Source organism: Nocardioides oceani (genome assembly GCF_030412965.1).
In the GTDB taxonomy this organism is placed as follows: domain Bacteria; phylum Actinomycetota; class Actinomycetes; order Propionibacteriales; family Nocardioidaceae; genus Nocardioides; species Nocardioides oceani.
In genome coordinates this window covers 327,112-384,417 of record NZ_JAUHJQ010000001.1, presented here as the reverse complement: position 1 = coordinate 384,417, position 57,306 = coordinate 327,112, and the positions used below count along the sequence as shown (strand labels likewise).

Genomic DNA, 57,306 nt, shown 5'->3' with positions numbered 1-57,306 from the left:
TCCTGCTCGGCGCGACGGCGTACCTCCTGGACGGGTTCGAGGCCGGCCGCGCGCTCGATGCGGTGCGCGAGCACGCCTGCACGTCCACGGTCGGCGCGCCCACGATGTGGTGGCGACTCCTGGAGCGTGCCCAGGAGCGCGACGACGACGCTCTCACCGGTTTCCGCCTCGCACTCTTCGGCGGAGCGCCGATGCCGACCGCCCTCCTGCAGCGGATGCGCGAGGCGATGCCGCAGGCGACCCTCGGCAACGGCTTCGGGATGACCGAGACGTGCTCGATGATCACCTATGTCGGCGGCGAGGACGCCGTGCGGATGCCGCACAGCGTGGGGCGGCCGCTGCCGCTCACCGAGCTGCGGCTGCGCCGCCCCGGCACCGACGAGGACGCCGGTCCGGGCGAGATCGGCGAGATCGTCGTCCGGGGCGGGCAGGTCGCCCTCGGCTACTGGACGGCCGACGGGATCGCGCCGCTCACCGACGCGGACGGCTGGATCGCCACCGGCGACGCCGCAGTCCTCGAGGACGGCTTCGTGGTCCTGCGTGACCGCCTCAAGGACGTCATCAAGCGGGGCGGCGAGTCCGTCTTCAGCTTCGAGGTCGAGAACGTCCTCCACCAGCACTCGGGAGTCCTGGACGCCGCGGTCGTCGGCGTGCCGGACGAGCAGTACGGCGAACGCGTGGTCGCCCACGTCGTCGCCAAGCCGGGGCACGGCCTCACACCCGACGAGGTCCGTTCCTTCTGTCGCCAGCACCTCGCCCACTTCAAGGTCCCTGCGGTGGTCGAGATCCGGGACGAGCTACCGCGGAATCCCGGCGGCAAGGTCGTCAAGTCCGCGCTCCGCGAGGCCTGACCACCGTCACCACCTCACTCCACCAGCCACACCTCTGCACCACCGACACCCAGTTCCACCCTGCCCTGAAGGAGCACGGAATGAAGCGCACCCTGCGTCTGACGGCGGCCGCCCTGGCGGTCTCCCTCTCACTCGTCGGCTGTTCGATGGACAGCGACGAGGAGCCCAGCAGCAACGGCACCTCGAACAGCGGCGACAGCGCCGGCAGCGGGAGCGGCGAGGCCACCGGCCCCGTCGAGGACCTGTCCGTGGGCTTCGTCGCGGTCAACCTGAACTCCCCGAGCATCAACGGCATCAAGGACCAGTTCGTCGAGGCGGCCGAGGAGAAGGGCTGGTCGGTCGAGGTCTTCGACGGCCAGGGCGACCAGGCGGCGACGAACAACGCCGCCAGCGACTTCATCAGCCGCGGCGTCGACGTGATCGTCAACAACTCCTCGCCGAACGCCCAGATGACCGGCGTGATGAAGGAGGCCGACGCGGCCGGCATCCCGTTCGTGTCGATCTACGGCGGCTTCGTGGAGGGCGTCGACGCCGAGATCGGCACCAACGAGTTCATCAACAGCACGCTGATGACCGCCGAGATGGCCAACCGGCTCGAGGGCAAGGGCCGCGTCGTGAAGCTGAACTGGACCGTGCTCCAGGCGCTGCGCGACCGAGACGCCGGCTTCAAGGCCGTCATGAGCGAGAACCCGGGCATCGAGGTGGTCCGCGAGATCGAGGTCAAGGTCCCCGGCCAGGTCGACGACACCTATGCCCAGCTGACCAACCTGCTGCAGTCCGACAAGGAGATCGACGCGATCTGGCTGGGCTGGGACGAGCTGGCCCCGCCGGCGGTCCGCGCGATCACCGAGGCCGGGCTCGAGGACAAGGTGTTCGCCGTCGGCTTCGACGGCAACTCCTTCGCGTGGGACCTCATCCGCGAGGGCTCGCCGTACAAGATGGAGCCTGCGAACCCGTTCCCGCTCATGGGGTCCAAGGCCGTCGAGACCATCGAGACGATCGTCGGCGGCGGGACGCTGCCCAGCAAGGTCGTCTACATGAAGCCCTGCCTCGTCAACGAGCAGACGGTGCCGGCGGAGGGCGAGGAGCCCGACTGGGAGAACTGCGCGTTCTTCCCGGGCGACATCTGAGCCGCCCACGCCACCCACACGACGTATCCACCACGACGCGACAGGCAGCTGACGTGACGACACCGAACGAGCCGGGGCGGGAGGCCGCCTCCCGCCCCGGCCCGCTCCTGAGGGTCCGCGACGCGGTCAAGGACTACCCAGGCACGCGGGCGCTCGACCACATGGACTTCTCCCTCGACGCGGGGGAGGTGCACGCTCTCCTCGGGGAGAACGGCGCCGGCAAGTCGACCCTCATCAAGGCTCTCGCGGGGGCCATCCAGCTCACCTCGGGCACCGTCGAGATCGACGGCGCGCAGGTCGACGTCCGCAACCCGCAGCGGGCGCAGGCCCTGGGCGTCTCGGTCGTCCACCAGCACGGCAACCTCGTGCCGGAGCTCTCGGTCACCGAGAACGTCCTCATGGTGGAGGGGCTCGGCCGTCGCGCCGGCGTGCTCGTCGACTGGCGGCGCGCCCACGGGCGCACCCGCGAGCTGCTCGACCGGGTCGGACTGCCCGACCTCGACCCGCACCGGGACGTCAAGAGCCTCGGTCCGCACGAGCAGGCGATGGTCGCGGTCGCGAAGGCGCTGGCCAGCAACGCCCGCGTCATCATCCTCGACGAGCCGACGACCTCGCTGCAGCCCGGTGAGGTCGACACCCTCTTCGCGCAGATGCGCCGACTGGCCCAGGAGGGCATCGGCTTCGTCTTCGTCACCCACCGGCTCAACGAAGTCTTCAAGGTCTGCGACCGCATCACCGTCATGCGTGACGGCGGCCTGGTCGGCACCTGGCAGGCCGCCGACCTCGACCACGACCGGCTCGTCGACCAGCTCGTCGGCGCGGAGAAGGCGATCGCCCACGAGGCGTTCACCGCGACCGCCCCGCCGCGCGAGGTCGTCCTCGAGGTGCGCGGGCTCCGCGGCGACGTGCTGCGCGGCGTCGACCTGCAGGCCCGGGCCGGCGAGGTCGTGGGTGTGGCCAGCCTGCCCGGCGAGGGCGCCGGCGAGGTGGTGGAGTCGCTCTACGGCATCCGCCGCTCGCAGGGCGAGGTGCTCGTCGAGGGCACGCCCCGCCGGGTCCGCAACCCGCAGCAGGCCGTGGCGGCCGGGATGGCGCTGGTGCCGCGCGACCGCCTCGCGCAAGGGCTCGTCAGCGAGCTGTCGGTGCGGGAGAACGCCACGCTGGCCTCGACCCGCTCCTACCGCACCGACCCGGTCCTGCGGCTCATGCGCCGTGGGCGCGAGCGCAGCGAGGTCGCCGAGGTCATGGCCCAGCTGAGCCTCAAGAGCGGCGGCCTCGAGAGCGAGGTCCGCACGCTGTCCGGCGGCAACCAGCAGAAGGTCGTCATCGGCCGTTGGCTGCTGCGCCGGGCCAAGGTCTACCTGCTCGACTCGCCCACCGCCGCGGTGGACGTCCACACCAAGGCCGAGATCTACGGCCTGGCCCGCAGCCTCGCCGACAACGGCGCCGCGGTCGTCTTCACCTCCACCGAGCTCGAGGAGTTCGTCCGGGTGTGCGACCGGGTCCTCGTGCTGCACGACGGGGAGGTCGTCGGCGAGCTCGCCGGCGACGAGATCACCGTCAACTCGATCATGCGACTGTCCTTCGGGAGGAAGAGTGTCTAGCTCCACTGCAGTGGCCGAGTCGCCCCGCGCGACCGGGCCCCGGCGGGAGACGTCGACGAGCGACAAGCTCATCGACGTCGTCAGCCGCTACGGAACCATCGCCAGCCTGGTGGCGTGCATCGCGATCTTCAGCCTGATGAAGCCCGACGTGTTCGCGACCAGCCAGAACTTCTTCAACATCCTCAACCAGGTCTCGATCCTGGGCATCATCGCGCTCGGCCTCACCGTCGCGCTGGTGCAGGGACTCTTCGACCTCAGCCTGGCCGGCATGGCCACGCTCGGCGGGTTCCTCGCTTGCAAGTGGCTCTCCGAGGGCACCATCGGCAGCCCGGTCCTCGCCGTGGTCGTGGTGATGGCGCTGGCGCTGGTCATCGGTGCGTTCAACGGCGTCGTGGTGGCGTACGGCGGGGTCTCGGCGTTCATCGTCACCCTGGCGGTGGGCTCGATCCTCACCGGCGTCGTGCTCGGGGTCTCGGACTCCCAGACGATCCTGTCCGGGATCCCCGACGGCTTCCTGGTCATGGGCCAGGGCGAGATCGGTCCGGTCCCGGCGCCCGTGGTCTTCCTGGCCGTGGTCGCCGTCGTCCTCTACGTCTTCCTCGAGCAGACCCAGCTCGGCCGGCACATGTACGCGATCGGCGGCAACGCCGAGACCGCACGCCTCTCGGGCATCCCGGTCCGCCGCTACGCCCTGCTCGCCCTCGGCATCTCCGCGGCCTGCGCGGCGCTCGGCGGCATGATCGTGGCCGCGAACCTCGGCGTCGGCCGGCCGCAGGGGGTCGGTGACACCTACCTGCTCGACTCCTTCGCCGCCGCCTTCATCGGGGCGTCGACGCTGCGGCCCGGACGCTTCCACATCCTCGGCACCGTGATCGGGGTGCTGCTGATCGGCGTCATCAACAACGGCCTGTCGATCATGGGCGTCGAGACGTTCTGGCAGTACGCCGTCCGCGGCATCATCCTGCTGCTGGCCGTCTTCGCCGCGAGCTTCCTGGTGATGAGGCGCCGATGAGCGTCCACCCTCCGCGGGTCGTCGTCGTCGCCGGCGGCGCCCGGGTCGGCGGGATGGGGCGGGCGATCGCCGAGTCGTTCCTGCGGCTCGGCGACACCCTGGTCCTCTCCGACGTCGGCGCCCCGCTCGCCAGCCACCCCGACTACGAGGTGGCGCCGCCGGACCACCTGGCGACCGCCGCTGCGGAGCTGTCCGCCCTCGGCACCGTCACGGCCGTCCCGTGCGACGTGACCGACGAGGAGCAGGTGACCGCGTTGTTCGACGCGGCGGTCGTCGAGCACGGCCGCGTCGACGTGCTCGTCAACTGCGCCGGCCTGGCGATCGGCCTGTCGCCGGTCACCGAGCTCTCCCTCGCGGACTGGCGGGTCAACCTCGAGGTCATGGCGACCGGTGCGTTCCTCTGCGCCCGCGAGGCCGCCCGCCGGATGGTGCCGCAAGGGGGTGGCCGGATCATCACGATCGCCTCGCAGGCCGGCAAGACCGGGCAGCCCCTGCTCGCGGCGTACTCCGCCGCGAAGTTCGCGGTCATCGGCCTCACGCAGTCGATGGCCGCCGAGCTCGGCGAGCACGGCGTCACCGTCAACGCGATCTGCCCCGGCACGATCGACACGCCCCTGCTGGCCGTCAAGGGCGGGGTCTACGAGACCTTCTCCGGTGCGGCCGGCCGCACCGAGGAGGACTACCGGCGCCGGCTGGCCAGGCAGATCCCCGCCCGCCGGTTCGGCACTCCCGAGGACGTCGCAGCCGCGGCCGTCTACCTCGCCTCCGACGGGGCTTCGTTCGTCACCGGCGAGGCGCTCAACGTCACCGGCGGACAGGAGATGCACTGACATGTCCGAGCCGTTGGGGGCCGTGCTCCACGCACCGCACGACGTCCGCACCGAGCCGCTCGCGCAGCCGCCGGTCGGCCCGACCGACGTCCTGCTCGACGTCGAGGCGTGCGGCGTGTGCGGGTCCGACCTCGCCTCGTACGCACACGGCCACTACGTCGAGCCCGGCCAGGTGATGGGCCACGAGCTCTCGGCGACCGTACGCGTCGCCGGGGAGGGGCTCGAGGGCCTGGCCCCCGGGACCCGCGTCGCGGTGCGGCCGATGCGATCGTGCGGAGCCTGCGCCTACTGCGCGGACGGCGACACGCACCTCTGCGGCTCCACCGCCGGGCGCTCCCTCGGGTACGGCGCCCAGGGCGCCTTCGCCCAGCAGCTCCACCTCCCCCAGGTCGAGGTCGGGCGCGACGTCGTGCCGGTGCCGTCGTCCACCGACCCCTTCGACCTGCTCTGGGCCGAGCCGCTCGCGGTCGCGCTGCACGCCGTGCGGCTCGCCGGCGGCACGGACAACACCCGCGTCCTCGTCACGGGAGCCGGTGCCGTCGGACTCACGGTCGCCGCGGCCGCGCTGGCCCAGGACGTCGCGGTGCACGTGGTCGAGCCCGTCGAGCACCGCCGCGACGCCGCCGCCCGCCTCGGAGCGACGGTCTCCGCGCCCGGCGAGCCCGCCGGCGACGCGGCGTACGACGCCCTGCTCGACGCCTCCGGGGTGCCGGGAGCGGTGACCTCGGCGCTGCCGCTGCTCGCGCCCACCGCCCCCGTGGTGCTGGTCGGGCTCGACGACGCGCCGGTCCCGTGGCCGGTCGGCGCCCACCGGCTCACCGGCTCCTTCGGGTACGTCGACGCCGACTTCGCCACCGCCGTGGAGCTGATCGTCTCGGGACGCGTCGCGCTCGGTGACCTGGTCACCCACCGCTACGCCCTGGCGGAGGCCGACCGCGCGCTGAGCGCGCCCCGCCCCGAGGACCACGTCGTCAAGGCGGCCATCGTGCCGCACTCCTGATCCGCCCGACCCCCGGTCCGCTCCCGGGGTGCCGGCCCCACCCGTCCGCCGCTCCACCCGCGCCCGATCCAGCACGGTGCCACGCCCCCGTCCGGCGCCTGCCGCTAGGAGATCCCATGACCACCCCCTCCGCCCCGACGTCCGTCCCCGGACCCCGACGGACCTCGGTCGCCTTCGACCTCACCGACCACCGCGTGTGGGTCACCGGCGCCAGCCGGGGCCTCGGCCGTGCGATGGCCCTCGGGTTCGCCGCAGCCGGCGCGCGGGTCGCCCTGACCGCCCGGTCCGCCGGGGCCGTGCAGGAGGTCGCCGACGAGATCGAGGAGCTCGGCGGCAAGCCGCTGGTCCTCGTCGGCTCGGTCTCCGACAGCGCGGCCGTCTCCTCCTCGGTCGCAGCGATCCGCGAGAGCTGGGGCGGGCTCGACGCGCTGGTCAACTCCGCCGGGGTCAGCCCCATCTTCAAGCGGGCCGAGCTCGTCGACGACGAGGAGTGGCGCCACGTCCTCGACGTCAACGTCACCGGGTCGTTCCTGTGCGCCCGCGAGGCCGGCAAGCTGATGCTCGAGGGCGGCGGCGGCGCGGTCGTGAACATCTCGAGCATCCACGGCCAGGTCGGCATGGAGCGGATGGCGGCGTACTCCGCCAGCAAGGGGGCGATCGACGCCCTCTCCCGCACCCTCGCCCTGGAGTGGGCCGAGCGCGGCGTGCGCGTCAACACGCTCTCGCCGGGCTACTTCGAGACCGACATGACCGAGGCCCTGCGCGGTCACCGCAAATGGCGCGGCCACCTGCTCTCCAAGATCCCGCTGGGCCGCTTCGGCGTGCCGGAGGAGATCGTGTCGGCGGCGCTGTTCCTGGCCTCGGACGCCTCCGGCTTCATGACCGGGTCGAACATGGTGGTCGACGGCGGCTGGACGGCCGCATGACCACCGCCCCGGACGTCGGAATCTGGGAGGCCCTCTACACGACCCGGGCGATGCGCCGGATGCGGCCGGACCCGGTGCCGACGGAGGTGCAGGCGCGGATCATGGACGCCGCCGTCCGGGCGCCCAGCGGGGGCGACACCCAGGCGTGGCGCTTCCTGCTCGTCGACGACCGTGACGTCCTGGCGGGCCTCGCGGGCCCCTACCGCGAGGCGGTGGCGCTCCTGTGGCGCGGCCACTACGCCGCCCAGGTGGCAGCGGCGGAGGCCGACCCCGCCGCACCCGCCTCGGTCCGGTTCCGGAAGCTGCGCGCGAGCGTGCAGCACCTCGCCGACCACTTCGAGGAGGTGCCGCTGCTGTTCTTCGCCTTCTCGCGGGGCGACCGCGACGGCAGCTCGACCTACCCCGCGGTGTGGTCGGCGATGCTCGCCGCGCGCGCCCAGGGCGTCGGCAGCGCGATGACCAACGTGCTCGACGTCTTCCGGCCCGACACCACCAAGACCGTGCTGGGCGTCCCGCCGGACCGCGGGTGGACGCTCGCGGCGACCGTCGCGATGGGCTACCCGCTCGGTCGGTGGGGCGTCGCGCCCCGGCGGCCCGCGCACGAGGTCACCTACCGCAACCGCTGGGGCGAGCCCGCCGGCTTCGAGACCTCCGAGCCGCTGTGGCCCTCGGGCGGCCCTGGGTGAGCCCTGAGGCGGGTCGGGGGGTGGCCCCGGGTGTGCGCCAGGGGGAGCGGCCGGTGTCGATGCCGATCGCTGCGCCGCTGTACCCGCCCCCGCCGCACGAGTTCCGCGGCGCGCGGCAGACCTGGGTGGTCTACGAGGCCGACGCGGCCGGCCTCGCGGCGTACCTCCCCGCCGGCGTGGAGCCCGACAGCGACCCGGCGGTCTGCGCCGCGTGGGCCTGCCACTACCCGGCGTCGACCTTCGGCCCGTACCTCGAGGCCTACCTCGTCGTGCGGGTGCGCGTCGGCGACGAGCGCTTCTGGTTCCAGCCTGTGATCGTCACCGACGCCGAGGCGCCGATGGCCGCCGGCCGTGAGCTGTGGGGGTACGGCAAGAAGCTGGCGGCGCTGACCTGGTCGGGCCGAGACGCGGGCGGGCCGGGCACCGAGCAGCTGGTGATGACCGTCGAGCGGCCGCGCGGCGTCCGGCTGATGACCCTCTCGATGCAGCCCGAGCGGCTGCTCGCGGCTGAGGAGCTGGTCGGGCTGCCGACCGCCGAGACGTTGCCGACCCTCAGTCACCGACTGGTCCCGGCGTCGGAGCAGGGCCGGCCGCCGGCGGTCGACGAGCTCGTCGCCGTCGACGTCCGGGCGCGCTCGCACCGCGGCGCGGACGGCCGGCTCGAGCTGTGGCGCGGCCGCGGGGCCGTCGAGCTCGGCGCCGGCAGCGCGGCCGACCCGTGGCACGTCTTCCGGCCCGTCCGCGTCCTCGACGCCTTCACCGCCCTGACCGACTTCACCCTGCCGCTCGGCCGCGTCGTCCCGCGACCCTGAGCGCGCGTCCCGCCCGACCTTCCCGTCCGCCCGTCCCGTCCGTCCCGTCCGACCCGAGGAGAGCACCGTGGGCTACCGCCGCACCCCCGAGGAGGTCGCCGCCGTCCAGGCGACCCTCGCCGACGTCGAGTTCGTCGGCGGGGAGTCGCTCAGCGTCGACTTCCTGACCCGCCCGGAGATCGTCCGCGAGATCCTGCCCGCCGAGCTCGACCCGGGCGTCGAGCCGCGCGTCACGGTGCAGGTGAGCCGGTGGCGGAGCAGCTGCGTCGGGGACTTCGCCGCCTCCGCGGTCTACGTCAGCGCCAGCCACGCGGGCGTCCCAGGGGACTACGTGCTGACGATGTTCATGGACGACGACGTGCCGCTGCTGTTCGGGCGCGACCTGTACGGCGAGCCGAAGAAGATCGGCACCTCGACCCTGTGGCGCAACGACGGCCACATGAGCGGCGTGCTGGATCGCCACGGCGCGCGGCTCGTCCAGATCGAGGCGGACCTCGGGCCGGACCGCGGGCCCACCGAGGTGCTCGGGCGCAACTTCAACGTGAAGTACGAGCTGGAGCCCGACGGTGCCGGCCTCGCCGGCCCGCCGACCCTGATGATGGCGGAGTTCGACCAGCGCACCACGGTCGTGCGGAAGGGCCCCGCGACCCTGCGGATGGCCGGCACGGTGCACGACCCGCTCGACGACCTCGAGGTGCTCGAGCTGCGCGACGCCGTCTACGTCGAGACCGGCATGAAGGCGACCTGCGTGCCTCTCGGCCCCATGGACGCCGAGGCCTTCCTCCCGCTCGCCCTGGGGCGCTGCGACCACTGGCCGGCGCTCGGCACGGCCCGCCTGCCGGGCTGAGTCGCAAACCGTTCCAATCCGTTGCGGCGGTGGGCACGAACGCAGGGCAACCGGCGGGCTGGTGTGGCCTGCCTCACGAGAGGTGCTCTCCATGCGTCGACCCACCCCGTCGTTCTTCATCTCCGTCGCCGCGCTGGTCGTGGCCACCAGCGGCACGTCGTACGCCGCGATGACCATCGGCTCCGCCGACATCGAGGACAACTCGGTCCGCAGCCAGGACGTCAAGGACGGCACGCTCAAGGCCAAGGACTTCCGCCCCGGCCAGCTGCCGGAGGGCGCCCAGGGCCCGGCCGGCCCGGCGGGTCCGGCCGGCACTGCTGGCCCGGCGGGCCCGGCGGGCCCGGCGGGCAAGGACGGCGCCCCGGGTCCGGCCGGCCCGGCGGGCCCCGCAGGCCCCGCGGGCCCCGCGGGCAAGGACGGTGCCGGCCGGTGGCTGCTCGTCGGCGCCGACGGCACGATCGTGGCGCAGTCCGGCGGGTTCGAGATCGTCACGGCGTACCCGACGCTCCCCAACACCGCGCCGGCCGGCAGCCCGGACAACTCGCTGCGCGCCAACGGCAACGTCTACATCGACGCCAACGAGGACCTCTCGGACAACGGCATCGTCTCCACCATCGCCCTGCAGAACACCGTCGACCAGAACGGTGACGCGATCACGAGCGGCCGAGCGCCGGGCGCCGACGCCAACCCGGAGTTCTCCGGCGAGATCAGCGCCAGCCTGTGCAACTTCACCGGCGCCACGGGCATCCCGACCAACTGCGCCCCGGCCGCTGCGCAGAACAACACGTCCTTCGTGGTCAGCCCCCGCAACAGCGACGGGTCGGTCACGACCACCACGACCCGCAAGCGGTTCTACGTCGTCCTGACCGGCGACTCCTCGGACTTCGTCGCCCCGACCCCCTGATCGACGTCGCTCGATCCCCGGTCGAGCGTGAGGCCGTGAGGTTCATCGGGTCCCCGATGAACCTCACGGCGCCCGGCTGGAGCTCACGCCGGCGACACCCGGCGCGGGTGGGCTACCAGGTGCCGAGCTCGTCGGCCAGCTCGCCGCGGTTGAACGGGGAGTCCTTGCGGCTGAGCATCTCCCGCCGCTCCTCGGAGGTCAGCGCCTCGAGCTGGGCGACGACGGTGGCCGCGACGCCGCTGACCTCGGGTGCGTCCGAGAGCGGCACGACGGTCTGGACGACCCGGTCGTCGTACACGTGGACCATCGTGACCGCCTGGTGCCCGTCGACGCCGGAGACGAAGCGGTCCAGCGGCGCGGGGTCGGAGGTGTAGCAGCTCGCGGAGGCGACCGAGACCGGGATGCCGGCGAAGGTCGAGTACGTCGAGAAGTGGAAGTGCCCGCCGAGGATGGACCGGACGTCGCTGCCGGCCACGACCTCCGCGAGCCGGTGCTGGTCGGCGAGCTCGATGACCTCGGCTGCGCGCAGCATCGGCACGGGGATCGGCGGGTGGTGCAGCGCGAGCAGCGTGCCGTGCGGGGCCGGCTCGGCCAGGACCCCGGCCAGCCACGCGAGCTGGTCGTCGTCGATCTCGCCGTGGTGGTAGCCCGGCACGCTGGTGTCCAGCGAGACCACGCGCAGGCCGCGGACGTCGTAGGTCCGGTCCTGCGGGCCGTCGGACTCCTCGCCGAAGAGCAGCCGGGAGTAGGTCGCCCGCTCGTCGTGGTTCCCCATCACCCACACGACCTGCGCGCCCATCGCCTCGGCGGCGGGCTCGACCAGCTCCAGCAGCCGTTCGTACGCCGCCGGCTCACCGAGGTCCGCGAGGTCGCCGGTGAACACCAGTGCGTCCGGGCTGTGCGGCAGTCGGGCGAGCCGGTCCAGCGCCAGCCGCAGCCCCGCGTCGGGGTCGACGACGGCGTACTGCCGCGCACCGCCCGCGAGCAGGTGCGGGTCGCTCAGGTGGGCGACGGTGTGGGTCGGGTCGGGGTGCTGGCCGAGCTGCACGGGATGCGCCACGGCACCCAGGCTAGGGGGCCTGGGAGCATCGCGCCGTGACGACGAGCGCGCGCCCCGGCTGGTCCCCCTGGCGCACCGTGGTCGCCTTCGGCCTGGTGAGCCTCTGCGCGGACATGGTCTACGAGGGCATGCGCGCGGTCGCCGGGCCGTTCCTCGGCGAGCTGGGCGCCTCGGCCCTGACGGTGGGGATCGTGACCGGCGCGGGGGAGGCGGTCGCCCTCGTGCTGCGGCTGGCGACCGGGCCGTGGGCCGACCGCAGCGGCCGGCACTGGCGGCTGACGGTCGTCGGCTACGCGATGACCGCGGTCTGCGTGCCGCTGCTCGCGGTGGCGCCGGCGCTCGGCGCCGCCGGCGTCGGGGTGGCCGCGACCCTCATCCTGCTCGAGCGTGCCGGCAAGGCGGTCCGCAGCCCCGCGAAGTCCGCGCTGCTCGCGCGGATGGCCACCTCGACCGGCCGAGGTCGCGGCTTCGCGGTCCACAAGGCGATGGACCAGGTGGGCGCGTTCGCGGGCCCGCTGCTCCTCGCCGGCACCGCCGCGGTCACCGGCCTGCTCTGGCCCGGCCTCGCCCTGCTGGCGATCCCCGGAGCCGTCTGCCTGCTGCTGCTGGCCCAGCTGCGGCGCCGCGTGCCGGCGGTCGCGGAGCCGGACCCGGAGGAGGCCGACGGACCGCGGGCCGGGGCGGCAGGCCCGCCCGGCCTCGCCCGCCGGACCCTGGGCGCCGACCTGCCCCGCGAGTTCCACCTGTTCTCCCTCGCCGCCGCGCTCGCGACGGCGGGCCTGATGACGTTCGGCGTCATCTCGTTCCGCTTCGTCCAGGACGGGCTCGTCACCCTGGCCGCGGTGCCGCTGGTCTACGCGCTCGCCATGGCGGTCGAGGCCGTCGCGGCGCTGGCCACCGGCGACCTCTTCGACCGGTACGGCGGCCGCGTCCTGCTCCTCGTCCCGCCGGTCGTCGCCGCCGTGCCCCCGCTGGTGTTCGGGCCGACGCTGGCGGCGGTGCTCGGCGGCGTCGTGCTGTGGGGCGTGGCCACCGGCGTCCTCGACTCCACCGTCAAGGCGTACGTCGCCGGGCTGGTGCCCGCGGGGCGCCGCGCGACGGCGTACGGCGTCTTCGCGGCCGTGCAGGGCCTCGGCGCGCTCGCCGGGGGAGTCCTGGCCGGGGCGCTGGCCACGGGGAGACCGGTGCTGCTGGCGCTCGTCGTGGGCGCCCTGCAGGTGGCGTCGTTCGGGTTGCTCGCCCGGCTGACGCTCAGGCGCCCGGCAGCGGCGTGAGGTGGAGGACCGGGATCGTCCGGTCGGTCCGCTCCTCGTACTTCGCGTAGTTCGGCCAGGTCCGCAGCATGACCTGCCACGCCTCGGCCCGGTCGGCACCCTCGAGCTCGCGCCAGGCGACCGGGAAGGTGCGGCCACCCATCGCCGCCGTGACCGCGCCGGAGCCCGGCTCGGTCGCTCGCACGTTGCGCACCCACATCGGCATCTTGGGGTCGCCGAAGTAGGACCCCGCGACCAGCCAGCCGCCGTCGTGCGGCACGCACAGCAGCGGCGTGCTGCGCGGGACGCCCGACTTGCGGCCCGGGACGGTCAGGGTGAGGTTCGGCAGGCCGGCGACGTCGAGGATGCTGACCCGCCCGCGGCTGGCCGCCTGCAGCCGCTTGTCGACCCAGACGACCTGCGGGAGCAGGCGCGGCATCCAGGAGATCGCGCCGATGCGGACGGCGAGCGGCGTGAGCAGACCCATGGCCGCAACCTAGACCAGCGACGCGCGGGCCGGCTCGATCCGTCCGCGGACGTCGCCGAGGGTGATCCGCCCGCCGCCGACGCCGGGCGCGGAGTAGCGGAGCACGACCTCGGCGCCGTCCTCCAGGAACCGCTCGCCCTCCCACAGCTCGAGGAACGACCCGCGCTGGTCCACCTCGGGCCCGCTGATCGTGCCGGAGGCGAACAGGTCGCCGGTCCGCAGGGACGCGCCGTTCGACGTCAGGTGGGCGAGCATCTGGGCGGGCGACCAGTACGTCGTGCGGTACGGCGGCCGGCTCACGACCTCCTCGTCGAGCTCGATCTCGACGTCGATGTCGAGCCCGCGCACCTGGCCGGGACCGAGGTAGGGCAGCGGCTCGGGGTCCTGCGCGGGGAGGTCGCACCAGGCCGCGTCGAGCGCCGCGACCGGCGTGACCCACGCGGAGACCGAGGTGGAGAAGGACTTGCCGAGGAACGGGCCGAGCGGGACGTACTCCCAGGCCTGCAGGTCGCGCGCGGACCAGTCGTTGAGCCCGACGACGCCGAAGACGTGCTCGGCGAAGGCGGAGTACGGCACCGGGTCGCCGATCGACGAGGGGGCGCCGACGACGAAGCCGAGCTCGGCCTCGACGTCGAGCCGCCGGGTCGGACCCCAGGTCGGGCCGTCCGGGCCGCCGCGCTGCCCGCAGGGGCGGACGACGGGGGTCCCGCTGGGCACGACGGTGCCCGCCCGCCCGTGGTAGCCGACCGGCAGGTGCTTCCAGTTCGGCAGCAGCGGCTCGGAGCCGGGGCGCAGGATCCGACCGACGTTGGTGGCGTGGTGCTCGGAGGCGTAGAAGTCGACGTAGTCGGCGACCTCGAACGGCAGGTGCAGCTCGACGTCGGCGAGCGGGACGGTCGCCGCACCTCCCTCGAGCAGCGCCCGGACCTCCTCGCGGGTCTGGCGCCAGACCTCGGGACCGAGCGCCATGAACGCGTTCAGCGAGGAGGTGGCGAGCTCGGGCCGGCCGGTCGCGGCGGCGAGGTCGAGGACGGAGTCCTGGTGCCGGACGCCGACGCGGCGCCGGTCGCCGGCGACGGAGAAGACGCCGTAGGGGAGGTGGTCGAGGTCGAATCCGGTGCTCACGCGGGCCCCGTTACCCAAAGCCCGGTCCGACCGATGCCCGGCTAGGCAACGTCCAGCGCTCGGATGTCGGCGATCGGCTCGTCCACGCTGCAGGAGCCGAACGAGGTGAACCACCGTCGGGCCGCCGCGAGCTCAGCGGGGTCCGGCACGAGCGCGCGGTCCTCGAGCGTCGCGACCACCTCGTCGGCGCCGGCGCCCTCGAAGGCCCGGCGGGTGGCGGCGAGCAGGTTGACGAAGCCGTGCCGCTCCGAGCCGTCCGCGGCGGTGTGCCGCAGCGCGCGGTGCAGCCCGGCCGTGCAGCGGAACGGCGTCTCGCGGTCCAGCGCGGCGTCGACCCACGTCGCGAGCAGCGCCGCCGGCGGGTGCTGGAAGGCCTCGAGCCCGCCGGTGCGCAGCTTGAGGCGCAGCTCGGCGGCGGCGACCTCGTCGGCCGCGCTCAGCCAGGCGTACGTCGCCTCCGACTGCGGCAGCTCGACGTGGACCGGCACCTCCTCGGGGAGGACGCCCTCGGCGCGGGCGGCGTCGACGGCGGCGACCACCCGGCGGGCGTTCCCGGCCAGGTCGTCGAGGTCGCGCAGCGCCACGTCGAGCCCGGCCAGGGGCAGGTCCCGTCGCGCGCACAGCGCGGCCGGCCCGGCGAGCTGGCCTGCGCCGCCGGTGACCACGACGGTGAGCGGTCCGGAGAAGCCGGCCGGCAGCGCGGGCAGGTCGGTGTCGCGCACCACGAACGAGCCGGTCAGCGTCGCGGCGTCGCCGGACCTCTCGGCGTACGCCCGGGCGGCGGTGGCCAGGTCGGCGTCGCCGGGCGGGAAGACCGCCGCGTCGTCGACGAGGCCGGTCCAGAAGGGTTCCGTCGTCACGGGCGCCACGATAGCCTCGCCCTGCATAGCGGACACTGGTGTCCGACTATCGGTGAGAGGAACCGTCATGGCCTACTACCGCTCCGTGGGCGACGTGCCCCGCACCCGCCACACCCAGCACCGGGACGCCGAGGGCCGCCTGCGCTTCGAGGAGCTGATGGGCGAGGAGGGCTTCAGCTCCGACTCCTCGCTGCTCCACCACCGCGGGGTGCCGTCGGCGATCGTCGCGTCGGAGGTGTGGGCGCTGCCCGACCAGGCGCGGACGCCGAACCACCCGCTCGCGCCCCGCCACCTGCGGCTGCACGAGCTGGAGACCGGCCCGGACGCCGTCACCGACCGACGGCTGGTCCTCGGGAACGCCGACGTGCGGATCTCCTACGTCGTCACCGGCACCGACCCCTCGGCGCACTACCGCGACGCGGTCGGCGACGAGTGCGTCTTCGTCGAGGCGGGCAGCGGCGTGGTCGAGACGGTCTTCGGGGTCGTGCCCTACCGCACCGGCGACTACGTCGTGCTGCCCCGCGCGACGACGCACCGGTGGGTGCCCGCGGAGCCCAGTCGGCTCTACTGCATCGAGGCGAGCGGGCACGTCGCCCCGCCGAGGCGCTACCTCTCGCGCTACGGGCAGCTGCTCGAGCACGCGCCGTACTGCGAGCGCGACCTGCACGGCCCGAGCGAGCCGCTGCTGGTCGAGGGCCGCGACGTGGAGGTGCTGGTCAAGCACCGCACGTCGGCCGGCGTCGTCGGCACGCGCCTGGTCCACGACACCCACCCCTTCGACGTCGTCGGGTGGGACGGCTGCCTCTACCCCTACACGTTCAACATCGAGGACTTCATGCCGATCACCGGCAAGGTGCACCAGCCGCCGCCGGTCCACCAGGTCTTCGAGGGGCCGCGCTTCGTGGTGTGCAACTTCCTGCCGCGCAAGGTCGACTACCACCCGCTGGCGGTGCCGGTGCCGTACTACCACTCCAACGTCGACAGCGACGAGGTGATGTTCTACGTCGCCGGCGACTACGAGGCGCGCAAGGGCTCCGGCATCGGGCTCGGCTCGGTCTCGCTGCACCCCGGCGGGCACGCGCACGGACCGCAGCCGGCCGCGATCGAGGCCTCGCTCGGCGCGGAGCGGTTCGAGGAGTCGGCGGTCATGGTCGACACGTTCGCGCCGCTGGAGCTCGGCGAGGGCGGCACGGCGTGCGAGGACCCGGCGTACGCGTGGTCCTGGGCGGGTCGGCGGCGCTGAGGCGGGCGCCTCAGCCGGCCAGGCCCTGGGCGCTCATCCACGCGGGGTCGGGCTCGACCGGCTGCACGAGCTCCACGACCAGGCCGTCCGGCCCGGCCGCCTGGAACCGGCGCTGCCCCCAGGGCTCGGTGACCAGGGGCTTGAGGATCGAGGCACCGGCGGCCAGCATCCGCTCGTGGCGTTCGTCGACGTCGTCCACGACGAGCGCGACCATCGCGCCGCGGACCGGTGCCGACGTGGGCGCCGACGTGGCCGCCGACGCGGGCGCGGGCCACGTCTCGTGGTCGGCGCGGACGAAGTCGACGCGCAGGTCCTCGTGGTCCGGGTGCTGGGTGCTCACGTACCAGCCGAGGTCGACCAGGACCCGGAAGCCCAGGTGGTCGGCGAACCAGCCGCCGGCGGCGGTGGGGTCGGTCGAGGCGAATGCTGCGCCGATCTGCGTCACCTGCACGGGCTCTCCTCCTGGTCGCGGCCGGGGAGCGACGGTGCCAGGCGGCGTCGTCGAGGGCAAGCCGATCGCCGGCGCGCCATGATGGCTCCGTGACCGACCTCGAGGTGCTGACCCCCCGCGACGTGCCGCTCGGCGGCCCCCGCGCGATGACCGTCCGCCGCACGCTGCCGCAGCGGGAGCGGACGCTGATCGGCGCGTGGTGCTTCCTGGACCACTACGGCCCCGACGACGTCGCCGAGACCGGCGGCATGGTCGTCGCCCCGCACCCGCACATCGGGCTGCAGACGGTCAGCTGGCTGTTCACCGGCGAGATCGAGCACCGCGACAGCGCCGGCAACGTGGCCACGGTCCGCCCCGGCGAGCTGAACCTGATGACCGCCGGCCGCGGGATCAGCCACTCCGAGGTCTCCCTCCCGGCGACGACCGTGCTGCACGGCGCGCAGCTGTGGGTGGCGCTGCCGGAGGCCGCCCGCGGGACCGACCCCGGCTTCGCGCACCACGTCCCCGAGCCGGTGACCCGCGACGGCCTCGAGGCGCGGGTCTTCCTCGGCTCGCTGCTCGGGGTGACGTCCCCGGTCCCCACCCACACCCCGCTCCTCGGCGCCGAGCTGCTGCTCGGGCCGGGTGCGGAGGTGGCGCTCGACGTCGACCCGGCCTTCGAGCACGGCGTGCTGGTCGACACCGGCTCGGTGTCCGTCGACGGCCGGCCGGTCGCCGAGGACGAGCTGGGCTACCTCCCGCCGGGCGGCGACCGCCTCGTGCTGCACGCCGGGGAGCAGCCCACCCGGCTGCTGCTCATCGGCGGCCCGCCGCTGGGCGAGCAGGTGGTGATGTGGTGGAACTTCCTCGGCACCAGCCACGAGGAGGTCGTCGCCGCGCGCGAGGCCTGGCAGGCGCAGGTCCTCGCGGACGACCAGGCACCCGACGGCGCCGGGACCCACCCCGACGCCGCGGGCGGCCTGCCCGAGCGCCCGGCGGCCGAGCAGCGGGTGGTCCCCGCCGGCACCGACGTCCGGCCCGGCCGCTTCGGCGTCGTCCCCGGCCAGCCGCTGCCGCCGGTCCCCGCGCCGCCGCTGCCGAACGCGCGCCTGCGGGCGCGGGGGTGAGGCGCCGGTGACCGGGCCGGTGGTGGGGGAGGACGGCGTCGCGCGGTGCCCCTGGGCGGGCGGGCCGGGACTGATGCGCGACTACCACGACGACGAGTGGGGCCGCCCGGTCACCGGCGAGGCGGCGTACCTCGAGCGCCTCACGCTGGAGGCGTTCCAGTCCGGGCTGGCGTGGGCGACGATCCTGCGCAAGCGCGAGGCGTTCCGGGCGGCGTTCGCCGGCTTCGACGCCGAGGTCGTCGCGGCGTACGACGACGCCGACCGGGCCCGGCTGATGGCCGACGCCGGCATCGTCCGCAACCGGCTCAAGGTCGACGCCGCGGTCACCAACGCCCGCGCGACCCTCGCCCTGCGCGAGCAGGAGGGGCTCGAGGCGCTGCTCCGGTCCTTCGCGCCGGAGGTGCCCCCGGCCCCGACGAGCACCGACGAGGTCGCCACGACCTCCCCGGCGTCGGTGGCGATGTCGAAGGAGCTCAAGCGCCGCGGCTTCGTCTTCGTCGGGCCGACGACGATGCACGCGCTGATGGAGGCGATCGGCCTCTTCGACCCGCACCTGGTCGGTTGCCACCGCCGGGGCGCCTGACCGGCAGGATGCCCCGGTGCCCCCTGGACTGGTCGTCGGACTCACCTGGCTCGTCGTCTGCCAGCTCGCCGGGGAGGTCCTGGTCCGGCTGACCGCCGTCCCGGTGCCCGGGCCGGTGGTCGGCATGGTCGTGCTCCTCCTCGCCCTGGAGGTACGTCGCCGGCGTGGCCGCGACACCGAGCAGGACGCCGCCGTGCTGGCCGCCGACGGGTTGCTGCGCCACCTGCAGCTGCTGTTCGTGCCGGCCGGCGTCGGGGTGGTCGCCTACCTCGGCGCCCTGCGGCAGGACGCCGTGCCGGTGGTGGTCGCCGTGGCGGGCTCGTGGCTGCTGGGGCTGGTGGTCATCGGCTGGACGACCCGCGTCCTCGAGCGGCCGGGGAGCCGGGCGTGAGGGAGCTCGTCGAGTCGCCGGTGTTCCTGGTCGCGCTGACGCTCGCGGCGTACCGGCTCGGCTGCTGGGTGCGCGACGTGACCCGCGGGCACGCCCTGGCGCAGCCGGTCCTGGTGGCGATCGTGGTCACCGGCGCCGCGATCCTCGCGCTGGACGTCGACGCCGCGGTCTACGCCGACGGCGTCCAGGTGATCTCGTTCTGGCTCGGCGCCGCCACCGTGGCGCTCGCGGTCCCGCTGCACCGCCAGGCCTCGCGGCTGCGGGGGTTCGTCGTCCCGATGCTCGTGGCCGTGCCGCTCGGGGTCGTCACGTCGGTGGTCTCCGTCGTCCTCCTGGCCCGCTGGACCGGCGCGGACGAGGAGCTCGCGCGGACGCTCAGCCCCAAGGCGGCCACCACGCCGGTGTCGATCGCGCTGTCGGGGACCGTCGGCGGGATCCCGTCGCTGACCGCCGTGCTGACCATCGCCGTGGGCGTCCTCGGCGCGGTCGCCGGCCCGGCCGTGCTCAGCCTCGCGCGGATCACCGACCGCCGCGCACGCGGCCTGGCGCTCGGTGGGGTCTCCCACGGCATCGGCGCCTCCCGGGCGCTGGCCGAGGACCAGACCGAGGGGGCGTTCGCGGGGCTCTCCATGGGCCTGACCGCGCTGACGACCAGCCTGCTCCTGCCGCTGCTGCTGGTCCTCCTGCTCTAGCCCGCCGAGCGTGGCCGGCCGCGACGCCACCGGTGCTGTGGGAGGTTGACGCCCGTGCCCCGGGTCCACGCCTTCCGCGACGACGCCCTCGCCGACCACGACGCCGTCGGGCTGGTCGATGTTCTCCGGTCCGGGGCGGTGGGCACCGAGGAGGTCGTGGCCGCCGCCATCGCCCGCACGGAGGCGGTCGACCCGCGGCTCGGGGCGGTCGCGCACCGCGCCCACGACCGGGCGCGGGCCGAGGCGCGCGACCCGCGGGGAGGCTTCTTCGCGGGCGTCCCGACCTTCGTCAAGGACAACGTCGACGTCGCCGGCATGCCCACCCAGCACGGCGCGGACGCGTTCCGCGCCCGGCCCGCGCGGCGCGACGGCGACCTGGCCCGGATGTACCTCGCGACGGGCCTGCTGCCCCTGGGCAAGTCGCGGCTCTCGGAGTTCGGCTTCTCCCCGGCGGCCGAGCACCCCCGGCAGGGGCCGGTCCGCAACCCGTGGTCGACCGACCACACCGCGGGCGCCTCGTCGGCCGGGTCCGCGGCGCTCGTCGCCGCAGGAGCCGTCCCGCTCGCCCACGCGAACGACGGCGGCGGCTCGATCCGCATCCCCGCCGCCGCGTGCGGCCTCGTCGGGCTCAAGCCCACCCGCGGGCGGCTCGCCCAGGACGCGATGCACCGCAGCATGCCGCTGCGCATCGTCGCCGACGGGGTGGTCACCCGCAGCGTGCGGGACACGGCGGCGTTCCTGCGCGAGGCCGAGCGGGTCTACCGCGCGCTGCACCTGCCGCCGGTCGGCGACGTCACCCGCCCCGGGCGCCGGCGGCTCCGGGTCGGGGTCGTCACGGCGGCCGCCGGCCGCACGGCCGACCCCGAGGTCGCGGCCCTCACGCGACGTACCGCCGACCTGCTCGCGGGCCTCGGCCACCACGTCGAGGAGGTGGCCGCGCCGGCGCCGCCGACCTTCGCCGACGACTTCCTCCTCTACTGGAGCGTCCTGGCGAGCGCGATCGTGCGCACCGGGCGGCTCACGCACGGCCGGTCGTGGGACGTCGAGCGGTGCGACCCGCTGACCCGCGGGCTCGACCGGCTGGCCCGCCGCAACCTGCACCGCGTGCCCGGGGCCCTGCGCCGGCTGCGCCGGGCGGCGGCCCTCGGCGCTGCCTTCCACGAGCGCCACGACGTCGTGCTGAGCCCGACCCTGGCGACCACCACGCCGCTCGTCGGGCACCTGGACCCCACGGCCGGCTACGAGCAGGCGATGGAGCGGATCCTCACCTGGGTGGCGTTCACGCCGTGGCAGAACGTGACCGGCGAGCCGGCCGTCTCCCTGCCGCTCGCGACCACCGCCGAGGGGCTGCCGCAGGGGATGATGCTGGGCGCCGGGGCGGGCCGCGAGCCGCTGCTGCTGGAGCTCGCGCTCGAGCTCGAGGAGGCGGCTCCGTTCGCCCGGATCACCGCTCCGACGGGGTCCTGAACGACCCTCCGGAGGACCCCCTCGACGACCCCTCGGACGACTCCCGCCGCCCGATTTTGTGGTCCCGGTGGAGGTCTGTATGGTTCTCCGTCGTTGCCCCTTTAGCTCAGTCGGCAGAGCGTCTCCATGGTAAGGAGAAGGTCTACGGTTCGATTCCGTAAAGGGGCTCTGGGAAAGCGGATGGTGTCGACCGGTAACCTGGTCGGCACACCCCCTGTCCCGGTGGCGGGGTAGCTCAGGTGGTTAGAGCACACGGCTCATAATCGTGGTGTCGCGGGTTCGAGTCCCGCCCCCGCTACTCAGATCCGCAGCACCGCAGCACCTCGACCCCGAAGGACTTCCCGTGGCCTCCAAGAGCTCCGACGTTCGCCCCAAGATCACGCTCGCCTGTGTCGAGTGCAAGGAGCGCAACTACATCACGAAGAAGAACCGCCGCAACGACCCCGACCGGCTCGAGCTGGCGAAGTTCTGCCCCCGTTGCCGCTGCCACCGGGCTCACCGCGAGACCCGCTGACGCGCGACACCCCAGCACTGCACGACCCGCCCGGTCCTCCGGGCGGGTCGTCGCCATTTCGGGCCGTCCGCGAGGTGCGTCCGCCGGCTCGGCCGGGCGGGTGGGCCCCCGGTAGGGTCGAGCGCATGCCGGTCGACGCCTCGCTGGTGGGCAGGACGTTCCCGCCCACGCGGCCCCACACCGTCTCGGAGGAGAAGGTCCGCGAGCTCGCGGCCACCACCGGCGCCGTCTGGGACGGCGGCCCCGTGCCGCCGACGTTCCCGATCGTGCTGGCCTTCGAGGCGATGAACGCCTTCCTCGCCGACGTGGGCATCGAGCTCTCCCGGATCGTCCACGGCGACCAGCGGTTCCGCTACGAGCGGCCCGTCCGCGTCGGCGACGTGCTGACCGCGAGCCTGACCGTCGCCAGCGTCCGCTCCATCGGCGGCAACGACATCATCGGCACCACCAGCGAGGTCCTCGACGCCGACGGGTCGCTCGTCTGCGCGACCAGCGCGACGCTCGTCCACCGGGGTGCGGCATGAGCCTCGAGCCCGGCACCGAGCTGGCCGTCCAGCGCTACGTCGTGCGCCGCTCCGACCTGGTGCGGTACGCCGGCGCGTCCGGCGACTTCAACCCGATCCACTGGTCCGACCGGGTCGCGGCCGAGGTCGGCCTGCCCGGGGTGATCGCGCACGGGATGTACACCCTCGCCCTGGCCGCCCGCGCCGTGGCCACCTGGACCGGTGACGCCGAGGTGCTCGAGCTCGGCGCGAAGTTCACCGCACCGGTCGTGGTGCCCGACGACGACACCGGCGTCGAGGTCGAGGTCGCCGGCACCGTCTCCTCGGTCGAGGACGGCCGCGCGGCCATCGCGCTGACCGTCACCTCCGGCGGGCAGAAGGTGCTCGGCATGCCGAAGGCCGTCGTCCGTGCCTGACCCTGTCCCGGGGCGGTCCGCCCTGCTGCGCGACCACACGACCCTCCGCCTCGGCGGGCCGGCCGGCGAGCTCGTCGTCGCCACCACCGAGGAGGAGCTGGTCGCCGCCCTCGACACCGACGGGCCGGTGCTCGTCCTGGGCGGCGGCAGCAACCTCGTGGTCGCCGACGAGGGCTTCCCAGGCCGTGTCGTCAAGGTCGCCACCACCGGCATCACCGCCGACATCGAGGACGACGACCCGTCGTGCGGCGGGGTCATGGTCACCGTCGCCGCGGGGGAGTCCTGGGACCACCTCGTCGAGGTCGCCGTCGACCGCGGCTGGGTTGGCGTCGAGGCCCTCTCCGGCATCCCCGGCTCGGTGGGCGCCACCCCGGTCCAGAACGTCGGCGCCTACGGCCAGGAGGTCTCCCAGACCATCGCCTCGGTCCGCGTCTGGGACCGCGTGCTCAAGGGCGTGCGCACCTTCGCCAACGCCGAGTGCCACTTCGGCTACCGGCACTCCCGGTTCAAGGCCGACCCCGGCCGCCACGTCGTCCTCTCGGTCACCTTCCAGCTGCGCCAGGGCACCCTCGGCGCCCCGGTGCAGTACGCCGAGCTGGCTCGCGCCCTGGGCGTCGAGATCGGCCGGCGCGCGCCGCTGCGGGACGTCCGCGACGCGGTGCTGGGCCTGCGGCGCGGCAAGGGCATGGTCCTCGACGACGCCGACCCCGACACGTGGAGCGCCGGCTCGTTCTTCACCAACCCGGTCGTGCCCGCCGACCAGGTCCCCGAGGGTGCCCCGGCCTGGCCCGCCGGCGACGGGCTGGTCAAGACCTCGGCCGCGTGGCTCATCGACCACGCCGGCTTCGGCAAGGGGTACGCCGCCGGGCGGGCGTCGCTGTCGACCAAGCACGCGCTCGCGCTCACCAACCGCGGCGGGGCCACCACGGCCGAGCTGCTCGACTTGGCCCGCGAGGTGCGCGACGGGGTCCAGGCGGCGTACGGCATCCGGCTGGTGAACGAGCCGGTGCTCGTCGGCTGCGAGCTCTAGCCGAGCCAGTCGTCGATCGCGGCCAGCCCGGCGTCGAGGACGTCCGACGGCGCCCGGGAGGCGCGGAAGGACATCCGGGCGAGCTCGGCGAGCGTGGCGTCGGGCAGGTCGTGGGCGGCGCGCATCGTGGCGTACTGCCCGGCCAGGCGCGAGCCGAACAGCAGCGGGTCGTCCGCGCCGAGGGCGACCGTCGCGCCGGCCGCGAGCAGGGTCGGCAGCGGCACCGAGGTGAGGTCGGAGTAGACGCCGAGGGCGACGTTGGAGACCGGGCAGACCTCGAGCGCGACGCCCGCGGAGACGATGCGCTCCAGCAGCGCCGGGTCCTCCGCGGAGCGCACCCCGTGGCCCAGCCGGTCGGCGTGCAGCGCGTCCAGGCACAGCCGGACGTGCTCGGACCCGCGGAGCTCGCCGCCGTGCGGCGCGAGAAGCAGCCCGGCGCGCTCGGCGATCTCGAACGCACGGGCGAAGTCGGCCGTCGAGCCGCGCCGCTCGTCGTTGGAGAGGCCGAAGCCGACCACGCCGCGGCCGGCGTACTGCGCCGCGAGCCGGGCGAGGGTCCGGGCGTCGAGCGGGTGCCGCGTGCGGTTCGCGGCGACGACCAGCGCGATGCCGAGGCCGGTGCTCCGCGAGGCGTCGGCGACCGCGTCGAGCACCAGGTCGGTGAACGCCGTGATCCCGCCGAACCGGGCGGCGTACCCGCTCGGGTCGACCTGGATCTCCAGCCACCGGCCGCCGTCCGCGACGTCGTCCTCGGCGGCCTCGCGCACCAGCCGGCGCACGTCGTCCTCGGTGCGCAGCACCGACCGGGCGACGTCGTAGAGCCGCTGGAACCGGAACCAGCCCTTCTCGTCGGCGGCGCTCAGCTGGGGCGGCCAGTCGGCGACCAGCTGGTCGGGGAGCCGGATGCCGTCCCGCTCGGCCAGCTCCAGCAGCGTCCCGTGACGCATGGAGCCCGTGAAGTGCAGGTGCAGGTGCGCCTTGGGCAGCGTCCGCAGGTCACGGGGACCTGCGGACGCTCCCGCCGGAGGGATCAAGCGAAGAGCTTCTGCAGCCGCGAGACGCCCTCGACCAGGTCGTCGTCGCCGAGAGCGTAGGAGAGCCGCAGGTAGCCGGGGGAGCCGAAGGCCTCACCCGGGACGACGGCGACCTCGGCCTTCTCCAGGATGTACTCGGCGAGGTCGACCGAGCTGTCGATCACCCGGCCGTCGTGCTCCTTGCCGAGCAGGCCCTTGACCGAGGGGTAGGCGTAGAACGCGCCGGTCGGGGTCGGGCAGACCACGCCGTCGATCTCGTTGAGCATCGAGACGATCGTCTTCCGGCGGCGGTCGAAGGCCTGCTTCATCTCGTCGACGGCCGACAGGTCGCCCTCGATGGCCGCGAGGGCGGCGCGCTGGGAGACGTTGGCGACGTTCGAGGTCGCGTGGGACTGCAGGTTGCCGGCGGCCTTGACGAGGTCCTTGGGCGCGATGATCCAGCCGACCCGCCAGCCGGTCATCGCGTAGGTCTTCGCGACGCCGTTCACCACGACGGTGTGGTCGGCCAGCTCGGGGCACAGCACCGGCAGCGAGCCGGTCTCGACGCCGTCGTACACCAGGTGCTCGTAGATCTCGTCGGTGAGCACCCACAGCCCGTGCTCCTCGACCCAGGCGCCGATCGCGCGGATCTCGTCGGCGGTGTAGACCGCCCCGGTCGGGTTGGACGGGGAGACGAACAGCAGCACCTTGGTCCGCTCGGTGCGCGCCGCCTCGAGCTGCTCGACGGTCACCTTGTAGTCCTGGGTCTCGTCGGCGAGCACCTCCACCGGGACGCCGCCGGCGAGGCGGATCGACTCGGGGTACGTCGTCCAGTACGGCGCCGGCACGATCACCTCGTCGCCCGGGTCGAGCATCGCGGCGAACGCCTCGTAGATCGCCTGCTTGCCGCCGTTGGTCACCAGCACCTGGGCGGGGTCGACCTCGAGGCCGCTGTCACGCCGGGTCTTCTCGGCGATCGCCTTCTTCAGCTCCGGCAGGCCGCCGGCGGGGGTGTAGCGGTGGTTCCTCGGGTCGCGGCAGGCCTCGACCGCCGCCTCGACGATGTAGTCGGGCGTCGGGAAGTCCGGCTCGCCGGCACCGAAGCCGATGACCGGCCGGCCCTCGGCCTTGAGCGCCTTGGCCTTGGCGTCGACCTTCAGCGTCGCGGACTCCGCGATGGCGCCGATGCGCTGCGAGACGCGTCGCTCGCGGGGGCTGGTGGACGTGCCGGGGGCGGGCTGGGAGCTCATGCGCCCCATCGTAGGGGCGGGCACGGCCGCGTCTCGTCGGGGTTTCGGGCTGCGTTTGGACTCCGCATCGGTGCACCCGTAGACTCCACGACTGGTGGATTCCCCCCATGCTTCGGCATGCCCGGAAGCCACCGGAGGGCACTAGCTCAACTGGCAGAGCATCGGTCTCCAAAACCGAAGGTTGGGGGTTCAAGTCCCTCGTGCCCTGCAGATCCGCAGCACCACAAGTGATCGAGAAGAGGTGACCGGCGTGTCGGACAGCAACGCGGTCCAGGGGACACGTGACGGCAAGGCGGACAAGCCCCGCACGGGGCCTGCGACGTTCTACCGCCAGGTCGTCGCCGAGCTCCGCAAGGTCGTCTACCCGACCCAGGAGCAGCTGGTCACCTACTTCCTGGTGGTCCTGGTCTTCGTCCTGTTCATGATGGCGATCGTCTCGCTGCTCGACCTCGGCTTCGGGCAGCTGGCCTTCGAGGTCTTCGCGGGGAACAGCGACCAGTGACCCCGGCCCGGCGCTGCCGGGCCCGATCACGACCCACCTGACGAACCAACTGATGGAGCACCACGTGTCGGAGCAGTACGACGAGACCGAGGCGACCTCGATGACGGACGAGCCGTCGCTGGAGGACATCTTCGGCCAGCCCGACGAGGGTTCCGAGATCGAGCTCGACCCGGCCCTCGACACCGAGGTGACCGACGAGGACACCGACGAGGCCATGGGCCTCGACACCGACCTGCCGACCGCCGAGGACCTCGAGGCGGACCGCGCCCTCGACGCCGCGGACCCCGACGACGCCGATGACGAGGACTCCGCCGACGACGCGGTCGCCGAGGCCGTCGAGGAGCCTGTCGACGAGGACCCCCTCGAGGCGTTCCGCCGCGAGCTGTGGGCCAAGCCCGGTGACTGGTTCGTCGTGCACACCTACTCCGGCATGGAGAACCGGGTGAAGTCGAACCTGGAGAATCGCATCATCTCCTTGAACATGGAGGACTACATCCACGAGATCGTGGTCCCCACCGAGGAGGTCGCGGAGATCAAGAACGGCCAGCGCAAGATGGTCAAGCGGACCGTCCTGCCCGGCTACGTCCTCGTCCGGATGGACCTCACCGACGAGTCCTGGGCCGCCGTCCGGCACACGCCGTCGGTCACCGGCTTCGTCGGTCACAGCCACCAGCCCGTGCCGCTGAGCATGAGCGAGGTCGAGAACATGCTGGCCCCGGCCGTGGTCGCCCGCGCCGAGGCCGAGGCGGCCGCCGCCGGCACCGCCGCGCCGGTCTCCTCCGGTGCCACGGCCACGAAGAAGCCGGTCGAGGTCGCCGACTTCGACGTCTCCGACTCCGTCATGGTCGTCGACGGCCCGTTCGCCACGCTGCACGCGACGATCACCGAGATCAACGCCGAGTCCCAGCGGGTCAAGGCGCTCGTCGAGATCTTCGGCCGCGAGACCCCGGTCGAGCTGTCCTTCAGCCAGATCCAGCGGGTCTGAGCGCCGGCCCGCTCACGGGCCCCGGATTTCCCAGACCGAGCAGCGCGCCGCAGAATGGTGCGGTTGCTCGCGCAACAGCAGGTGGCAGAGGGCGACGTACGCCCTCGTCATGACCACGGAAGAGAAAGAGACAGAGCATGCCTCCCAAGAAGAAGATCGCTGCGCTGGTCAAGGTGCAGCTCCAGGCCGGTGCCGCGACGCCGGCCCCGCCGGTCGGTACCGCCCTCGGTCCGCACGGCGTGAACATCATGGAGTTCTGCAAGGCGTACAACGCCCAGACCGAGTCCATGCGCGGCAACGTGATCCCGGTCGAGATCACCATCTACGAGGACCGGTCCTTCACCTTCGTCACGAAGACCCCGCCGGCCGCCGAGCTGATCAAGAAGGCCGCCGGCCTGCAGAAGGGCTCGGGCGTCCCGCACAAGGAGAAGGTCGGCAAGCTGACCAAGGACCAGGTCCGCGAGATCGCGCAGACCAAGCTGCCCGACCTCAACGCCAACGACATCGACGCCGCGATGAAGATCGTCGAGGGCACCGCCCGCTCCATGGGCGTCACCACCGACTGACCTCGCGTCCTCCGGCCCGACGAGGCACGTCCTCGCCGGGCACCCCGCACACATCCGTGGCAGGGCCGCGCTGGCCCACCTGACCACACTGGAAGAGAAGAGACCCAGACATGCAGCGCAGCAAGACCTACCGCGCGGCGGCCGAGCAGTTCGACAAGGACGAGCTCCACGCCCCGCTCAGCGCGATCAAGATCGCCAAGTCGACCTCGAAGAAGAAGTTCGACGAGACCGTCGACGTCGTCATGCGACTCGGCGTCGACCCCCGCAAGGCCGACCAGATGGTCCGCGGCACCGTCAACCTGCCCCACGGCACCGGCAAGACCGCCCGCGTCCTCGTGTTCGCGAACGGCGACAAGGCCGAGGCCGCCCGCGAGGCCGGCGCCGACATCGTCGGTGGCGACGAGCTGATCGACAAGGTCTCCGGCGGCTGGCTCGACTTCGACGCCGTCGTCGCGACCCCGGACATGATGGGCAAGGTCGGCCGTCTCGGCCGCGTGCTCGGCCCCCGCGGCCTCATGCCGAACCCGAAGACCGGCACCGTGACGCCGGACGTGGCCAAGGCCGTGACCGACATCAAGGGCGGCAAGATCGAGTTCCGCGTCGACCGCCACGCCAACCTGCACTTCATCATCGGCAAGGCGTCCTTCTCCGAGGTCCAGCTCGCGGAGAACTACGCCGCTGCGCTGGAGGAGGTCCTCCGTCTGAAGCCGGCCAGCTCCAAGGGCCGCTACGTCAAGAAGGTCACCGTCTCCACGACGATGGGCCCCGGCATCCAGGTGGACCCGAACCGCACCAAGAACGTCGCGCAGGAGGACGAGGCCGCCTCCGCCTGAGGCCCTCGCTCCACCAGTCCAGCACGCCGCCCCGGTCACCTGCAGGTGACCGGGGCGGCGTACGTTGCGGGCCGTGACGGGGACGCGGCGGTGCGTGGTGCTCGACGACTACCAGGGCGTCGCGCTGGAGTACGCCGCGTGGTCGCGGCTGGCGGGTGTCGAGACGTCCGCGGTGCGCGAGCACCTCGGCGGCGACGACCTCGTCGCGGCGCTGGCCGGGGCCGAGGTGGTGGTGGCCATGCGCGAGCGGACCGGCTTCGACGCGGCGCTGCTCGACCGGCTCCCGGACCTGCGGCTGCTCGTCACCACCGGCCGGCGCAACCCGTCGATCGACCTGGACGCCTGCCGGGAGCGCGGCATCACCGTGTGTGCCACCTCCGCGCGGGCGACACCGACCGTCGAGCTCACCTGGGCCCTCGTCCTGGGGCTGGCCCGCCGCCTGGTGCCCGAGTCACGGGCGCTCGCGACGGGGGAGTGGCAGACGACGGTCGGCACCGACCTGGCTGGATCGACGCTCGGCGTGGTGGGCCTGGGTCGGATCGGGTCGCGGGTGGCCGCGCTCGGCCGCGCCTTCGACATGGACGTCGTCGCCTGGAGCCCGCACCTGACCGCGGAGCGCGCGGCCGACGCGGGGGTGCGCGCGGTCGACCGGGACGAGCTGCTGGCGACCGCCGACGTGGTGACGCTGCACCTCGTGCTCGCCGCGAGCACGAGGGGCACCATCGGCGCGGCCGAGCTGGCCGCGATGCGCCCGACGGCGTACCTCGTCAACACCGCGCGGGCCGGCCTGGTCGACACCGGCGCCCTGCTCGCGGCGCTGGACGCCGGCACCATCGCGGGCGCCGGGCTGGACGTGCACGACGAGGAGCCGCTGCCGGCGGGCCACCCGGTCCGGACCCACCCCCGGGTCCTGGCGACGCCGCACCTGGGCTACGTCACCGAGCGGAACTACCGGACGTTCTTCTCCGGGGCCGTGGAGGACGTGGAGGCCTGGCTCGCCGGGCACCCGGTGCGCGTGCTCACCTGACCGGACCGCCGCAGCGCCGACGGCTCAGAGCAGGATGCCTCGGCTGGTCATCGCGACCCCGCGGCCGAGGTTGGTGCGGAAGAGCCCGTCGGTCCGCGGGTTGTCGGACAGGGCCCAGAGCACCTGGGAGACCTCCCAGGCGGCGGCCCGGGCCAGGTGGATGCCGAACGTCGCGAGCCCGTCGTCGAGCCGGCCGCCGAGGTCGTCGAGCCGCGCCACCACCCCGCTGCTGAACCAGGTCTTGATCTCCTCCTGCGCCTGCTCGAGCACCGCGTTGGTGGTGCTGAAGTCGACGTGCTCCGGTGTGTCGTCCTGCGCCTCGACGCCGAGCTCGCGGCACGCGAGCACCACCGCGCAGGGCAGGTCGTGGCTGATGTGGGCGTTCATGCCGGCCAGCGCGAACTGGACCGGGTGGGTCCCCGTGCGGTCCCGCTGCTCGAACAGCGGCGCCCACGCCACCGGGACCGGCGCGCCGGCCAGGTCCGCGGCGTGTGCGGCGAAGAAGAGGTTGGCGAAGTGCACGTCGAGGCGCTCGAGGAACGGCCCGGCGCCGAACTCGCCCTCCTCGATGGCGCTGCGCACCAGCCGGGTCACCTGGCGGTACATCCGGTTGAACACCGCGACGCCGTCGTCGGTGGGGAGGGTGCTCGCGATGGTGTCCATCCGGTCGAGCACGTCGTCGATCGTGGCGGCGGAGTCCCAGCCCGTGGTCGTGGTCGCTCGCGACATGGTCCGATCCTGCGCCGACCCGGCCTGGGGCGGCATGGCCCGTCCGGGTCATTCGCCGGGTGGTCCGCCGCTCGATTTGGCGCCGTCCCGGCTCCGCCGTACAGTTCCCTCCTGAAACCAGAGACCGCCGGTTGCCGTGCTGCATCAGCAGCGCGACCGAAGGTTCGCGGAAGCGGACGGCCAGCGCAGGTGAGCAGAGCGAGATCCTCCCGAGGATCGCACCACGCCCTGAGCGCCCGCGCTCGGGGCGTTCGTCGTTCCGGGGCCCGACGCGGTGGTCGACACCCGGAAGGAGACCCATGGCGCGGGCAGACAAGCAGGCAGCCGTCGCGGAGATCGTTGAGTCGTTCAACGGTTCCGCCGGTGCTGTGCTGACCGAGTACCGCGGTCTCACCGTGAAGCAGCTGCAGGACCTGCGGCGCTCCCTCGGCGAGAACGCCAACTACGCCGTGGTCAAGAACACGCTGGCCAAGATCGCCGCCACCGAGGTGGGCATCGAAGGCTTCGACGACCTGCTGACCGGCCCGACCGCCATCGCCTTCATCAACGGCGACGTGGTCGAGGCGGCCAAGGGTCTGCGTGACTTTGCCAAGGCCAACCCCACCCTCGTCATCAAGGGTGGCGTCCTGGACGGCAAGCCCCTCGACGCCTCGGAGATCGCCAAGCTGGCGGACCTCGAGTCGCGCGAGGTGCTCCTGGGCAAGATGGCCGGCGCGATGCTCGCGTCGCTCAGCCAGGCCGTCTACCTCCTCAACGCCCCCCTGGCCCAGGCCGCCCGTCTCGCGGGTGCGCTGCAGGCCAAGGCCGAGGAGGACCCCTCGATCCTCGCAGGTGGTGCCGGCGCGCCGGCCGCCGCCGAGGAGGCCCCGGCTGCCGAGGCGGAGGCCGCTCCGGCCGCCGACGAGGCCGCTGAGACCACCGAAGCCTGACCCAAGGCTCCGGACCACCACCTGAAACCCGACCCGGCCGCCACGACGCGGCGGGTCAACCGATTGGAAAGGTTGCCATCATGGCGAAGCTCACCACCGACGAGCTCCTCGACGCGTTCAAGGAGATGACCCTCATCGAGCTCTCCGAGTTCGTGAAGCAGTTCGAGGACACCTTCGGCGTCACCGCGGCCGCCCCGGTCGCCGTCGCCGCCGCCCCCGCCGCCGGCGGTGCCGCTGGTGGCGGCGAGGCCGCTGCCGAGCAGGACGAGTTCGACGTCGTCCTCGAGTCCGCTGGTGACAAGAAGATCAACGTCATCAAGGAGGTCCGCGCCCTGACCTCGCTCGGCCTGAAGGAGGCCAAGGAGCTCGTGGAGTCGGCCCCCAAGGCCATCCTCGAGAAGGTCGCCAAGGACGCCGCGGAGAAGGCCAAGGAGGCCCTCGAGGGCGCCGGCGCCACCGTCACCCTCAAGTGACCCCCGGGGCGCCCGCCGGTTCCCGGCGGGCGTCCGGCACCGAGGCGGCCACCTCCTTCACGGAGGTGGCCGCTTCTTTGCATTTGCGCAGGTCACCGCAGGCGGCTGCGGTGGGGCCGGCCGATGTCTCGGTTGCGTCTCAAGAGACACCCGTCACGTGACGCACGTCGCTCGGTCGCGTAACCTCGCCGCCGACACTCCGTTGTTACCGACGAGTGGGCCTGGCTTTTTCGCAGTGGCGGTGCGTCCGCACCGGCCGGCCCGTCGGGGCGGCGGACCACTCGGTTCGGGAGAGGTGCGACATGGGCGTGGAGATCAAGGTCGAGGACCTCAGCAAGTCCTTCGGCAAGCAGCTGATCTGGGGCGACGTCACCCTCACGGTCCCGGCCGGCGAGATCTGCGTGATGCTCGGCCCGTCCGGCACCGGCAAGTCGGTGTTCCTCAAGACCCTCATCGGCCTGCTCAAGCCCGACAAGGGCTCGGTCGTCATCGAGGGCACCGACATCGCGAGCTGCTCGGAGAAGGAGCTCTACGAGATCCGCAAGCTCTTCGGCGTGCTGTTCCAGGACGGCGCGATGTTCGGCTCGATGAACCTCTACGACAACGTCGCCTTCCCGCTGCGCGAGCACACCAAGAAGTCGGAGTCGGAGGTCCGCTCCATCGTCATGGAGAAGATGGACCTCGTCGGTCTGATCGGCGCCGAGGACAAGCTGCCCGGTGAGATCTCCGGCGGCATGCGCAAGCGCGCCGGCCTGGCCCGCGCGCTGGTGCTCGACCCCGAGATCGTGCTCTTCGACGAGCCCGACTCCGGCCTCGACCCGGTCCGCACCTCGTTCCTCAACCAGCTGATCGTCGACCTCAACGCACAGATCGACGCGACGTTCCTCATCGTCACCCACGACATCAACACCGCGCGGACGGTGCCCGACAACATCGGCCTGCTCTACCACAAGCACCTGGCGATGTTCGGCCCCCGCGAGATGCTGCTCAGCTCCGAGGAGCCGGTGGTCCGGCAGTTCCTCAACGCCCAGCGCGTGGGCCCCATCGGCATGTCGGAGGAGAAGGACGCCGACGAGCTCGCCGCCGAGGCCGACCAGGAGCTCCCGCCCCTGCCCCCGATCCCGATGCAGCTCGAGCCCTCCAACGGCATCCCGCGGCGCAGCCAGCGCGAGCCCGGCTCCTGGTGCCGCGAGCACGGCATCACGCCGCCCCCCGGCTCCTTCGAGGAGAACATGACCATGACGACGGGCGGCTGAGTGACCTTGGCCCCCCTCACCGCCACCCGGGTCCTGCGACCCGTCGGGGTCGCCGGCAACCTCTTCGCCTTCGGCCTCGACGTCGGGCGCAGCCTCTTCCGGCGCCCCTTCCAGCTGCGGGAGTTCCTGCAGCAGGCCTGGTTCATCGCGTCGGTCACGATCATCCCGACCGCGCTGGTCGCCATCCCCTTCGGCGCGGTCATCGCGCTGCAGGTCGGCGGCCTGATCAAGCAGTTCGGCGCGCAGTCGTTCACCGGCTCCGCCTCCGTGCTCGCGGTCGTGCAGCAGGCCGGTCCGATCGCGACGGCGCTGCTCATCGCCGGCGCCGGTGGCTCCGCGATCGCCGCGGACCTCGGCGCGCGCAAGATCCGCGAGGAGCTCGACGCGATGATGGTGCTCGGGATCGACCCGATTCAGCGCCTCGTCGTGCCGCGCGTGCTCGCCTGCATGCTCGTCGCGTTCTTCCTCAACGGGTTGGTGACCGTCGTCGGCGTCGCCGGCGGCTACGTCTTCAACGTCGTGCTCCAGGACGGCACCCCGGGTGCCTACCTCGCCAGCTTCACGGCGCTCGCCCAGCTGCCGGACCTGTGGATCGGCCTGGTCAAGGCGCTGGTCTTCGGCTTCATCGCCGCGATCGTCGCCTGCTACAAGGGCATGAACGCCGGCGGCGGGCCCAAGGGCGTCGGTGACGCGGTGAACGAGTCCGTGGTCATCACGTTCCTGCTGCTGTTCGTCGTGAACTTCGTCCTGAGCACGATCTACCTCCAGATCGTCCCCCCGAAGACAGGCTGATCGACGTGCCCGCCCTTCGCAGCGCCTACGAGCGGCCGCTGGCGTCCCTCGGGACCCTCGGCGGCCAGCTCTCCTTCTATCTCGGTGTGCTCAAGGCCGTGCCGAGGTCGGTCTCGCGCTACCCCAAGGAGATCCTGCGGATCCTCGCCGAGGTCACCCTGGGGTCCGGCGCGCTCGCCGTCATCGGCGGCACCGTCGGCGTCATCGTCGGCATGACGTTCTTCACCGGCGCCCAGGTCGGCCTGTCGGGGTACGCCGCGCTCGACCAGATCGGCACCGCGCCGTTCGCGGGGTTCGTGTCGGCGTACTTCAACACCCGCGAGATCGCCCCGCTGGTCGCGGGCATCGCGCTGGCGGCGACGGTCGGCTGCGGCTTCACCGCCCAGCTCGGCGCGATGCGGATCTCCGAGGAGGTCGACGCCCTCGAGGTGATGGCGATCCCCTCGATGCCCTACCTCGTCGCCACCCGCGTGGTCGGCGGCCTGATCGCGATCATCCCGCTCTACGTCGTCGGCCTGCTGTCGTCGTACTTCGCGAGCCGGCTGATCGTCACGCAGTTCTACGGGCAGAGCGCCGGCACCTACGACTACTACTTCAACCGGTTCCTGCCACCCGAGGACGTCCTGTGGTCCTTCGGCAAGGTCCTCGTGTTCGCGGTGGTCGTGATCCTGATCCACTGCTACCACGGCTTCAACGCCTCCGGCGGCCCGGCGGGCGTCGGCGTCGCCGTGGGTCGTGCCGTCCGCACCAGCATCGTCGCGATCAACGTGATCGACCTGCTGCTGTCGATGGCCATCTGGGGCGCCAACACGACAGTCCGGCTGGCGGGGTGATGGGGGAATGAGGCTCAAGCTCCTCGGCGCGGTCTTCCTCGCGCTGGTCGTCGCGTCGGTCTACCTGACCTACGCCGTGTTCACCAAGCAGTTCGCCACCTACGACGAGGTCACGGTCACCACGACGAAGGTCGGCCTGCAGCTGCCCGAGCGCGCCGACGTCAAGATCCGCGGCGTCATCGTGGGCGAGGTCATCGACCGGCGCGCCGTCAACGACGACGGGGACGCCGAGCTCACGCTCGGCCTCTTCCCCGACCAGCGCGGGACGATCCCGGCCGACGTCACCGCGCGGATCCTCCCCAAGACCCTGTTCGGCGAGAAGTACGTCGCGCTGCAGATCCCCGAGGACCCGAGCGAGGAGGCCATCGAGCCGGGCGCCCGGATCACCCAGACCCGGGTCTCCATCGAGGTCGAGAAGGTGCTCGCCGACCTCTACCCGCTGCTGCAGACGCTGCAGCCGGTGCAGCTCAACAACACGCTGACCGCGGTCTCCACGGCGCTGGAGGGCCGCGGCGAGGAGCTCGGCGAGAACCTCGAGACGCTCGACGGCTACCTGCAGCGGATGAACCCGCAGATCCCGCTGCTCGTCGACGACCTGACGCTGGCGGCGCGGACCTCCGACGTCTACCGCGACATCCTCCCGGAGGTGGCCCAGATCCTGCGCGACCAGATCGTCACCACCGGCACACTCGAGGGCCGGGAGGCCAAGCTGCGCGCCCTGTTCGCCGACGTCTCGACCTTCTCGGACTTCACGCGCGGCTTCCTCGCCCGCAACGAGAGCGAGCTGGTCCAGGTGGGTCGGCTGAGCGTGCCGCAGCTGCAGACGCTGGCGAAGTACTCCCCGGAGTTCCCGTGCCTGGCCGGCGGCATCGTGGGGGCGGGCGCCAAGCAGGCGGAGGCGTTCCGCGGCTTCACGCTCCACATCAACCTCGAGCTGATCCCGAACCAGCCGCGCCGCTACACCGAGGCCGACAAGCCGCGGTACGGCGAGAACCGCGACCCCTACTGCGGGACGCTGCCGAACTCGCCGTACAACCAGCAGAACCCGTTCGACCAGCCGGCGTTCGACGACGGTGTCGACAGCCCGACCGGCAAGGGCACCGAGCGCGTCGCGCCGGGCTTCGGTCGCCAGGTCGTCGACCCCGGCCAGTACGTCGGCAGCCCGGCCGAGGCGGGCCTGTTCAAGACCCTGCTCGCGCCCGTCCTCGGCGTGAGCGAGCAGGACGTGCCCGACCTCGGCGTGCTGCTGGTCGGTCCGATGGCCCGAGGGGCGGAGGTGTCGCTGCGATGAAGCTGCTGGACCGCAAGACCACCGCGGACGCGACCCGCCTGTTGGTCTTCATCGTGCTCACCACGTTGGCGACGTCCCTGCTGGTCGTCCTCATCGGCAACCTCACCTTCGGCGACAGCCGCTCCTACCGCGCCGTGTTCAGCGACGTCACCGGCGTCGTCGAGGGCGACGACGTGCGGGTGGCCGGCGTCAAGGTCGGCACCGTCGAGGGCATCGAGCTCGAGGGCGACCGTGCGCTGGTCTCCTTCAGCGTCGCCGACGGCACCGCCGTCACCGGCGCCACCGAGGCCACCGTGCGCTACCGCAACCTCGTCGGGCAGCGCTACATCTCCCTGACCGAGGGCATCGGCGACGCCGGCGCGCTCGAGGCGGGCAAGACCATCCCGATCTCGCGCACCTCGCCGGCGCTGGACCTCACGGTCCTGTTCAACGGGTTCAAGCCGCTCTTCCAGGCGCTGACCCCCGACGACGTCAACCGGCTCTCCTACGAGATCATCCAGGTCTTCCAGGGCGAGAGCGGCACGGTCGAGAGCCTCCTGGCCAACACCGCCTCGCTGACCGACACCCTGGCCGACCGCGACGAGGTCATCGGCGACCTGATCACCAACCTCGACGACGTGCTCACCCGGATCGGCAACCGCGACGACGAGCTCTCCTCGCTGATCATCAACTTCCGCGAGCTCGTCGGCGGGCTCAAGGAGGACCGGCAGGCGATCCTGAGCTCGCTCGACCAGATCTCGGCGCTGTCGGTCGAGACCGCCGAGCTGGCCGACGGCATCCGCGAGCCCTTCGTCAAGGACATCAAGGAGCTGCGTCGCTTCGCCGGCAACCTCAACGAGCCGGCGAACAAGGCCGAGCTCGACCGGGCGATGCAGGTGCTGCCGATCAAGCTGGAGAAGATCGGGCGCACCGCGATCTACGGGTCCTACTTCAACTTCTTCCTGTGCGAGTTCCACGCCGACGTGTCCCTGGCCGGCCGCCAGCTCGGTGCGCTGACGTTCCCGCCGCCGGGCACGCGAGCCCCCGAGAGGTGTGACCTCGGATGAAGCCCTTCCGCGAACGCAACCCGGTGATCATCGGGCTGGTCAGCATCACCGTGCTGGTCGCCCTGCTCGCCGCGGCCTTCCGTGCCGACCAGCTGCCGATCATCGGCGGCGGCGACACCTACTACGCCTCGTTCACCGAGGCCGGTGGGCTCGAGCCCGAGGACGAGGTGCGCGTCGCCGGGGTCCGGGTCGGCAAGGTCGAGTCCATCGAGCTCGACGGCGCGCAGGTGACGGTGGCCTTCCGGCTGGAGGAGGCCGCCGACCTCGGCGCCGAGACCGGGGCGGCCATCAAGGTCAAGACCCTGCTCGGCGACATGTTCCTCGCGCTCGAGCCGCGCGGGGAGGGCTCCCTCGAGGAGGGCAGCCGGATCCCGGTCGAGCGCACCACGTCGCCGTACGACGTCGTGCAGGCCTTCGAGGGCCTCGCCGAGACCACCGGGGCGATCGACACCGACCAGCTCGCCGGCGCGCTGTCGACGCTGGCCGACCTCGGCCGCAACACCCCCGAGGAGTTCCGCGGAGCGCTCGACGGCCTGTCCCGGCTCTCGCGCAACCTCGCCGCGAAGGACGACGAGATCGGTTCGTTGCTGCAGAGCCTGACCAAGGTCTCGAAGGTGCTCGACGAGCGCGACGAGGACCTCATCGACCTGATGGCCGACGCCGACGTGCTGGCGCGTGCCCTGGTGGCGCGCCGCGACGTCGTGCACCGGCTCCTGGTGTCCACCACCCGGATGTCGACCGAGCTGACCGCGCTCGTGCGGGAGAGCCGGGCCGACCTCGCGCCGGCGCTCGCCGAGCTCGAGGAGGTCGTCCAGCTGCTGCTGAAGAACGAGGACAACCTCGACCGGTCGCTGCGCCTGATGGCGCCGTTCTACCGGGTCTTCGCCAACACGCTGGGCACGGGCCCGTGGTTCGACACCTTCATCCAGAACTTCCCGTCCTCCATCCCACAGTTAGGCCCCTGAGATGGCGACGAACCGATCCGTGGCCGGCGGCCTGCGCCGGGTCGTGGTCCCGCTCCTGCTGGTGGCCCTCGTGGTCGCCGCAGGCGTGACCCTGCTCGGCGGCGAGAGCCGCAAGACGCTCGTGGCGCAGTTCCCCCGGACCATCTCGGTCTACGAGGGCAGCGACGTCCGTGTGCTCGGCGTCCCCGTCGGCGAGGTGGTCTCGGTGACCCCCTCGGGCACCGACGTCGAGGTGGAGATCGCCTACGACGCCGACGTCAAGATCCCGACCGACGCCCGCGCGGTGATCGTCGCGCCGTCCATCGTGGGCGACCGCTACATCCAGCTGACCCCGGCCTGGGAGGGCGGCGACGTGCTCGCCGACGCCACGGTCCTCGACGAGAGCCGCACCGCGGTCCCGGTCGAGCTGGACCAGATCTACACCAGCCTCGACGACCTCAACGTGGCGCTGGGCCCGGAGGGTGCGAACAAGGAGGGTGCGCTCTCCGACCTGGTCCGGCAGACGGCGGAGCAGCTGGCCGGCCAGGGTGAGTCGTTCAACCAGACGATCAACGACTTCTCCGAGCTCTCCACCACGCTCGAGGACAACAAGGAGGAGCTGTTCGGGGCCACCCGCCAGCTCGGCCAGTTCGTCGAGACCCTCGCCGAGAACGACACGACGGTGCGCCGGTTCAACCAGTCCCTCGCACGGGTCTCCACCCTGCTGGCCGACGAGCGGCAGGAGCTCGCGGGGTCCCTGAGCTCGCTCGGGACCGCGCTGAGCGAGGTCAAGCAGTTCGTCGGCGACAACCGCGAGGTCCTCGGCCGCGACATCCGGGGCCTGCAGCGCGTCACCCAGATCCTCGTGCGCCAGCGCGACGCCGTGGACGAGATCCTCAAGGTCGCGCCGACCGCGCTGAACAACCTCGGCCTGACCTACAACCCGGAGGCGGGGACGCTCGACACCCGGGCGAACCTCGGCTTCCTGCTCGAGCAGCTCGCCCAGGACCCGACGCTCTACCTGTGCACCCAGCTGGAGCAGGTGGCCGGCGCGGACCAGATCTGCGACGCGCTGCGCGGGCTGCTGGGCAACCGGCCCCGGGCCGCAACATTCGGGCAGGGCGCGCCGGCCGCCACCCAGGAGCGCTTCGACCTGTCCCTGCTCGGCTTGGCGGAGGAGCAGTCGTGAACCGCATGAAGGCCCTCGTGCTCGGGATCGTGAGCACGGTCGCGCTCACCGGGTGCGACTTCACCGTCTACGACCTCCCGCTGCCGGGCGGCACCGACGTCGGTGCCGACCCGATCGAGGTCACGGTGCAGTTCACCGACGTGCTCGACCTGGTTCCCCAGTCGACGGTCAAGGTCAACGACGTCAACGTCGGCATGGTGCGCGACGTGCGCCTCGACGGCTACACCGCCGAGGTCGTGCTGGAGCTCCAGGAGGGCACCGAGCTGCCCGCCGACGCCGAGGCCCGGATCCGCCAGACCAGCCTGCTCGGCGAGAAGTTCGTCGAGCTCGCCCCGCCCGAGGAGGGCGCCAGCACCGAGCCGCTCGAGAGCGGCGCGGTCATCCCGCTCGAGCGCACCGGGCGCAACCCCGAGATCGAGGAGGTCTTCGGTGCGCTGAGCCTGGTGCTCAACGGCGGCGGCATCGCGCAGCTGCGCACGATCAACGCCGAGGTGGCGGACGCGCTCGAGGGCCGCGAGGGCTCCGTGCGCTCGGTGCTCCAGCAGCTCGACAGCTTCACCGGCCAGCTCGACGACCGCCGCACCGAGATCGTCAACGCGATCGAGTCCATCGACGCGCTGGCCCGTGGCGTCCAGGAGGAGCAGGGCACGATCGACGCGGCGCTCGACGAGCTGCCGAGCGCGATCAAGTCCATCGACTCCCAGCGCGAGGACCTGGTGAAGATGCTGCAGGCGCTCAACCGCCTCGGCGACGTCGGCGTCCGCGTGATCCGCAAGACCAAGGCCGACACGATCTCCTCGCTGGAGCTGCTCGACCCGGTGCTCACGCAGCTCGCCAACGCCGGTGACAACTTCGTCAAGGCGTTCCAGGTGTTCCTGACCTACCCCTTCGTCGACGAGGTGGTCGGCCGGGACCCGCAGGTGGCCCGCAACCTGCACATGGGCGACTACACCAACCTCGCCATCGACATGGACCTGGACCTCGCGGAGATCCTCAAGAACCCGCCGGGCCTGCCCAACGAGTGCGTGCGTCTCGAGCAGATCCCCGACGAGCTGCCGCTGGACCAGATCCTCGAGCTGCAGAACCTCTGCGAGCGCGCGATCGCCGCCATCCAGCGGTGCCTCCAGGAGCAGGACCTGCAGGCGTGCGGCGGGCTGCCGGGCGCCGTCATCGAGGCGGTCTGCGACAGCATCAACCTGCCGCTGCCGATCCTCTGCGGTGGTGGGGGCAACGGCGGCGGCGGTGGCGGCGGGGGACTCCCGCTGCCGGAGCTGCCCGGCCTGCCGGGTGGGCTCGGTGGGCTCGGTGGCCTGCTGGGCCTCCCGCGCGCACCGTTCACCGCAGGCGCGGGCGGTGAGGCGGTCGCGGACACGGCACCCGCCCGGCCGAACGGCCTGGCGGCGTACGACCCCGACCTCGTCCGTCTGCTCGTCCCCGGGATGGTGACGCGATGATCACCCGTCGCACCAAGGTCCAGCTGCTGGTCTTCGCGATCATCACGCTCGTCGGCGTGAGCTACGTGGGTGCCCGCTACGCCCAGCTCGACCGGCTGGTGGTCGACGACAGCTACACCGTGGTCGCCCACTTCGACGACGCCGGCGGCATCTTCTCCGGCGCCGAGGTGACCTACCGCGGGGTGGGGATCGGCGACGTCGAGCGGCTGGTGCTCACCCAGGAGGGCGTCGACGCCTACCTGCGCATCGAGGACTCCAACGACGAGATCCCGGTCGACTCCATGGCCGTGGTGGGCAACCGCTCGGCCGTGGGGGAGCAGTACGTCGAGCTGCAGCCGCGCACCGACGACGGCCCGTTCCTCGACGACGGCTCGGAGATCGCCCGGGAGGACACCAGCCTCCCCATCTCGACCACGACGCTGCTGACCAACCTGTCCAACACGGTCAGCTCGGTCGACCAGGAGTCGCTGCGCACGACGATCTTCGAGCTCGGCACCGCCTTCGAGGGCACGGGCCGGGCGCTGCAGCAGATCATCGACACCGGCAACTCGTTCATCGAGACCGCGAACGACAACTTCGACATCACCACCGACCTGCTCGAGGACAGCAACGTCGTGCTCGAGCGCCAGGTGGCGTCCGCCGGCGCGCTGCGGACCTTCGCCGAGGACCTCTCGCTGTTCACCGGCACGCTGCGCGGCAGCGACCGGGACCTGCGCCGGCTCATCGACGAGGGCGGCGCCTCGGTCACCGAGGTGCGGACCTTCCTGGAGGAGAACGAGGTCTCGCTCAACGGCCTGCTGAACAACCTCATCACCACCGGCGAGATCGTCGTCGAGCGGCTGCCCGGCATCCGCCAGCTCCTGGTGCTCTACCCCTACGTCGTCGAGGGTGGCTACACGGTCGTCGACAAGAACCCCGAGGGTCTCTACGACGCCCACTTCGGACTGGTGCTGACCGAGGCGCCGCTGTGCACGCGGGGCTACGAGAGCACCGACCGTCGGACCCCGGAGAACCGCGAGGACCGTCCGATGAACGAGGACGCCCGCTGCACCGAGCCGGCATCGGTCACCAACGCCCGCGGCGCGCAGAACGCGCCGAACCGCGCCCCGACCGGGTTCGACCAGGCGCCGGTGATCGGCAGCTACGACCGCTCCACCGGCTCCTTCACGTGGGGTGACACCGAGGGCAGCGACGCGGCGACGGGTACTGTCGCCCCGCCGAGCCTGCGGAAGGAGTCCTGGAAGTGGCTGTTCCTCCAGCCGATGACGACGGGCGGGCGCTGAGCACGCCGGCCCGCTCGGCGGGCGGCCGCGGCCGCACGGTCCTGACCCTGGTGCTCGCCGTCGCGCTCGTCGCGAGCACGATCGCGCTCGGGACGGTGCTCTGGGCACGCCGCGGGGCGGACGACGACGTGCAGGCCGAGCGTGACCGCGTCATGGCGCAGGCCGAGCAGTTCCTGCTGCGGATCGGCACCTTCGGCCCGGACCTCCTCGAGGGGGAGCAGATGCCGGAGTTCCGCGAGCGCGTGTCGGAGGTGCTGACGGCCAAGGCCGACGAGGAGTTCGAGGCGCAGGTCGTGGTCGCCGAGCAGCTCGTCGCTCAGCAGGACGCCGAGCGCACCGCGGAGGTGTTCGGCACCGGTGTCGCCACGCTGCGCGACGACACGGCGACCGCCCTGGTCGCCGGCGCGTTCACCAACGCCGTCGACGGCGAGCCGGGCGCTCCGTTCCCGGTCTACCTCCGGCTGGAGCTCGTGCTCGACGACGGCACCTGGCTGGTCGACGACTTCGGACCGGCCGTCGAGGACGGCGAGGGCGGTGAGGACGGCGGCGCGCTCCCCGGCGCGACGCCTTCGACCACCCCGTCCGGCGAGCCGTCCCCCCAGCCGTCCGCCCAGCCGTCCAGCCAGCCCTCGGGGGGTGGGCGATGAGCCCCAGCTGGTACGACCTGCTCGACGTCCCGCCGGACGCCACCACCGACGAGGTGCGCGCCGCCTGGCGCGCTCAGCTCGCCGACCTCGACCCCACCGACCGACGGTTCGCGGTGCTCAACGAGGCCGCCGCGGTGCTCCTCGACCCCGAGCGCCGCGCCGCCCACGACGCCGAGCTCGCCGGACGGACCGCCCACCCGAGCCCGACGTCGACCCCGACCCCTGCCGCGGCGTCGCCCGTCGACGCCCGCGTGACGCCGGATCGCCGGCAGCCGGTGTTCCGCCGGCGTACGCCGTCCGCCACGGCTGCCGCGACGGGGACGACCGAGACGACCCAGACGGTCGAGACCACCGGACCAGACGCGGACACGGGCACGGACGCGGGCACGCGGCGCCGCCGCGTGCCGGCCTGGGTGCCGTTCGTGCTCGGCGTCCTCACCGCTGCGGTCCTCGCCACCACGTTCTGGGTGGCGGCGACCGTGCCCGCCGACGACGACGTCCTGGCCGGGACGCGCACGGCCCAGTCGACGGCCGAGCGGGCGGTGGTCCCGCTGCTGTCCTACGACCACCGCACGCTCGAGGAGGACCGCGCCGCCGCCCTGCCCTACCTCAGCGACGACTTCCGCGAGGACTACGAGCAGCTGTTCACCCAGATCGAGGAGAACGCACCCGCCACCCGCACCGTGGTGCAGGCCGAGGTCCGCGCGTCCTCGATCACCCGCGGCGGCGAGGACCGGGTCCAGGTGCTCGTCTTCGTCGACCAGCTCACCACCAACGCCCAGACCTCCGAGCCGGTGACCTACCGTAACCAGGTCACCGTGACCATGGAGCGCGACGGCGACGACTGGCTCGTGGACGACCTCCGTACCACCCGCGGCTGACGACCGGGGGCCGCTACGGCCGCCCCGTCCGGCCGCGGTGCTTGACCGGGCAGCCGGCACCGCGCATCATCGTCGGGACGCTCGTCGCAGGCGCTCGCTGACGTTGTCGCGCGCCTGGATCTGGTGTATCGTGGCGCTTTGCGCCTGCCCTCAGATGCATTTCGGCCTGCCCGGTGGCTGATCTAGTGGGGGGCCCCGGCGCCACTCCCGGCAGCGATCCTCGAAGGACACCTCTTGGCCGCGCGCACCACCTCTGGCAACCCCCGCCGCATCTCGTTCAACAAGATCCAGGACCCGATCGAGGTCCCGCAGCTCCTCTCCCTCCAGACCGACAGCTTCGACTGGCTGATCGGCAACGACAAGTGGAACGCCGTCGTCGAGCGCCGGCGCGCCGAGGGTGAGGACGTCTCGAGCAAGTCCGGTCTGCAGGAGATCTTCGAGGAGATCTCCCCGATCGAGGACTTCTCCGAGACGATGTCGCTCTCGTTCGAGAACCCTGTGTTCTACGACCCGAAGTACACGGTCGACGAGTGCAAGGAGAAGGACTTCACCTACTCCGCACCGCTCTACGTCTCCGCCGAGTTCACCAACAACGACACCGGCGAGATCAAGGGCCAGACGGTCTTCATGGGCGACTTCCCGCTCATGACCGACAAGGGCACGTTCATCATCAACGGCACCGAGCGTGTCGTCGTCAGCCAGCTCGTCCGGTCCCCGGGCGTCTACTTCGAGCGCTCCGCCGACAAGACGTCCGACAAGGACATCTACACCGCCAAGCTGATCCCCAGCCGCGGTGCCTGGCTGGAGTTCGAGATCGACAAGCGCGACCTGGTCGGCGTCCGCCTCGACCGCAAGCGCAAGCAGAACGTCACGGTCCTGCTCAAGGCGCTCGGCATGACCACCGAGCAGATCCTCGAGGAGTTCCGCCGTCCCGACGGCACGGTCTACGAGTCGATCGAGCTGACCCTGGAGAAGGACAACACCCAGGCGCAGGACGACGCGCTGCTCGACATCTACCGCAAGCTCCGTCCGGGCGAGCCGCCGACGCGCGAGGCCGCGCAGACGCTGCTGAACAACTACTACTTCAACCCCAAGCGCTACGACCTCGCCAAGGTCGGTCGCTACAAGATCAACAAGAAGCTCGGTCTGACCGAGGCCTTCGACCAGCAGACGCTGACCATCGAGGACATCGTCGCGGCGATCAAGTACATCGTCGCGCTGCACGACGGCCAGGAGCAGCTCGAGGCCCCGCAGGGCGCCCTCGACATCAGCGCCGACGACATCGACCACTTCGGCAACCGCCGCATGCGCACGGTGGGCGAGCTGATCCAGAACCAGCTCCGCACCGGTCTGGCGCGCATGGAGCGCGTGGTCCGCGAGCGGATGACGACCCAGGACGTCGAGGCCATCACGCCGCAGTCCCTGATCAACATCCGTCCCGTGGTCGCGGCGCTGAAGGAGTTCTTCGGCACCTCGCAGCTCTCGCAGTTCATGGACCAGACCAACCCGATCGCCGGGCTGACGCACAAGCGTCGCCTCTCGGCGCTCGGCCCCGGTGGTCTGTCCCGTGACCGCGCCGGCATGGAGGTCCGCGACGTCCACCCGTCGCACTACGGCCGCATGTGCCCGATCGAGACCCCCGAAGGCCCGAACATCGGCCTGATCGGCTCGCTCGCCTCCTACGGCCGGATCAACCCCTTCGGGTTCGTCGAGACGCCGTACCGCAAGGTCGAGGACGGTCGGGTCACCGACCAGATCGACTACCTCACCGCGGACGACGAGGACCGCTACGTCATCGCCCAGGCCAACGCGGCCATGGACGAGGACGGCCGGTTCGTCGAGGAGCGCGTGCTGGTCCGCCAGCGCGACGGCGAGGTCTCGGAGATCCTGGCCGCCGAGGTCGACTACATGGACGTCTCGCCGCGTCAGATGGTGTCGGTCGCGACCGCCCTGATCCCGTTCCTCGAGCACGACGACGCCAACCGCGCGCTCATGGGCGCCAACATGCAGCGTCAGGCCGTCCCGCTCATCACGAGCGACAGCCCGCTCGTCGGCACCGGCATCGAGTACCGCGCCGCCGTCGACGCCGGTGACGTCGTCACCGCCGAGAAGGCCGGTGTGGTCAAGCAGGTCTCCGCCGACATCGTCGAGACGATGAACGACGACGGGACCTACTCGACGTACCGCCTGGCGAAGTTCCGCCGCTCCAACCAGGGCACCTGCATCAACCAGCGCCCGCTGGTGAGCGAGGGCGACCGGCTCGAGGCCGGCAGCCCGATCGCGGACGGTCCGTGCACCGACGACGCCGAGATGGCGCTGGGCACGAACCTGCTCGTGGCGTTCATGCCCTGGCAGGGTCACAACTACGAGGACGCGATCATCCTCAGCCAGCGCCTGGTGCAGGAGGACGTCCTCACCTCGATCCACATCGAGGAGCACGAGGTCGACGCCCGCGACACCAAGCTCGGCCCCGAGGAGATCACCCGGGACATCCCGAACGTCTCCGAGGAGATGCTGGCCGACCTCGACGAGCGCGGCATCATCCGCATCGGCGCCGAGGTCACCACCGGTGACATCCTCGTCGGCAAGGTGACGCCCAAGGGCGAGACCGAGCTGACCCCCGAGGAGCGCCTGCTCCGCGCGATCTTCGGCGAGAAGGCGCGCGAGGTCCGCGACACCTCGATGAAGGTCCCGCACGGCGAGTCCGGCACCGTCATCGGCGTCCGGGTCTTCGACCGCGAGGAGGGCGACGAGCTGCCGCCGGGCGTGAACCAGCTGGTCCGCGTCTACGTCGCGCAGAAGCGCAAGATCTCCGTGGGCGACAAGCTCGCCGGCCGCCACGGCAACAAGGGCGTCATCGCGAAGATCCTGCCGATCGAGGACATGCCGTTCATGGAGGACGGCACCCCGGTCGACGTCGTGCTCAACCCGCTGGGTGTCCCGCGACGGATGAACATCGGCCAGATCCTCGAGCTGCACCTGGGCTGGCTCGCCAAGCAGGGTTGGGACCTCAACCTGTCGGGCGACCCGGACGACTCCGAGTGGAAGCAGCGCCTGATCAAGATCGGCGTCGACAAGGCCGACCCGAACACCAAGGTCGCGACCCCGGTGTTCGACGGTGCCCGCGAGGACGAGATCACCGGGCTGCTCGGCTCGACGATCCCCAACCGCGACGGCGTGCGGATGATCGACGAGACCGGCAAGGCCGACCTGTTCGACGGCCGCTCCGGCGAGCCGTTCCCGGACCCGGTCTCGGTCGGCTACATGTACATCCTCAAGCTGCACCACCTCGTGGACGACAAGATCCACGCGCGCAGCACCGGCCCCTACTCGATGATCACGCAGCAGCCGCTGGGCGGTAAGGCCCAGTTCGGTGGCCAGCGGTTCGGCGAGATGGAGGTCTGGGCGATGGAGGCGTACGGCGCCGCCTACGCCCTGCAGGAGCTGCTCACGATCAAGTCCGACGACGTGCCTGGTCGCGTCAAGGTCTACGAGGCGATCGTCAAGGGCGAGAACATCCCCGACTCGGGCATCCCGGAGTCGTTCAAGGTGCTCGTCAAGGAGATGCAGTCGCTCTGCCTGAACGTCGAGGTGCTCAGCCAGGACGGTTCGCAGATCGAGCTCCGTGACGCCGAGGAGGACGTCTTCCGCGCCGCCGAGGAGCTCGGCATCGACCTGTCGCGGCGCGAGCCCAGCTCGGTCGAAGAAGTCTGAGGTGCGTGGCCGGCGCGCGCGAGCGCGCCGGCCACCCTCGGTCCACAGCTTGCTTTCCAGAACTAACGAAGGACAACAGCCATCGTGCTCGATGTGAACTTCTTCGACCAGCTCCAGATCGGCCTGGCCACCGCGGACGACATCCGCACGTGGAGCCACGGCGAGGTCAAGAAGCCGGAGACCATCAACTACCGCACGCTCAAGCCCGAGCGTGACGGCCTCTTCTGCGAGAAGATCTTCGGTCCCACCCGGGACTGGGAGTGCTACTGCGGCAAGTACAAGCGCGTGCGCTTCAAGGGCATCATCTGCGAGCGCTGCGGCGTCGAGGTGACCCGCTCCAAGGTGCGCCGCGAGCGCATGGGCCACATCGAGCTCGCCGCTCCGGTGACCCACATCTGGTACTTCAAGGGTGTCCCGAGCCGCCTGGGCTACCTGCTCGACCTGGCGCCCAAGGACCTCGAGAAGGTCATCTACTTCGCGGCGTACATGATCACCTCCGTCGACGAGGACGCGCGTCACCGCGACCTGTCCTCGCTCGAGGGCAAGGTGCAGCTCGAGCGCGAGCGCCTCGAGAAGCGTCGCGACACCTCGATCGAGGACCGCGCCAAGAAGCTCGAGGAGGACCTCGCCGCCCTCGAGGCCGAGGGTGCCAAGGCCGACCAGCGCCGCAAGGTCAAGGACGGCGCCGAGCGGGAGATGAAGCAGCTGCGCGACCGTGCGCAGCGCGAGATCGACCGCCTCGACGAGGTGTGGAGCACCTTCAAGTCGCTCAAGGTCCAGGACCTCATGGGCGACGAGATGCTCTACCGCGAGATGAAGAACTGGTTCGGCAAGTACTTCGAGGGCCACATGGGCGCCACGGCGATCCAGAAGCGCCTCGAGTCCTTCGACATCGCCGCCGAGGTGGAGTCGCTGCGCGACACCATCGCCAACGGCAAGGGCCAGAAGAAGGTCCGCGCGCTCAAGCGGCTCAAGGTCGTCGACGCGTTCCGCAAGACCGGCAACAAGCCGCAGGGCATGGTCCTCGACGCCGTCCCGGTCATCCCGCCGGACCTGCGTCCGATGGTGCAGCTCGACGGTGGCCGCTTCGCGACCTCCGACCTCAACGACCTGTACCGCCGCGTGATCAACCGCAACAACCGCCTCAAGCGGCTGCTCGACCTCGGCGCGCCCGAGATCATCGTCAACAACGAGAAGCGGATGCTCCAGGAGGCCGTCGACTCGCTGTTCGACAACGGCCGCCGTGGTCGCCCCGTCACCGGCCCGGGCAACCGGCCGCTGAAGTCGCTCTCGGACATGCTCAAGGGCAAGCAGGGTCGATTCCGCCAGAACCTGCTCGGCAAGCGCGTCGACTACTCGGGTCGTTCGGTCATCGTGTCGGGTCCGCAGCTGAAGCTGCACCAGTGCGGTCTGCCCAAGCAGATGGCCCTGGAGCTGTTCAAGCCGTTCGTCATGAAGCGGCTCGTCGACCTCTCGCACGCGCAGAACATCAAGTCCGCCAAGCGGATGGTCGAGCGCGCGCGTCCGGTCGTGTGGGACGTCCTGGAGGAGGTCATCACCGAGCACCCGGTGCTGCTCAACCGTGCGCCCACGCTGCACCGCCTCGGCATCCAGGCCTTCGAGCCGCAGCTGATCGAGGGCAAGGCCATCCAGATCCACCCGCTCGTCTGCTCGGCGTTCAACGCCGACTTCGACGGTGACCAGATGGCCGTCCACCTGCCGCTCTCCGCGGAGGCGCAGGCCGAGGCCCGGATCCTGATGCTGTCGACGAACAACATCCTCAAGCCGTCGGACGGTCGCCCCGTGACCATGCCGACCCAGGACATGATCATCGGCCTGTTCTTCCTCACCACCGACCGTGAGGGCGAGCCGGGCGAGGGCCGTGCCTTCTCGTCGCCGGCCGAGGCGATCATGGCCTTCGACCGCGGCGAGATCTCGGTGCAGTCCCAGGTCAAGATCCGCGTCGAGGACGAGGGCATCCTCGAGACGACCCTGGGCCGGGTGCTGTTCAACGACACCCTGCCGGCCGACTACCCCTTCGTGAACTACGAGGTGGGCAAGAAGCAGCTCGGCGCGATCGTCAACGACCTGGCCGAGCGCTACACCAAGGTCGAGGTCGCCGCGTCGCTGGACGCCCTGAAGGACACCGGCTTCCGCTGGGCCACCTTCTCCGGCGTCACCGTCTCGATCGAGGACGTCGTCACCCCGGCCGACAAGCAGGAGATCCTCTCCGGCTACGAGGCGCAGGCGGCGAAGGTCCAGAAGCAGTTCGAGCGCGGTCTGGTCACCGACGAGGAGCGCCGCCAGGAGCTCATCGAGATCTGGACCGAGGCCTCCAACGAGGTCGGCAAGGCGATGGAGAAGAACTTCGACCGCGCCAACCCGATCTACATGATGGTCGACTCGGGTGCCTCCGGAAACATGAACCAGATCCGGCAGGTCGCGGCCATGCGTGGTCTCGTGGCCAACCCGAAGGGCGAGATCATCCCGCGCCCGATCAAGTCGAACTTCCGCGAGGGCCTGACGGTCCTGGAGTACTTCATCGCGACGCACGGTGCCCGCAAGGGTCTGGCGGACACCGCGCTGCGGACCGCCGACTCGGGCTACCTGACCCGTCGTCTGGTGGACGTCTCCCAGGACGTCATCATCCGCGAGGACGACTGCGGCACCGAGCGTGGTCTGCCCAAGCGGATCGGCGAGCGCCGCGAGGACGGCACCGTGGTCAAGGCGGAGAACGCCGAGACCGCGGCGTACGCCCGCTCGGCCGCCACGGAGGTCACCCACCCCGAGACCGGCGAGGTGCTGGTCGAGGCGGGCGGCGACCTCGGTGACGTCAAGATCGCCGAGCTGATCGCGGCCGGCATCGAGGAGGTCAAGGTCCGCTCCGTGCTGACCTGCGACGCCCGCACCGGCACCTGTGCCAAGTGCTACGGCCGCTCGCTGGCCACCGGCAAGCTCGTCGACATCGGCGAGGCCGTCGGCATCATCGCGGCCCAGTCGATCGGTGAGCCCGGCACGCAGCTGACCATGCGTACCTTCCACACCGGTGGTGTGGCCTCCGCGGACGACATCACGCAGGGTCTGCCCCGCGTGGTCGAGCTCTTCGAGGCCCGCTCGCCCAAGGGTCGTACGCCGATCGCCGAGGCCGCCGGTCGCGTCGAGATCGAGGAGACCGACAAGGCCCGCAAGGTCCTGGTCACCCCCGACGACGGCTCCGAGGTCCAGGAGTACGCCGTGTCGAAGCGCTCGCGCCTCAACGTGGCCGACGGCGACCACATCGAGGTCGGCCACCACCTGACCTCCGGTACCCCCGACCCGCAGGACGTCCTGCGGATCCTGGGTGTCCGGAAGGCGCAGGAGCACCTGGTGGACGAGGTGCAGAACGTGTACCGCTCGCAGGGCGTGGCGATCCACGACAAGCACATCGAGATCATCGTCCGGCAGATGCTGCGCCGGGTCACGGTCATCGAGTCCGGCGACACGAACCTGCTGCCGTCCGACCTCGTCGACCGCGTGATCTTCGAGGAGGAGAACCGCCGCGTGGTCTCCGAGGGCGGCAAGCCGGCCTCGGGTCGCCCGGTCCTCATGGGCATCACCAAGGCCTCGCTGGCGACCGAGTCGTGGCTCTCGGCGGCCTCCTTCCAGGAGACCACCCGCGTCCTCACCGACGCAGCGATCCACGGCCGCTCGGACTCCCTGCGCGGTCTGAAGGAGAACGTGATCATCGGCAAGCTGATCCCGGCTGGTACCGGCCTCGAGCGGTACCGCAACATCCGGGTGGAGCCCACCGAGGAGGCCCGCGCCGCGGCGTACTCCGTCACCGGTTACGACTCCTACGACTACGAGTTCGGCGCCAACGGCGGTCAGGCCGTCGCCCTGGACGACTTCGACTTCGGGTCGTACCAGAACTGAGGGCCCCCGCCCCGAGCTCGCTCGGGGCGGGACCGAGCAGTCACCGCTCCACCGGGACCCCGTCACGCACCTCGCGTGACGGGGTTCCGTCATTCCCGCCGCCGTGTTCCCATGGCGGTCGGACAGGGAGGTGCCGCGATGCCGGAACAGGCGGAGCACGAGCACGAGCAGGGGCACGACGGGACGGGCGCGGCCGCGGAGCTGCCGCCGGAGTCGGTCGAGGCGGTGGAGGCCGAGCGGCGCGAGCGGCTGGACCCGGAGAACCGCCCCGACAACGTCGAGGTCGACAACACCGGCCGGGACTTCGACGTCGAGAAGGGGATGTTCACCGACGCCGAGGGATACGAGGAGGCGCCGGCGGCGTTCCCGCCGATGGGGGAGGGCGGCGCCTGAGCCTCGGTGCGGCGGCGTGACCGGGTGCCTGCGAGAATCGCGGGGTGAGCACGACACCCACCCGCACCGACGTCCTCGTGGTCGGCGCCGGCCCCGCCGGGGCGGCGGCGGCGGCCTGGGCGGCCCGGGGTGGCGCGGACGTGCTGCTGGTCGACTCGGCGACGTTCCCGCGCGACAAGACCTGCGGCGACGGGCTCACCCCGCGCGCGATCGGTGAGCTCAGCCGGCTCGGGCTCGAGGACTGGCTGCGGGCGCACACCGTCAACCGCGGCCTGCGCGCCCACGGCTTCGGGCAGACGCTGCTGCTGCCGTGGCCCGGCGGCAACCTCCCGGACTGGGGCTCGGCCGTCGCGCGGACCGAGCTGGACGACCACCTGCGCACGACCGCGATCAAGTCCGGTGCGCTGGCGATCGACGGCACGCGGGCGGTCGACGTGCGACGGGACGGCGCCCGCGTGGCCGCGGTCGTCCTCGAGCGGGCGGGGGAGCGGTTCGAGGTCGCCTGCGACCGGTTGGTCGTCGCCGACGGGGTCCGCTCGCCGCTGGGCAAGGTGCTCGGTCGCGCCTGGCACCGGGAGACCGTCTACGGCGTCGCCGGCCGCTCGTACGTCGCGTCGGGCATGAGCGAGGACCCGTGGATCTCCTCGCACCTGGAGCTGCGGGACGCCGAGGGCTCGGTGCTGAGCGGCTACGGCTGGATCTTCCCGCTCGGCACCGGTGAGGTGAACCTCGGCGTCGGGACGCTGGCCACGGCGAAGCGCCCCGCGAACGTCGCGATCAAGCCGCTGATGGACTTCTACGCCGAGCAGCGCCGCGAGGACTTCGCGCTGACCGGCGAGCTGCGCGCGAAGACCTCCGCGCTGCTGCCGATGGGCGGCGCCGTGTCCGGCGTGGCGGGGCCCAACTGGGCGCTGGTCGGCGACGCCGCCGGGTGCGTGAACCCGCTCAACGGCGAGGGGATCGACTACGGCCTGGAGACCGGGCGGATGGTCGCCGAGGTGATGAGCGAGCACCGCGACCTGGCGACGGTCTGGCCGGCGCTGCTGCGCGAGCACTACGGCGAGGCGTTCTCCATCGCGCGCCGCCTGGCCGGGCTGGTGACGGTGCCGCGGCTGCTGCCGACCCTCGGGCCGGCGGGCATGCGGTCGGACCACCTGATGACCCTGGCGCTGCGCTGGATGGGCAACCTGGTCACCGACGAGGACCGGGACCGCGCCGCGCGCGTGTGGCGCTGGGCCGGTCGCCGCTCGATCGCGCTGGACGCGCGGCCGCCGTTCGCGTGACGCGGCGTGCCTGACCGGCGGGACCGGCGCCGCATGCAGCGGCTGGGCGCGTACGCCGTCGTCGTCCGCGACGGCGCGGTGCTGCTGACCCGGTTGTCCTCGCGGGTGAGCCGGGCCGAGGTGTGGACGCTGCCCGGCGGTGGCGTCGACCACGGCGAGGACCCGCGCGACGCGGTGGTCCGCGAGGTGCGCGAGGAGACCGGCCTGGACGTGACGGTCGGCGCGACCGCCCGCGTGCACACCGGCCGGCGGCCCGACGCCCGGTGGAACGGCCGGCGGGTGGACGTGCACTCCGTGCGCCTGGTGTACGACGGACACGTCCCGGTCGACGCGCCGGCCCCGCGGGTGGTCGAGGTGGGCGGGACGACCGCGGACGCACGGTGGTGGCCGGTGGCAGACGTCGCCGCCGGCCGGGTCCCGGTCACGCCGCTCGTCTCGGAGGTGCTGGCGACGCACCGGCCGTTCCGGATGCAGCGGACGGCGGCGTACGCGCTGGTCGTGCGGGGCGGGCCGGACGACGGCGCGGTGCTGCTGACCCGGGTCTCGAGCAGCGGCTTCCACACCGGCCTGTGGACGCTGCCCGGCGGCGGCGTCGAGCACGGGGAGGCGCCGGCCGCGGCCGCTGCGCGCGAGGTGCGGGAGGAGACCGGTCTCGAGGTGGAGGTCGGCCGGGTCCTGCACGTCGGCGACGAGTCCATCCGCGGCGTCGCCCCCAACGGGCGCGACGAGGAGTTCCACGCCATCCAGCTGGTGCTCGTCGCGACGGTCGCACCGGGATCGGTGGACGCCGAGCCGGTCGCCGAGGTCGGCGGCACCTCCGACGCGGTCGCCTGGATCCCGCTGGCCGCCGTCGCAGACGGCTCCGTGCCGGTGCACCCACTGGTCGCGGCCGCCCTCGCCGCCGCGCCCGACCGACCGTAGGGGCGCGTCCGGAGCGGCTCGGGGCGTGCGTGGCGCGTGTCTCTCCTCCCGGGTCTCGTGGCCGCGGGGCGGGGGAGCGCGGCTACCCTGAGCGGGTGTCCGAGACCGTGTTCACCTACGCAGCGCCGGCCCTGAAGTTCGGCACCGGGGCGTCCGGCGAGATCGGGCACGACCTGCAGGCGCTCGGCGCGCAGCGGGTGCTGCTGGTGACCGACGCGGGCGTCGCCGCGACCGGCCACCCGGCCCGGATCGCCGAGCAGATGACCGCGCGGGGCCTGCACGTGACGACGTACGACCGGGCCCGGGTGGAGCCCACCGACGCCTCCCTGGTCGAGGCCATCGACTTCGCCCGCGACGCCGGGCCCTTCGACGCGGTCGTGGCGGTCGGCGGCGGCTCGACGATCGACACCGCCAAGGCCGTCAACCTGCTCACCACCAACCCCGGCGGGCTGATGGACTACGTCAACGCCCCGGTCGGGAAGGCCCAGGCGCCGACGCAGCCGCTGCTCCCGCTGGTCGCGGTGCCGACCACGACCGGCACCGGCTCGGAGAGCACCACGATCTGCGTGCTCGACGTGCTGGCGCTGCACGTCAAGACCGGCATCAGCCACCCCGCCCTGCGCCCGCGGCTGGCGGTCGTCGACCCGGCGCTCACCCTGACCCAGCCGGCGATGGTGACGGCCGCGTCGGGCATGGACATCCTCTGCCACGCGCTGGAGAGCTACACCGCGCGGTGGTACGCCGACTTCGAGGCCAAGCGGCCCGAGCAGCGCGTGCCCTACTGCGGCGCCAACCCGGTCGCGGACATGTGGTCGGAGAAGGCGCTCTCGCTGCTGGCCGGCGCCTTCCGCACGGCGGTCCGCGACGGCTCGGACACCGTCTCGCGCGAGCAGATGGCGCTCGCGGCGACCTTCGCCGGCCTCGGCTTCGGCAACGCGGGCGTGCACATCCCGCACGCCAACGCCTACCCGATCGCCGGCCGGGTCCGCGGGTTCCGCCCCGAGGGCTACCCGGCCGACGAGCCGATCGTCCCCCACGGCATGGCGGTCTCGCTGACCGCGCCCGAGGCGTTCCGCTTCACCTTCGAGGCCGACCCCGGCCGCCACCTGCGCGCCGCGCGGCTGCTCGAGCCGGACGCCGACCTCGGTGACGGCCCGGACGCGCTGCCGGGGGTGCTGGTGCGGCTCATGCGCGACATTGGCATCCCCAACGGCCTGGCCGAGGTGGGGTACGACGACGGCGACGTCGACCCGCTCGTCGAGGGCGCCCTGCAGCAGCAGCGGCTGCTGGCGACCGCGCCGCGCGAGGTGACCGGCGAGGACCTGGCCGGCGTCTTCCGCGGCTCGATGGAGCACTGGTGACCGTCCGCCACACCTACCTCGGCACGCTCGTCTGCTTCCTGCTCGTCCTGTCTGGCTCGGCGTTCGCGATGCCGGCCGAGGTGCCGCTCCACTTCGGCGTCACCGGTGACCCGGACCGCTGGGCGAGCCGCGGCGAGGCGTTGATGACCATGACGACCGTCGGCGGCCTGCTCGCGCTGGTGATGGGTGGCACCGCGGCGTTGGTCGACCGGATGCCGCTGGCGTACCTCAACGCTCCCCACAAGGACTGGTGGACCGCCACGCCGGAGCGCGAGCGGCGGATGCGCCGGATGATGCGCACCGACCTCTACGCGCTGGCGTCGGCGACGATGCTGTTCCTGTCCGTCGTCGTCCTGGCCACGGCCCTCGCCGCTCGCGCCGACGACCCCGCCCTGGGACCGCTCTTCTTCGTCGGCCTCGCCTGCTACCTCGTCTTCGTGGTCGCCTGGACCGTCTGGTCGCTGAGCACCCGCTACCGCCGGAGGGACGACGCATGACCATCGCCAGCCCCGACACGAGCCCTTCTGCCGCCCCGGCTCCGGGTGTGACGAGCACCGACCTGCTCGCCGAGCTGCGCCGGCGCGGGGTCACCGACGCGGACGACTCGACGCTGACCCGGGCGCTGTACACCTCCGACGCCTCGCTCTACCGCGTCGTGCCCCAGGCGGTCGCGCGCCCGCGCGACGCCGACGAGCTCACCGCCGTCGTCGACGTCGCGCGCACCCTCGGCGTGCCGCTGACGATGCGCGGCGCCGGCACCTCGATCGCGGGCAACGCGGTCGGGCGGGGGCTCGTCGTCGACACCGTCCGGCACCTGGACCGGGTGCTGGAGATCGACCCCGAGGCGCGCACCGCACGCGTGCAGCCGGGCGTCGTGCACCAGGTGCTGCAGCGCGCGGCGGCCCCGCACGGACTGCGGTTCGGCCCCGACCCCTCGACCCACACCCGCTGCACGATCGGCGGGATGATCGGCAACAACGCCTGCGGCTCGCGGGCGCTGGGCTACGGCCGCACGTCGGACAACGTGGTCGCGATCGACCCGGTCTGGGGCACGGCCGACGGCGACATACCGGCGCGGCTCGCGGAGCTGGCCGAGGCGCACCTCGGGCACGTGCGGACCAGCTTCGGGCGGTTCTCCCGCCAGGTCAGCGGCTACTCGCTGGAGCACCTGCTGCCCGAGCGGCGCTCGGTCGACCGGTTCCTGGCCGGCTCGGAGGGCACGCTCGCGGTGGTCCGCGAGGCGACGGTGCGGCTGGTGGAGGAGACCCCGCGGCAGCTGGTCGTGCTCGGCTACCCCTCGATGATCGAGGCGGCCGACGCCGTGCCCGCGATCCTCGCCGCGTCCGGACGGCCGGTCGACGCCTCGGTCGGCGTCGAGCGCGGCGGGCTGGTGGCCTGCGAGGGCCTCGACGCCCGGATCGTCGACCTCGTCCGCGCGCGTGGCGGGTCGGTGCCGGACCTGCCGCGCGGGGCCGGCTGGCTCTTCGTCGAGGTGAGCGACCCGGGCCTGCTCGCGCCGGTGGTCGCGGTCGCCGGGGCGCTGGAGTCGCGGGTCGTGGAGTCGGCCGCGGAGGCCGCCGCGCTCTGGCGGATCCGCGAGGACGGGGCCGGCCTGGCCGCCCGCTCGCTGTCCCGGCCGGCGCACGCGGGCTGGGAGGACGCCGCCGTACCCCCGGAGCACCTCGGTGCCTGGCTGCGCGACTTCGACGAGCTGCTCCGCGAGCACGACCTCGACGGCGTGCCGTACGGCCACTTCGGCGACGGCTGCGTGCACGTGCGGATCGACTTCCCGTTCGAGCCCGGCGGCGCCGGGGACGGGGCCGCTCGGTTCCGGGAGTTCCTCGTCGCCAGCGCGCGGAGGCTGCGCGAGCACGGCGGCTCGCTGTCCGGCGAGCACGGCGACGGCCGCGCGCGCTCCGAGCTGCTCCCCATCATGTACGACGAGGAGTCGCTGCGGCTCTTCGGCGCGGTCAAGGCGATCTGCGACCCCGCGGGGATCCTCAACCCCGGCGTGCT

56 protein-coding genes and 3 tRNA genes (2 of these 59 cut by a window edge) are annotated in these 57,306 nt (G+C 72.4%); 51 read left to right on the top strand and 8 right to left on the bottom strand.

What is annotated here, in order from left to right; genetic code table 11:
* The 11 genes from QWY28_RS01935 to QWY28_RS01885 all read left to right on the top strand — a co-directional run.
* Positions 1-851, top strand: partial view of a class I adenylate-forming enzyme family protein gene (locus tag QWY28_RS01935; protein WP_300950610.1) — the 3' portion only. Its footprint begins 700 nt before the window's first position; 851 of the gene's 1,551 nt are visible here — the last part of the coding sequence; the start codon falls outside the window, past its left edge; the stop codon is at positions 849-851.
* Positions 852-931: 80 nt separating this feature from the next.
* The gene (locus tag QWY28_RS01930) at positions 932-1,981 is read left to right on the top strand and encodes a sugar ABC transporter substrate-binding protein (protein WP_300950609.1); all 1,050 of its coding nucleotides are present in this window, start codon (positions 932-934) and stop codon (positions 1,979-1,981) included.
* 53 nt (positions 1,982-2,034) lie between these two features.
* Positions 2,035-3,585: a sugar ABC transporter ATP-binding protein gene (locus QWY28_RS01925; protein WP_300950608.1), complete on the top strand. Its 1,551-nt coding sequence runs from the start codon at positions 2,035-2,037 to the stop codon at positions 3,583-3,585.
* 10 nt (positions 3,586-3,595) lie between these two features.
* Positions 3,596-4,597 (top strand): ABC transporter permease, encoded by a 1,002-nt coding sequence (locus QWY28_RS01920; protein WP_300950607.1) that lies wholly within the window; start codon positions 3,596-3,598, stop codon positions 4,595-4,597.
* On the top strand, positions 4,594-5,427 hold the full coding sequence (locus QWY28_RS01915) for an SDR family NAD(P)-dependent oxidoreductase (protein ID WP_300950606.1): 834 nt from the start codon (positions 4,594-4,596) through the stop codon (positions 5,425-5,427). Before QWY28_RS01920 ends, QWY28_RS01915 begins: the two co-directional genes overlap by 4 nt.
* 1 nt (position 5,428) lies before the next feature.
* Positions 5,429-6,427 carry a zinc-dependent alcohol dehydrogenase gene (locus QWY28_RS01910; RefSeq protein WP_300950605.1) on the top strand — a complete coding sequence of 333 codons (999 nt, stop codon included), beginning with the start codon at positions 5,429-5,431 and terminating at the stop codon, positions 6,425-6,427.
* 116 nt (positions 6,428-6,543) lie between these two features.
* Entirely contained in the window at positions 6,544-7,353 is an 810-nt protein-coding gene (locus QWY28_RS01905) for an SDR family NAD(P)-dependent oxidoreductase (protein ID WP_300950604.1), read from the top strand.
* Complete coding sequence (locus QWY28_RS01900; RefSeq protein WP_300950603.1) at positions 7,350-8,039, top strand: nitroreductase family protein; 690 nt, start codon at positions 7,350-7,352, stop codon at positions 8,037-8,039. Before QWY28_RS01905 ends, QWY28_RS01900 begins: the two co-directional genes overlap by 4 nt.
* Before the next feature lie 59 nt (positions 8,040-8,098).
* Complete coding sequence (locus tag QWY28_RS01895) at positions 8,099-8,851, top strand: acetoacetate decarboxylase family protein (protein ID WP_300951296.1); 753 nt, start codon at positions 8,099-8,101, stop codon at positions 8,849-8,851.
* A 67-nt stretch (positions 8,852-8,918) separates the two neighbouring features.
* A complete protein-coding gene (locus tag QWY28_RS01890) occupies positions 8,919-9,698 on the top strand; it encodes an acetoacetate decarboxylase family protein (protein WP_300950602.1) in 780 nt (259 codons plus the stop codon).
* A gap of 91 nt (positions 9,699-9,789) precedes the next feature.
* Positions 9,790-10,602, top strand: coding sequence for a hypothetical protein (locus QWY28_RS01885; RefSeq protein ID WP_300950601.1), 813 nt, complete (start codon positions 9,790-9,792; stop codon positions 10,600-10,602).
* A gap of 112 nt (positions 10,603-10,714) precedes the next feature.
* Here QWY28_RS01885 and QWY28_RS01880 read toward each other — a convergent pair whose 3' ends face one another.
* Positions 10,715-11,662, bottom strand: coding sequence for a metallophosphoesterase (locus QWY28_RS01880; protein WP_300950600.1), 948 nt, complete (start codon positions 11,660-11,662; stop codon positions 10,715-10,717).
* Positions 11,663-11,697: 35 nt separating this feature from the next.
* Here QWY28_RS01880 and QWY28_RS01875 point away from each other — a divergent pair, with 35 nt between their 5' ends.
* Positions 11,698-12,936 (top strand): MFS transporter, encoded by a 1,239-nt coding sequence (locus QWY28_RS01875; protein WP_300950599.1) that lies wholly within the window; start codon positions 11,698-11,700, stop codon positions 12,934-12,936.
* Here the strand turns inward: QWY28_RS01875 and QWY28_RS01870 are convergent.
* Genes QWY28_RS01870 through QWY28_RS01860 form a run of 3 tightly spaced genes read right to left on the bottom strand, consistent with a single transcriptional unit; the run spans position 12,914 to position 15,387 of the window.
* On the bottom strand, positions 12,914-13,402 hold the full coding sequence (locus QWY28_RS01870; RefSeq protein ID WP_300950598.1) for a nitroreductase family deazaflavin-dependent oxidoreductase: 489 nt from the start codon (positions 13,400-13,402) through the stop codon (positions 12,914-12,916). The genes QWY28_RS01875 and QWY28_RS01870 overlap by 23 nt on opposite strands.
* Before the next feature lie 9 nt (positions 13,403-13,411).
* Positions 13,412-14,527 carry a fumarylacetoacetate hydrolase family protein gene (locus tag QWY28_RS01865; RefSeq protein ID WP_300950597.1) on the bottom strand — a complete coding sequence of 372 codons (1,116 nt, stop codon included), beginning with the start codon at positions 14,525-14,527 and terminating at the stop codon, positions 13,412-13,414.
* Between the two features lie 41 nt (positions 14,528-14,568).
* Positions 14,569-15,387, bottom strand: a complete 819-nt coding sequence (locus tag QWY28_RS01860) for a hypothetical protein (protein WP_300950596.1) — start codon at positions 15,385-15,387, stop codon at positions 14,569-14,571.
* Between the two features lie 67 nt (positions 15,388-15,454).
* Between QWY28_RS01860 and QWY28_RS01855 the strand changes: the two genes are divergently transcribed.
* Complete coding sequence (locus tag QWY28_RS01855; RefSeq protein WP_300950595.1) at positions 15,455-16,630, top strand: homogentisate 1,2-dioxygenase; 1,176 nt, start codon at positions 15,455-15,457, stop codon at positions 16,628-16,630.
* A 10-nt stretch (positions 16,631-16,640) separates the two neighbouring features.
* Here the strand turns inward: QWY28_RS01855 and QWY28_RS01850 are convergent, their stop codons facing one another.
* Positions 16,641-17,081, bottom strand: coding sequence for a VOC family protein (locus tag QWY28_RS01850; RefSeq protein ID WP_300950594.1), 441 nt, complete (start codon positions 17,079-17,081; stop codon positions 16,641-16,643).
* Between the two features lie 89 nt (positions 17,082-17,170).
* Between QWY28_RS01850 and QWY28_RS01845 the strand changes: the two genes are divergently transcribed.
* The 11 genes from QWY28_RS01845 (at position 17,171) to QWY28_RS01795 (ending at position 23,783) form a co-directional block, all read left to right on the top strand.
* Positions 17,171-18,187, top strand: coding sequence for a pirin family protein (locus QWY28_RS01845; RefSeq protein ID WP_300950593.1), 1,017 nt, complete (start codon positions 17,171-17,173; stop codon positions 18,185-18,187).
* Between the two features lie 7 nt (positions 18,188-18,194).
* Positions 18,195-18,770 carry a DNA-3-methyladenine glycosylase I gene (locus QWY28_RS01840; RefSeq protein ID WP_300950592.1) on the top strand — a complete coding sequence of 192 codons (576 nt, stop codon included), beginning with the start codon at positions 18,195-18,197 and terminating at the stop codon, positions 18,768-18,770.
* 16 nt (positions 18,771-18,786) lie between these two features.
* Positions 18,787-19,161: a CidA/LrgA family protein gene (locus tag QWY28_RS01835; RefSeq protein WP_300950591.1), complete on the top strand. Its 375-nt coding sequence runs from the start codon at positions 18,787-18,789 to the stop codon at positions 19,159-19,161.
* Positions 19,158-19,853 carry an LrgB family protein gene (locus QWY28_RS01830; protein ID WP_300950590.1) on the top strand — a complete coding sequence of 232 codons (696 nt, stop codon included), beginning with the start codon at positions 19,158-19,160 and terminating at the stop codon, positions 19,851-19,853. The genes QWY28_RS01835 and QWY28_RS01830 overlap by 4 nt, the downstream gene beginning before the upstream one ends.
* Before the next feature lie 54 nt (positions 19,854-19,907).
* Positions 19,908-21,320, top strand: coding sequence for an amidase (locus tag QWY28_RS01825; protein WP_300950589.1), 1,413 nt, complete (start codon positions 19,908-19,910; stop codon positions 21,318-21,320).
* A 95-nt stretch (positions 21,321-21,415) separates the two neighbouring features.
* A tRNA-Thr gene (locus tag QWY28_RS01820) sits at positions 21,416-21,488 on the top strand.
* A gap of 56 nt (positions 21,489-21,544) precedes the next feature.
* Positions 21,545-21,618 (top strand) — tRNA-Met (locus QWY28_RS01815).
* A 45-nt stretch (positions 21,619-21,663) separates the two neighbouring features.
* Entirely contained in the window at positions 21,664-21,834 is a 171-nt protein-coding gene (gene rpmG, locus QWY28_RS01810; RefSeq protein WP_280610067.1) for a 50S ribosomal protein L33, read from the top strand.
* 125 nt (positions 21,835-21,959) lie between these two features.
* Positions 21,960-22,358, top strand: a complete 399-nt coding sequence (locus QWY28_RS01805; RefSeq protein WP_300950588.1) for an FAS1-like dehydratase domain-containing protein — start codon at positions 21,960-21,962, stop codon at positions 22,356-22,358.
* Entirely contained in the window at positions 22,355-22,753 is a 399-nt protein-coding gene (locus tag QWY28_RS01800; RefSeq protein WP_300950587.1) for a MaoC/PaaZ C-terminal domain-containing protein, read from the top strand. Before QWY28_RS01805 ends, QWY28_RS01800 begins: the two co-directional genes overlap by 4 nt.
* The gene (locus QWY28_RS01795) at positions 22,746-23,783 is read left to right on the top strand and encodes a UDP-N-acetylmuramate dehydrogenase (protein WP_300950586.1); all 1,038 of its coding nucleotides are present in this window, start codon (positions 22,746-22,748) and stop codon (positions 23,781-23,783) included. The genes QWY28_RS01800 and QWY28_RS01795 overlap by 8 nt, the downstream gene beginning before the upstream one ends.
* Here the strand turns inward: QWY28_RS01795 and QWY28_RS01790 are convergent.
* Positions 23,780-24,817, bottom strand: a complete 1,038-nt coding sequence (locus QWY28_RS01790; protein WP_300950585.1) for an adenosine deaminase — start codon at positions 24,815-24,817, stop codon at positions 23,780-23,782. The two genes, QWY28_RS01795 and QWY28_RS01790, sit on opposite strands and share 4 nt — an antisense overlap.
* Complete coding sequence (locus QWY28_RS01785) at positions 24,814-26,046, bottom strand: pyridoxal phosphate-dependent aminotransferase (protein ID WP_300950584.1); 1,233 nt, start codon at positions 26,044-26,046, stop codon at positions 24,814-24,816. Before QWY28_RS01785 ends, QWY28_RS01790 begins: the two co-directional genes overlap by 4 nt.
* A 135-nt stretch (positions 26,047-26,181) precedes the next feature.
* Between QWY28_RS01785 and QWY28_RS01780 the strand changes: the two genes are divergently transcribed.
* The 6 genes from QWY28_RS01780 to QWY28_RS01755 all read left to right on the top strand — a co-directional run bounded on the left by QWY28_RS01780 (position 26,182) and on the right by QWY28_RS01755 (position 29,959).
* Positions 26,182-26,254, top strand: a tRNA-Trp gene (locus QWY28_RS01780).
* A 42-nt stretch (positions 26,255-26,296) separates the two neighbouring features.
* Entirely contained in the window at positions 26,297-26,548 is a 252-nt protein-coding gene (gene secE / locus QWY28_RS01775; RefSeq protein ID WP_300950583.1) for a preprotein translocase subunit SecE, read from the top strand.
* Between the two features lie 100 nt (positions 26,549-26,648).
* Positions 26,649-27,533 carry a transcription termination/antitermination protein NusG gene (gene nusG, locus QWY28_RS01770; RefSeq protein ID WP_300951295.1) on the top strand — a complete coding sequence of 295 codons (885 nt, stop codon included), beginning with the start codon at positions 26,649-26,651 and terminating at the stop codon, positions 27,531-27,533.
* A gap of 137 nt (positions 27,534-27,670) precedes the next feature.
* Entirely contained in the window at positions 27,671-28,099 is a 429-nt protein-coding gene (gene rplK / locus QWY28_RS01765) for a 50S ribosomal protein L11 (protein ID WP_300950582.1), read from the top strand.
* A gap of 110 nt (positions 28,100-28,209) precedes the next feature.
* Complete coding sequence (gene rplA, locus QWY28_RS01760) at positions 28,210-28,932, top strand: 50S ribosomal protein L1 (protein WP_300950581.1); 723 nt, start codon at positions 28,210-28,212, stop codon at positions 28,930-28,932.
* Between the two features lie 73 nt (positions 28,933-29,005).
* Positions 29,006-29,959: a D-2-hydroxyacid dehydrogenase family protein gene (locus QWY28_RS01755; RefSeq protein ID WP_300950580.1), complete on the top strand. Its 954-nt coding sequence runs from the start codon at positions 29,006-29,008 to the stop codon at positions 29,957-29,959.
* A gap of 24 nt (positions 29,960-29,983) precedes the next feature.
* On the opposite strand, the gene QWY28_RS01750 is transcribed toward QWY28_RS01755, so the two are convergent.
* Positions 29,984-30,688, bottom strand: coding sequence for a DUF5995 family protein (locus tag QWY28_RS01750; RefSeq protein ID WP_300950579.1), 705 nt, complete (start codon positions 30,686-30,688; stop codon positions 29,984-29,986).
* 299 nt (positions 30,689-30,987) lie between these two features.
* Between QWY28_RS01750 and rplJ the strand changes: the two genes are divergently transcribed.
* The 21 genes from rplJ to QWY28_RS01645 form a co-directional block, all read left to right on the top strand.
* Entirely contained in the window at positions 30,988-31,617 is a 630-nt protein-coding gene (gene rplJ / locus QWY28_RS01745; RefSeq protein ID WP_300950578.1) for a 50S ribosomal protein L10, read from the top strand.
* A gap of 80 nt (positions 31,618-31,697) precedes the next feature.
* The gene (gene rplL, locus QWY28_RS01740; RefSeq protein ID WP_166196399.1) at positions 31,698-32,090 is read left to right on the top strand and encodes a 50S ribosomal protein L7/L12; all 393 of its coding nucleotides are present in this window, start codon (positions 31,698-31,700) and stop codon (positions 32,088-32,090) included.
* Positions 32,091-32,392: 302 nt separating this feature from the next.
* Complete coding sequence (locus QWY28_RS01735) at positions 32,393-33,346, top strand: ABC transporter ATP-binding protein (protein WP_300950577.1); 954 nt, start codon at positions 32,393-32,395, stop codon at positions 33,344-33,346.
* A 6-nt stretch (positions 33,347-33,352) separates the two neighbouring features.
* Positions 33,353-34,138, top strand: coding sequence for an MlaE family ABC transporter permease (locus tag QWY28_RS01730; protein WP_300951294.1), 786 nt, complete (start codon positions 33,353-33,355; stop codon positions 34,136-34,138).
* Between the two features lie 5 nt (positions 34,139-34,143).
* Positions 34,144-34,971 (top strand): MlaE family ABC transporter permease, encoded by an 828-nt coding sequence (locus QWY28_RS01725; protein WP_300950576.1) that lies wholly within the window; start codon positions 34,144-34,146, stop codon positions 34,969-34,971.
* 7 nt (positions 34,972-34,978) lie between these two features.
* Positions 34,979-36,262: an MCE family protein gene (locus QWY28_RS01720; protein WP_300950575.1), complete on the top strand. Its 1,284-nt coding sequence runs from the start codon at positions 34,979-34,981 to the stop codon at positions 36,260-36,262.
* Complete coding sequence (locus tag QWY28_RS01715; protein WP_300950574.1) at positions 36,259-37,308, top strand: MCE family protein; 1,050 nt, start codon at positions 36,259-36,261, stop codon at positions 37,306-37,308. Before QWY28_RS01720 ends, QWY28_RS01715 begins: the two co-directional genes overlap by 4 nt.
* Positions 37,305-38,273 (top strand): MCE family protein, encoded by a 969-nt coding sequence (locus tag QWY28_RS01710; RefSeq protein WP_300950573.1) that lies wholly within the window; start codon positions 37,305-37,307, stop codon positions 38,271-38,273. The genes QWY28_RS01715 and QWY28_RS01710 overlap by 4 nt, the downstream gene beginning before the upstream one ends.
* A gap of 1 nt (position 38,274) precedes the next feature.
* Entirely contained in the window at positions 38,275-39,441 is a 1,167-nt protein-coding gene (locus QWY28_RS01705) for an MCE family protein (protein ID WP_300950572.1), read from the top strand.
* 5 nt (positions 39,442-39,446) lie between these two features.
* Complete coding sequence (locus tag QWY28_RS01700; protein ID WP_300951293.1) at positions 39,447-40,895, top strand: MCE family protein; 1,449 nt, start codon at positions 39,447-39,449, stop codon at positions 40,893-40,895.
* Positions 40,892-42,178 carry an MCE family protein gene (locus QWY28_RS01695; protein WP_300950571.1) on the top strand — a complete coding sequence of 429 codons (1,287 nt, stop codon included), beginning with the start codon at positions 40,892-40,894 and terminating at the stop codon, positions 42,176-42,178. The genes QWY28_RS01700 and QWY28_RS01695 overlap by 4 nt, the downstream gene beginning before the upstream one ends.
* Positions 42,139-42,825, top strand: a complete 687-nt coding sequence (locus QWY28_RS01690; protein ID WP_300950570.1) for a hypothetical protein — start codon at positions 42,139-42,141, stop codon at positions 42,823-42,825. The genes QWY28_RS01695 and QWY28_RS01690 overlap by 40 nt, the downstream gene beginning before the upstream one ends.
* Entirely contained in the window at positions 42,822-43,706 is an 885-nt protein-coding gene (locus tag QWY28_RS01685; protein ID WP_300950569.1) for a J domain-containing protein, read from the top strand. The genes QWY28_RS01690 and QWY28_RS01685 overlap by 4 nt, the downstream gene beginning before the upstream one ends.
* Positions 43,707-43,940: 234 nt before the next feature.
* Entirely contained in the window at positions 43,941-47,420 is a 3,480-nt protein-coding gene (gene rpoB, locus QWY28_RS01680) for a DNA-directed RNA polymerase subunit beta (protein WP_300950568.1), read from the top strand.
* Positions 47,421-47,504: 84 nt separating this feature from the next.
* Positions 47,505-51,332, top strand: a complete 3,828-nt coding sequence (locus tag QWY28_RS01675; RefSeq protein WP_300950567.1) for a DNA-directed RNA polymerase subunit beta' — start codon at positions 47,505-47,507, stop codon at positions 51,330-51,332.
* A 138-nt stretch (positions 51,333-51,470) separates the two neighbouring features.
* A complete protein-coding gene (locus QWY28_RS01670) occupies positions 51,471-51,725 on the top strand; it encodes a hypothetical protein (protein ID WP_300950566.1) in 255 nt (84 codons plus the stop codon).
* Between the two features lie 44 nt (positions 51,726-51,769).
* Complete coding sequence (locus tag QWY28_RS01665; RefSeq protein ID WP_300950565.1) at positions 51,770-53,008, top strand: geranylgeranyl reductase family protein; 1,239 nt, start codon at positions 51,770-51,772, stop codon at positions 53,006-53,008.
* A 6-nt stretch (positions 53,009-53,014) separates the two neighbouring features.
* A complete protein-coding gene (locus tag QWY28_RS01660; RefSeq protein ID WP_300950564.1) occupies positions 53,015-53,929 on the top strand; it encodes an NUDIX hydrolase in 915 nt (304 codons plus the stop codon).
* Between the two features lie 95 nt (positions 53,930-54,024).
* A complete protein-coding gene (locus QWY28_RS01655) occupies positions 54,025-55,290 on the top strand; it encodes a hydroxyacid-oxoacid transhydrogenase (RefSeq protein WP_300950563.1) in 1,266 nt (421 codons plus the stop codon).
* Positions 55,287-55,787: a DUF1648 domain-containing protein gene (locus QWY28_RS01650; protein ID WP_300950562.1), complete on the top strand. Its 501-nt coding sequence runs from the start codon at positions 55,287-55,289 to the stop codon at positions 55,785-55,787. Before QWY28_RS01655 ends, QWY28_RS01650 begins: the two co-directional genes overlap by 4 nt.
* Positions 55,784-57,306 carry the 5' portion of an FAD-binding and (Fe-S)-binding domain-containing protein gene (locus QWY28_RS01645; RefSeq protein WP_300950561.1) on the top strand. The gene runs 1,318 nt beyond the window's last position, so 1,523 of the gene's 2,841 nt are visible here — the first part of the coding sequence; the start codon lies at positions 55,784-55,786; its stop codon lies off the right edge, out of view. The genes QWY28_RS01650 and QWY28_RS01645 overlap by 4 nt, the downstream gene beginning before the upstream one ends.

Excerpts from the sequence above, each read along its gene's own strand:
- QWY28_RS01720 (WP_300950575.1), top strand. The coding sequence starts at position 34,979 with ATGAGGCTCAAGCTCCTCGGCGCGGTCTTCCTCGCGCTGGTCGTCGCG.
- QWY28_RS01900 (WP_300950603.1), top strand. The coding sequence starts at position 7,350 with ATGACCACCGCCCCGGACGTCGGAATCTGGGAGGCCCTCTACACGACC.
- QWY28_RS01895 (WP_300951296.1), top strand. The coding sequence starts at position 8,099 with ATGCCGATCGCTGCGCCGCTGTACCCGCCCCCGCCGCACGAGTTCCGC.
- QWY28_RS01735 (WP_300950577.1), top strand. The coding sequence starts at position 32,393 with ATGGGCGTGGAGATCAAGGTCGAGGACCTCAGCAAGTCCTTCGGCAAG.
- rplL (WP_166196399.1), top strand. The coding sequence starts at position 31,698 with ATGGCGAAGCTCACCACCGACGAGCTCCTCGACGCGTTCAAGGAGATG.
- QWY28_RS01785 (WP_300950584.1), bottom strand. The coding sequence starts at position 26,046 with ATGAGCTCCCAGCCCGCCCCCGGCACGTCCACCAGCCCCCGCGAGCGA.
- QWY28_RS01905 (WP_300950604.1), top strand. The coding sequence starts at position 6,544 with ATGACCACCCCCTCCGCCCCGACGTCCGTCCCCGGACCCCGACGGACC.
- QWY28_RS01870 (WP_300950598.1), bottom strand. The coding sequence starts at position 13,402 with ATGGGTCTGCTCACGCCGCTCGCCGTCCGCATCGGCGCGATCTCCTGG.
- QWY28_RS01910 (WP_300950605.1), top strand. The coding sequence starts at position 5,429 with ATGTCCGAGCCGTTGGGGGCCGTGCTCCACGCACCGCACGACGTCCGC.
- QWY28_RS01710 (WP_300950573.1), top strand. The coding sequence starts at position 37,305 with ATGAAGCCCTTCCGCGAACGCAACCCGGTGATCATCGGGCTGGTCAGC.
- QWY28_RS01930 (WP_300950609.1), top strand. The coding sequence starts at position 932 with ATGAAGCGCACCCTGCGTCTGACGGCGGCCGCCCTGGCGGTCTCCCTC.
- QWY28_RS01700 (WP_300951293.1), top strand. The coding sequence starts at position 39,447 with ATGAAGGCCCTCGTGCTCGGGATCGTGAGCACGGTCGCGCTCACCGGG.
- QWY28_RS01695 (WP_300950571.1), top strand. The coding sequence starts at position 40,892 with ATGATCACCCGTCGCACCAAGGTCCAGCTGCTGGTCTTCGCGATCATC.
- QWY28_RS01805 (WP_300950588.1), top strand. The coding sequence starts at position 21,960 with ATGCCGGTCGACGCCTCGCTGGTGGGCAGGACGTTCCCGCCCACGCGG.
- QWY28_RS01705 (WP_300950572.1), top strand. The coding sequence starts at position 38,275 with ATGGCGACGAACCGATCCGTGGCCGGCGGCCTGCGCCGGGTCGTGGTC.
- QWY28_RS01800 (WP_300950587.1), top strand. The coding sequence starts at position 22,355 with ATGAGCCTCGAGCCCGGCACCGAGCTGGCCGTCCAGCGCTACGTCGTG.
- rplK (WP_300950582.1), top strand. The coding sequence starts at position 27,671 with ATGCCTCCCAAGAAGAAGATCGCTGCGCTGGTCAAGGTGCAGCTCCAG.
- QWY28_RS01685 (WP_300950569.1), top strand. The coding sequence starts at position 42,822 with ATGAGCCCCAGCTGGTACGACCTGCTCGACGTCCCGCCGGACGCCACC.
- QWY28_RS01715 (WP_300950574.1), top strand. The coding sequence starts at position 36,259 with ATGAAGCTGCTGGACCGCAAGACCACCGCGGACGCGACCCGCCTGTTG.
- rplJ (WP_300950578.1), top strand. The coding sequence starts at position 30,988 with ATGGCGCGGGCAGACAAGCAGGCAGCCGTCGCGGAGATCGTTGAGTCG.
- QWY28_RS01915 (WP_300950606.1), top strand. The coding sequence starts at position 4,594 with ATGAGCGTCCACCCTCCGCGGGTCGTCGTCGTCGCCGGCGGCGCCCGG.
- QWY28_RS01855 (WP_300950595.1), top strand. The coding sequence starts at position 15,455 with ATGGCCTACTACCGCTCCGTGGGCGACGTGCCCCGCACCCGCCACACC.
- nusG (WP_300951295.1), top strand. The coding sequence starts at position 26,649 with ATGACGGACGAGCCGTCGCTGGAGGACATCTTCGGCCAGCCCGACGAG.
- rplA (WP_300950581.1), top strand. The coding sequence starts at position 28,210 with ATGCAGCGCAGCAAGACCTACCGCGCGGCGGCCGAGCAGTTCGACAAG.
- QWY28_RS01885 (WP_300950601.1), top strand. The coding sequence starts at position 9,790 with ATGCGTCGACCCACCCCGTCGTTCTTCATCTCCGTCGCCGCGCTGGTC.
- QWY28_RS01750 (WP_300950579.1), bottom strand. The coding sequence starts at position 30,688 with ATGTCGCGAGCGACCACGACCACGGGCTGGGACTCCGCCGCCACGATC.
- QWY28_RS01670 (WP_300950566.1), top strand. The coding sequence starts at position 51,471 with ATGCCGGAACAGGCGGAGCACGAGCACGAGCAGGGGCACGACGGGACG.